Raw genomic sequence first — 57,671 nt, 5'->3', positions numbered from 1 at the left:
TTGCGGGCGTGGCTTTCGCCGGCCCAGCGTGCACAGTTCACGGAAAAGGGTTACTTCGAGGTCACCGGGGGCGATACTGGCAGGAAATATAGGATCTACGCGGGCGCGTCGACGAACGTCTGCGAGGTCGACAAAAAGGGCCGCCCGATGGGCGGCCTGTGTTTCATGCCGCGTGGCAATCTGCCGGTCGGGGATGTTATGCTTTCCCAAAAGATCGCGCTGGAATGCAGCGAGAACCACGCGCTTGAGGTGGCCAGAAGGTTCGCACCGACTGGTTTTACGTTCGGGCGAAGTCGGCTCCTTGGTTGAGCCGCAACGGTGCTCGCTTGGACATCGGCGAAAGATTGACATAGCGGAGATCCAAGACGAGCTGACATCGATGGGAACACCTTTCTGCAAGGCCCGCATGACCGCAGAAACCGGCGCCACTGAGCTCGTAAAGGGAAGTCCGACTGTCAAAGTGACCGACCGCGCGAGACAGGAGATGCAGCCCGGATGCGCCTTCGGCGGAGCATAGACCGGCGGCCCTTGCCCCCGTTTGCTCGACCGAAGTATCAGTCTCTCCCATTGGCGAAGCCAAACCAGGCTAATGGGAGCGCGATGATGCAGAGCGCCGCCATGGGAAAGAACGCCGCCCCGGCATAGGAAGCATACAGTGCGCCGGACAGGAAGGTCAGTACTGCCGTTACCAATCCTGAGCCAAACGCATGGAGAGCTTGCGCAGTTGCGGCGACGCTTGCTGCGACCAGCGTTCCCATCATCCGCATGCAAGCGAGATGGAGCAGAGCGAACGTTAATCCATGCAATGGCTGTATCAGCGAGAGCAGCAACACCGAGGTGGTCACGCCCGCTACGGACCAGCGTACGATTCCGGCCGCAGCTGCCAAGACAGCCGCGCCACGCACGCCAAACCTGTCCAGCAGTGCTGGGCCGACCAGCATGAACACCAACACTTCAGCGACCACCGCTTCCGACCACAAAAAGCTGATCGCCGAAGTGCTGATGTCCGCCTCGCCCCACCTGATCACTGCAAATGCATCGTGCACTGCATGACTGCCATAGATCAAAGCCGATGCGACAATCATGACGCGAAACTGCGACACGCTGATCAGAGCGTTCAGCCCTGACACAGCAAAGGACGGCGGCCTCTGCGATCGGGCTTGCCCAGCTAGCAATGCAGTGGCGCCAGTGGCGGCGATCAGGAAGACAGCGTTCATCCAGATAACCGGCGTGAGATCGGCTGGGCTGACGAGTTGTCCGACGACCAGTGTTCCCAGGACGAAAGCCGCGGAGGCAGCTCCGCGTATCCACCCGTACTCGAACGGCCGTCCCGCGAAGCGAGGCCTTGCTGTATTGACCGATAACGCATCGGCGATCGAGGTGGTAGGGGCGAGAGCGGCAGCCTGAACCAACGCGACAAGGAGCAACCACCAGAATCTATCGGCCCACAGCATTGCGACGGCTGCTGAGGCCGCCACGGCAGCACAGCCTGCGAGCACGAGGCGCAATGCCCCGAGCTGATCCGCCAGCCTAGCAACCAACGGCCCGGACACGAGCCGCGTCAGCATTGCGGCTGCAAGGATCAGCCCGATCTGCTGGGACGTCAGAGCTCTCGTTTCGAAAAATTTTGGCCAGAACGGAGATGCGGCGCCGAACGCCGCGTAGAGGGCGACGTAGAGCACTATATAGGCAATTGGTGCGGGAATGCGCACAGGAGCCTTATCAGTTGCTTTACAGCCTGCATGGTGTGCGAACGCTGAGCCAAGGCGCAATTCAAATCGGAGCTCGCTCCATTCCCGTTTCGACGACTTGCGATGGGCCGAATTTCGCCAGATTACCTACTGCTCGGTTCCAGCTTTGAGGCATCTGTCACTGTTGCTGGCGCCAGCAGAGCACCGTAGTCGCCCTCGCATTGGCGGCGCTGCTATAGTGCTGCTGCTGGTCGTGGGCTAGCCAACTTTCATTCCGGGCAGCTGCAAGGAGTGCAACGCGAACAGATTTTCGAGCGAGTCAACGCGCCAGAGATCTTAAAGCACGGCCGTCAGCGCATCATCATCCGCATAACGCCGATCGTTTCGCCGAAATTGTCCGGCGGTCCAGCCTCTACGGGCAACGCGCGAGCTTAACTCTCGAGCCGATTCGTCGCAATACGACAATAAGTTCATTGTTATAACCGATGCAAGCATCGCGGCCACGTGGAGCCTGGTGCGGAGTTTCCACGCCGGGGAGCCCGCTGTTTGATGCCTCTTGCACACGTACGCACGAACTCCTCATGACCCTCGCTCCCGGCGCGACGTCGTTCCAGCCAGCGAAGGACAAGAGCGGGAGAACTGTTCTCGCGCGAGTTAACCGACCGTCGCAAGCTGCAGTCGACGTAAGAATGCTTCACTCATCGGAAGCGCCGTGTCGAACGCCTTGCGACCATGACCTTTCCTGTCGGGCCTATCCTCTGCACGAGCGCAGCCCTCCCCGAGATCAGATGGCTATACGAAAGTGCTCGTCGAACGTAGCGCCGGGGGAGGCGTTGTTCGATATGCACAGGCCTTTATCCAGATGCGGAAATGGAAATCGGGCGGATTCCAACCAATGTGCTGAATACCTTCACCACCTTCCGACTCTTCGGAGAGGTTGTCCACCAGGCGGCTCGCGCCTTGCCTCCCGAATGCCCGCAAAACCACGGCTTGGGAATCGAAGCTGCCTGGGGGCAGCCGAGCGGTCTAGCCCCACCATTTCAACTAGCAGCTACTACGATGCGGCACACACCAAAATCCGGAGCATAAGACATTAGTTCCGCACGAACACGCGACGTGCGTACTTTACAGTCCCGCAAAACGCGTACAAGACGCTCTTGGCCATCATGGCAGATTTCCAGGCGGACGCAATGACGGCGAGCCAGATCGAGCATTACATGGCATGTCTCTTTGGTTGAGATGATTGCGGGGTCGAAATTTTCGGGGGCAGAGTATGGCGGACCAGGTCGAGGTCGGTGAAGCAGCTGGCGAACTGAAAGTAAATTGCACCGCTGCTGACAACGTCAACATCGCGTTTTATCAGAACGCAGTTCCGATCGTTCGCGAACTTGCGATCGAAAATGCGATTGGTCGTGATCTTTGCGATCTTTCGGTGCACCTCACAGCGGATCCGCCATTTATCACTCCGGGTGTGTGGCGAATCCAACACGTCGCCAACCAAGCTACCCATCACATCCGCAGCTTAGATCTGAAGTTGGACGCGGCATTCCTGGCTGGCATCAATGCGTCGAGGCGAGCCCAGTTGCGCATACATGTGCATGCCGCTGGCGAAAAGCTTGTCGAAAAGATTGTCGAGCTCAATCTGCTCCCGCCCTCGCACTGGGGCGGCGTTAACGCAGCGCCTGAGCTACTGGCGGCGTTCGTCAGGCCGACCGATCCCAGTGTGGATGTTATCCTGCGGGAAGCCTCGGGTAAGCTCGCCGCGGCCGGCCGGGACGACGCGATGGACGGCTATCGCAAGAAGACCAAGACCAGGGCCTGGGAAATCGCCGATGCGTTATGGGCCGCTCTAGTTTCGCACTCGATCGCCTACGTCCTTCCTCCGAAAAGCTTTGAGCGCTCGGGCCAGCAGATTCGGGGGCCGAGCGAGATCCTGTCTCGCAAGGTCGGTACCTGTCTGGACCTTACTCTCCTCTACGCGTCCTGTCTCGAGCAGGCCGGCCTGAACCCCGTGCTCGTCCTGACCGAAGGCCACGCTTTTGTTGGCGTGTGGCTCGTGGATGAGGACTTTTCGAGCCTTGTTATCGACGATCCGCAAATGCTGCGCAAGCGCGCACAGCTCGAGGAGATGGTGCTCGTGGAGACCACGGTCCTCACCGGGTCAAATCCAGCGAGGTTCAAACAAGCCGTCGATGCCGGAGCAAAGCTTATTGCCGAGGACGCAACGTCCCCGTTCGAGCTCGCCATTGACGTCAAGCGCGCGCGAAGCGCCAAGATCCGGCCACTCGATCTATCGGGGGGCGCTGAGCCGACCATCGCGCCTTCTGGCACACCATCCGTCTCACATGAGGTCGGCGAGATCCCAAAATTTGAAGAGGATCTCGACAAGCCCCGCGAGCCCGTCTCTGAAAGAAGCCCAGATCGGCTCGAGGTTTGGAAGCGCAATCTGCTAGACCTTACGCTGAGAAACCGTCTGCTGAATTTCAAGGACTCGAAATCCACCATCGCGATCGAGTGCCCGGATGCCGCGATGTTGGAGGACAAGCTCTCGGGGGGAGACCGGTTCAAACTGCTCGGAAGGGCCAACGTGCTCGACGGCAGCGATGGGCGCGATACTGCGCTCCTCGCGCAGCGGCTGCAGGACGACGCCCGCAAAGACTTCCTCAGCGACGCTATGGTCCGCGGCGAACTTCACACCGCCGTTCCAGAAGCCGAGCTCGAGGGCCGGCTAACAGACCTCTACCGCGCTACCCGCCTCGCCTTTGAGGAAGGCGGCGCGAATATCCTGTACCTCTGCCTCGGGTTCCTGAAATGGACGCCGCAGGACGGCGCCGGCCCCTACCGTGCACCGCTAATCCTCATCCCTGTCCAACTCGAGCGCAAAAGTGTGCGATCCGGCTTTCGCCTGGCGCTGCATGAGGACGAGGCTCGATTTAATCCGACACTGCTGCAAATGTTGAAGCAGGATTTCGACCTTTCGATGCCCGAGCTCCAAGAAGAATTGCCGGAAGACGCGGCGGGTGTCGACGTTGCAGGCGTCTGGAAGACAATCAGGCGCCACATCAAGAGCATCAAGGGCTGGGAGGTCACCGAGCGGGTCGTGCTCGCGACACTATCTTTTACGAAATACCTGATGTGGAAGGATCTCGTCGACCGTTCCGAGATATTGAAGCGAAATCCGGTCGTCAGACATCTAATAGATACCCCTACCCACACCTATAACAGCTCGGGGGCCGCTTTTGTCGCAGAGAGCACTATCGACCAAGTCGTAGATCCGGCCGAGCTTTTTGTGCCGCTGTCGGCCGATTCCTCCCAAATCGCCGCCGTTCTCGCGGCGCAGCGTGGAGGTGATTTCGTGCTCTTCGGCCCGCCAGGTACGGGCAAGAGCCAAACGATCGCGAATATGATCACGAACTGCCTCGCTCACCAAAAGACGGTGCTTTTCGTGTCGCAAAAGACCGCGGCGCTTGAAGTTGTAAGACAGCGGATGCAGGCAATTGGCCTCGGCAATTACTGTCTCGAGGTTCATTCGACCAAGGCTCAGAAGTCCAGCGTGCTCGAGCAGCTTGCTACCGCTTGGCGCGAACGCAATGTTGTGACCGAAGAGCATTGGACAGCAGCCGCCAGCGAGCTGAAACGACGGCGCGACCAATTGAACAAGTTAGTTTCCGCGCTGCATCGACGTCGTGCCAATGGGATGACGGCATATGAGGCTTTCGGTCGGGTGATCGCCGACCGCGAACAGTTTCCTGATGTCGGACTGACATGGCCTGCCGGCACGGTACATTCTTCCGAAGACCTGGCTCGGATGCGCGAGATTTGCTCGGATATCCGTACCGCGCTCGAGGCTGTGGGTGATCCCGTCCACCATCCACTCAAAGGAATCGAGCAGACCAAATGGAGCCCTGCGTGGGTGCAGTCGCTTCAGCAGCTGGTCGACCGCCTTCACCTCGCTCTCCAGGAAGTTAGGACGGCTGCCGACGATCTGGTGCTGTCTATTGGGCTCGATGGCGCTGTTGGCGACGATGGTCTATTGCCGCAATTGATCAAGCTCGTCTCGTTGATGCTGCACGCCGACGCCGTGGATGGATCGCTTTTGCTCTCGGCCGACGCACCAGAACGCGTAAACGCCTTGTATGATCTTGCCGATGCCATAGGCCGGCTAAACGAAAAGAACTCACAGCTTTCGATCCAATATGAGCTCAGAGCGACGCTGCTCGATCTGCCCTCGCTTGAGCGTGATTGGACGGACGCGTGCGCATCGAATGTTCTGGTGCGAAGTAGCCGGAAAAAGAAAGTCAGATTGGCGCTGAAGCCATACTGCGCCGGGGAAGTGCCCGACGACATTGGTCGAGACATTGTTGTACTGCAAGAGCTAGCAGTCTTGCTACGTGAAATTGAGAATATTAAACCTCGCTTCCGGGGCATGGAACGCCTTTGGCGCGGGCCGCAAAGCGAGACGTCTCGTTTCCAAGGACTGATTGATTGGGCCACAAACCTGCGCGATGCGGCCGATGCCTATCGTGTTGACGGCATGGCACCCGATCAGCTGCTCTTGCATGTCCAGGACCTGCTGCTTCGGGATAACTCTCGCTTCCGACCGAGCGGTCAGGTTCGCCACGCTTTCGAGGCAATGTACAAGGCATTTCCTACCATGCACCGGACGGCCAAAGAGCTAGGTGCATGTATCGGCCTTGATGACCCCGAGGACATCGTCAAGATCGAATCGGGCTGGCTTGACGCCCTCCTCCAGCGAACCACGATTTGGAAATCAAACGTTATCAAGGCTCCGCAGTGGGCCACCTGGCGTTGGGCTGCTCATTCGGCGCGGGTAGCGGGGCTGTCCCCTCTTGTCGACGCTGTCGAAAATGGGGTCGTAGATGGGGCGGCTCTTACGAGCGTGTTCGATTATGCTTATGCGCGCTGGATTTCCGAAGCTATCGTGAATGAGGACGAGGTTCTCAGTAGTTTCCTTGCGGAGAAGCACGAGGCCACGATTGAAGCGTTTGTCGCTGCCGATAAGAAGATCGGAGAGCTGGCCAGGGACATCGTAAAGGCGCGCATTGGGGCGGCGGTGCCGACTCAGACAAATTTCGGCAAGGATCCGGAATGGGGCACGCTAGCGCGTGAGATCAACAAGAAAGCCCGGCACATGCCGCTTCGGCAGCTGTTTGGCCGCCTTCCGACGGTGTTGACCCAGCTGGCCCCGTGCGTGATGATGAGCCCGCTATCCATCGCCCAGTACTTGCCCGCGGATGCCAAGCCCTTCGACGTGGTTATCTTCGACGAGGCCTCACAGATCCCGGTATGGGATGCCATCGGAGCAATTGCGCGCGGCAGCCAAGTCGTCATCGTTGGTGACCCAGAACAGCTGCCCCCCACGAATGTTGGTCAGCGTGGCGTCGATGACGAGGACGACGACGGATCGATCGTCCAGAGCCAGCAGAGCATTCTCGATGAGTGTCTGGCTTCAAACATCCCGAGCATGCGCTTGTCGTGGCATTATCGCAGTCGCCACGAGAGCCTCATCGCTTTCTCCAACGTCAAATACTATCGCGGCGAGCTGACGACCTTCCCCTCCCCTGTGACGCGCGATACCGCGGTCCGTTACATCCATGTGGAAGGCGGCATCTACGAGCGCGGCGGTGCCAAGGTGAACCGCAAGGAGGCCGAAGCTGTCGTAGCCGAGGTAGTCCGCCGCATGAGGACTTCGACCCATTCGATCGGCGTCGTCACATTCAATGGTGAGCAACAACGGTTGATCGAGAACTTGCTTGATCAGGCCCGTCGCGCCGACCCGTCACTTGAGCCGCATTTCGACCGCAACCAGACCAGGGAGCCGATCCTAGTCAAGAATATCGAGAATGTTCAGGGCGACGAACGAGACGTGATCATCTTTTCGGTCGCCGTCGGGCCAGACAAGACGGGACGTGTCACGGCTCAGATCTCCTCACTGAACAATGAGGGTGGTCACCGCCGCCTCAATGTCGCAGTCACCCGTGCACGGCGCGAGCTGTTGGTGTTCGCGACATTGCGGCCTGAGCAAATCGACCTGGGGCGTACCAGCGCCAAGGGCGTAGTCGACTTCAAGCACTTCCTTGAGTTCGCCGAGAACGGCGCGCGAGCTATCGCCGAGGCCTTCTCGCCAACCGGCCGCGACGCTGAATCGCCCTTTGAAGATGCCGTGATGCGGGCTCTCGAGGAAAACGGTTGGGAAGTTCATCCTCAGGTGGGCGTATCCTTCTTCAGGATTGACCTCGGCGTCGTTCATCCGGATTTCCCCGGGCGATACCTTGCCGGCGTTGAATGCGACGGCGCCGCCTATCACCGGTCAGCCACGGCGCGCGATCGCGACCGTCTGCGCGAGATGGTGCTCACGGATCTCGGTTGGCGAATTCGGCGGATCTGGAGCACCGAATGGTGGATGGATTCTGCCACCGCGACGGAAAAGATCCACGCAAGGTTGGTCGCCGATCTCGAAGCCGACCGCGCCTCGCGGCCGATTGTCGAGGAAGAACCCACGCCTCTACCGGAAGAAATACCGTCCCTGGATGAGCCCGAAAAGCCGACCCGTGTCGAAACCGCTGCCACGCAAGCGGAGTCCGAAGCAGACCAAGCAAAAGTCTCGCCGGAACCTGCAAATGACGACCGCCAGCCGACCGAGCCAACGAAAGTCTACGCGCGCGGACCATCGAACGAAGAACGGAACGCAGAACAGACCTCCGCCGCAACCTATGTCAAGGCAGACCCCGCCAGTGTGGCAACACCCGACCGGGATCGCTTCTACGACGTCGGCTACCGTGAAACGCTGCGTAGTATGGTCGATCATGTCATCGAGATTGAGGGTCCCCTCTATTTTGACGTCCTCGTCGATCGAATTGCGCGCGCGCACGGCTTTATGCGCTCGGGCGAGACTGTCCAAAAGATCGTTGCCTCATCGCTCGGGCGCAATCGGTTTCCGACCACCAAAGACGGCGAACGGGAGATTGTCTGGCCGCTCGATGCCACGGCGAGGGAAAGCACTCCTTACAGGGGCGGCGGGGGACGCGACCACATCGACATCCCGCTTCCCGAGCTGGCAAGTCTCGCTGCCACGTTGCGCTCGACAGGCTTGGAAGAGGATGAAGACATCATCCGAGGAATGCAGGAGCATTTCGGCTTAGGGCGTCTGGCAGCTTCGACCCGCGAGCGCTTCGAGGCGGCAGTGGCGGCGGGTACCTAGCGCGCCAGTAGGCTCGGCCGCGGCGACGTAATGCTGCTGGTCGGAGCGGCGCCGATGATGCCGCTCAGCGCGATTTTGCTAGCGGACAGCAGCTCGGCGGGCCTCATCATGGTACCAGGGCGAGTCAGCCGGGGACTAACCGGGCGTCATTCCGGGCAATTGCACGGAATGCAACGCGAGTAGATCTTCGAGGGAGTCGACCCGCCAGACGTCCTGCAGCATGGCCGCTAGTGCACGGTCATCCGCACAAATAGCGATCGCTTCACCGAAATTGTCGGGCGCGGTCCAGCCTCTGCGGGCAACGCGCGAGCTTAACTCTCGAGCCAGTTGTTCACGCTCTTCAGTCACGACAGGTGCTGCAGCAGCTTCAGTTATCTTCGTGGCGGCGGATCTGGGCTGGTATAGACCTGGGAACCAGCGCTCAACCACCTCAGACGGAAATCCAAGGCGAACGTTCCCCTTCGGCGTGTCGGATACCAGTAGCTTTCTGTTCACGAGATCTGACAACACAGCGCGCGCTTGCCTGTCCTGATAGCCTGTGAGTTCAGTCGCGCGCGAACGTGGGAATTCGCCAACCAGAATGGCTTCGCGAAGCAGCCGCCAAGAGCCCTTCTGCAACCGTTTTGCCCTCACTTCCTCTTCCGTCCAGACTTCGATCCTGTTCATGAGTTCGGCGGGGTTGAGAAGGGTTTGCATGAACCGCACTTGGTCCGTGCACACTTCGAGGAAGAAGCGGCAGAACTCAGCAAGTCCTGCTTCGGTCAGGGTCCCGCGGCCATCCAGGTCGCCACGGCGTGGCTCGTCAGCCGCCTGGAGTAACGTCTTGTAGCGATCCACATTGCGCGCCAACCCGCGCGAGACCGACCAGAGCTCAGACCCAATTCCGAGTTCTCGCAGCAAGGCGTGTGACATCAAGCGGGTGACGCGCCCGTTTCCGTCCATGAAGGGATGGATCCACGCAAGCCTGTGATGCCCCGCCGCGGCCGATACGATGCGCTGTGTCCTGCTCAACATCGGGGAGGAATAGGCTTGGACGAAGCGCGACATGAGCGCCTCGATGGCTTCCGGTTTGGGCGCCTGGTGTCGTCCGACCTCGACGCTGACCTTGCGAAACTCGCCCGGCACCATCTGTATGGTCTTCCGGGTGCCCGGATCTTCGATTTCGAGAAGGGCTTCCGGCAGGCGGCTACAGAATTCGCGGTGGATCCAACGGATGCCGTCGATGGAAATAGCCGGATGCGGCATCTGATCCCGATCTATCATGGCTTGGACTTCGATGTGGGCCTTTGCCTCCAATTGCAAGTCGCGTTTCTTGGGCTCGGCTGAATAGTCGCTCTTTAGGGCCCGTTCAATGTCAGCCAGATGGGTTTCATGCCCTTCGATCAGGTTTGAGTAGTAGCAGTTCATCGCGCGAACGAGGTCGCCGATACTCGTCTTGAGCGGAGCGTTGAGGCCGCCTGCAAACGAGCCGGCGCCGGCGACTAGGTCCAGAACCTGGTCGGTCAAACCGGAGTCGATTTCCGGGAGCATCGGCTCCATATGTCCTACACCGGTCATTTTTGCCGATCTCAAGCCCAAAGGAACATTTCTCTAAGCTTATGTATTTAAACAAACCTTTTGAGTATTGCAACCAAAATTGCCGCTCGGTTTGCCGATCTTTATACTGATTGTTTTGCCGGTCTTTCGCCGATCCTCAATGCGTTCCACTAGACTCTGATGTTCTTGTTATGTTCTAATGGTTGGCCTTTCTGATCGACTTACGAATTCGCTCATGCGGATATCAAAGGCGCCCCCGACGACAACGATGCTCGCTGCGCAATCCGACGAAGCCCGCAACCAACCCAGTTCTAGTGGAAAAGCCGGACTCAGACGGTACCAGGGTTCGACGGAAGCGAGCGAACTTCGCCAAAGCCTTGCGGCAAACAATGCCAAGCTCGCCGAGGCACAGCAGGCCCAGGCCGAGTTGATGCGCAAGCAACGGGCACTTGACGAAGAGAAGCGTGAACTCAATCTCACGATTGAAAAACGCGTTCAGGCCTCGATCGCTGAGATTCAAGCTAAGGCTCGCCTGGAAGCTGACGAAGCGGCTAGATTGCGCGTCTTGGAGAAAGATCAAACCATCGAATCCATGACACGGACCATCGAGGAGCTGAAACGTAAGGCCGAGCAAGGTTCTCAGCAATCCCAAGGCGAGGCGCTTGAGCTCGAACTTGAGGTACTGTTACGCGGACGTTTCCCCACCGACCTGCTCGAACCTGTTGGAAAGGGCGAGCTCGGAGCCGATGTCGTCCAACAGGTCAACGGCTCGATCGGCCAATCCGCCGGCATTATTCTCTGGGAGTCTAAACGCACGAAAGCACGGAGCGATGGGTGGCTCGCGAAGCTGCGCGATGACCAGCGGCGTTGTGGCGCCGACGTTGCCCTCATTATCTCGCAGGCTCTTCCGAAGCACATCGAGCACTTCGACTTGATGGACGGGGTGTGGGTTGCGCACCCGCGCTACGCATTACCTGTTGCTGTCGCACTCCGTCAGACTCTCATTGAAGTCAGCGGATCGCGAATGGCGCAGCAGGGACAGCAAACCAAAATGGAGCAGGTCTATCAGTATCTGACTGGAATCAAATTTCGGCAGCGGGTGGAAGCTGTTGTCGAGAAGTTCAATGACATGCGAGAGGACTTGGACAGGGAGCGCAAATTCATGGGCCGCCAGTGGGCTAAGCGCGAGACCCAGATCCTTTCCGTGATCGAGTCTACCGTTGGAATGGTTGGTGACCTGCAGGCCATTGCCGGCAAATCGATGCCGGAGATCCCGAGCCTCGATATGCCGCTGCTGGAGGGGGCGGCACAAGGGGAGCGCTAAACTATTGCGCCTCAAACTTAAGTGGTGGGTCGCTTCTGAGTCATTAGCCTCCACTTGCAGTTGCGTGCCTGCCTGCTAATCTATTTTCGGGTCGTCGAACGAAGAGGTCACCGGCATGGTACCGGAGTCGCGGCCCATATTGCTGGGGGTATCAATTTGAGTTTCGAAGTAGGTTCGATTTGGAGAAGATGGGATCCTCACATTCACACACCGGGGCAGCATTCTTGCTGATAATTTTGTCGGAGGGTGGCACCCTTACCTAGCAGCGCTTGAGGAGCGAGGTTCATGTGCTCGGAATAACCGATTACATGAGCATCGCCAATTATCGTCGAATGCTTCAGTTCAAGGCGGACGGCAGACGTGCAAACATCAGCATGATTTTCCCGAATGTCGAATTTCGGATTACTCCAAAGACGCGCGACGGTAGGGCAATCAACATACATGTCCTGATATCGCCTGACGATCCAAATCATGAAAACGAAATTGACAATGCTCTGGGGCGGCTCTCGATAGAGTTTAACGACCGGGCCTACTCGTGCCAACATGCTCAGCTGATTGCCTTGGGGTAAGCAGTCAAACCGGAGATAGCCAGCGATACGGCAGCACTCCGTGAGGGAGTTAATCAGTTCAATAAGTTCAGAGCGTGGCTCAAGTATGAGGGGTGATTACGACGCAACTCAATCGTTGCAATCGCGGCTGGCAGCAATGACGGCGCCAGCGGCATTCAGCACGACGACGGATTTAAAGCATTTAGAGAAGAACTCTATCGCTTTTCCGACATGATTTTCTCCGGCAATCCTGCTGACAGAGAATACTGGCTGGGAAAGAACCTATGAAGGGCAAGCTATGAGCGTTTACGGCAGTCCCAAGCCATGCATCCATGGATCGGACGCCCACGCGTTAGAGAAGCTCTTAAAACCGCACAACAATCGATTTTGCTGGATAAAGGCTGACCTCACATTCGAAGGGTTCCGTCAAGTAATCTATGAGCCTGAAGACCGCGTGTGGATCGGAGAAGAACCGCCGACCCTACATGACAAGTCTCGCACCCTCGCCGCAGTAAAGCTTTCCGGTACTGACTGGTTCGGTACCGTAACTTATCCCTTCAATCCCGGGCTGGTTGCGGTGATCAGGCAAAAGGGCATGGGAAAATCAGCGATCAATGATCTCATCGCGTACGCGGCCGGTAGCTGGCAAGACGGAGATAGAGACTCCTTTATCGATCGGGCCCGCCAGCACATCAAGGGGATGTCGATCGGGTTGATCTGGGGAGATGGTCGTGAGGCCATAGTCGACGTCTCTGCTAAAGGCGCAGCTTCCGACAAAAACGAGGTGCGATATCTCTCCCAGAAATTCGTTGAGCGATTGTGCGCCGATGATGCGGCTAGTGGGGAGCTTACTAGAGAGATCGAAGCTGTTATTTTTTCTTACTTGAGCCCTACCGAGACTCTACCCGCCCCCTCCTGATCGATCAGCCAGAAGAGAACCTTGACAACGAATCCATCTATAGCCTCTTGGCGAGCTATTTTCGAAAAGCCAAGCTCCGGCGGCAAATCCTTCTCATCACACACAACCCAAATCTAGTCGTCAACACGGACGCCGAGCAAGTCATTGTCGCTCAATGCGTAAAAGAGAACGGCGGTTTACCGTCCTTCTCTTACGCAGCCGGCGCTTTGGAGGATTGCGCAGATACACAAAGTACTCGGCAGCAGGTGTGTCGGATACTTGAGGGCGGCGCAGCAGCATTTCAAAAGAGAGAGCGGCGATACTCGCTGGATAACTGATCCTACCTTCGCCGCCCGAGTCCTTCGCCGAATCCTTTCGCGAGGAGGGCGAAAGGGGATCCCGAGCACGATGCTGCAACAAGCCGCTCCCTCTCATCCAGCGACCACCGCGCCGCCGCTCCAGCGATGTGATCACCTCCGCGCTCGAAATCGTCATGGCGCTGCCCCTAGGATTACCCCTGGGGCCTGCCGCGATTGCATTCGTCAAGCAAGGTGGCCTCTGGCGGGAGGTATCCGATCTTCGGCGTACGGTCCAGCCTCCGCGCGCTGAGAGAGAAAGATGCCGTTGGCCGGCGCTTCGTCGCCGCCCGCGCGTTTCGTCCACAGCACGCCATCGCACCACACGTGGCCAACGCGGTCCCACTGGCAGGCAGATGCCGCATTCGGGAAAAACCCGCGTCCATTGTGATTGGCGCTTGTGTTGCATAGTAGCGGAATGCCCGTGAGGGCTTCGTATTCGACGAGAAGTTCGGCGACTTTGTGCTGAGAGGTCCTGCAAATAGTCTGCAATCGCGCAGATCCGTCCAGATGCACAACAGCGGGGATCTTGTCCCGCCATTCTGCTCGTGTTAGGTGCTCGAAGAGCATGTAAGGATCTGGCGTTCCAGGACTAAAAATCTCCGGCGCACGATCCTCTAGGCATATTGGCGCTACAGGCCGGAAGTGCTCGCGAAGTTTGATGTCGTTGAGATGGTCCTTCATTCGCGGCGATGTCGCCGCGGTCAGTATGCTTCTGCTACCCAAAGCCCGAGGTCCAAGCTCCGCGCGGCCGGAAAGGAAAATGACGGGCTTGTTGCTGGCGAGAATGGTTGCAAGTTCACGCATGCTACATGGTGAGCCGCCCCATCCGGGCGGCACCTCGCCTCGCTCCACAGCTGGACCACTATAGACGGACCATTCCAATGGTACAAAGCCTTGGTCCGCCGCCAATGCGGAGCAAGCGGCACCTATTGCCGAGCCACTGTCATTCGGGAAGGGTGGCACCCAGATAGAATCAAACAAGCCGGCAGCTCGTAGTGCGCTATTCCATTTTATGTTGAGACCGCAGCCGCCGGCGATGCACAGATTGCGGGCGGAAAGCTTCGAATGTCTCTGTATAGCACTCGCGAGTTTGGTAACGAGCAAACGCTCTTGGAAGTAATGAAAGGATGCAAGCACATCTTCGGGGGCTTTGGCTTTGAACCGTAGCGCGCTGGCATCGAAGAACTCGTGGACAGGCTCAAGCGCAGCGTCTTCGCTGCAACGACCGACTGGCTCCGTAAACGTGCTAAAGTGCTTTTCGTAGAGCTCCTGAAACACCTCGACGATGCTTTCATCCACTGAACCGAGCGCGATGTAGGCCATCAACTTGCCCGCAACACCAAGGTCCCACTTGGTCCGGTTCGTCTGCTTGTATGGCCCGAAGTGATAGCCCGCGGCAGCATAAGCATGCCCGATCAGCGGGAAGAGGCACTCGAGGAACCTGGCGGCGCGGCGCTCTACATGGTAGAGACGTGGAAAGGAAGCTCCGTCCCACACCAGACAGAACGCGGGCTGCCCGGCCTTGGCGAACGGGCTAGTACAAAAAGCGGAAGCCACATGGGCTGTGACATGCGGATAGCTTTTATAAGGGAAGGCGCACTCGTTGAGCATCAGGCCAGAGCCGTCATGCGCTATGAGGAGGCCTTCGGCATCGCGCTCAACATACGGTGCCCCTTTAAGGGTAATGGGTGCAGTCCCACTGAAAACCTCAAATTGTGACTCAACCTCGCCCCACCATCCGTCGATGACGAACCGATCAACGTCCCGCGGATCTAAACCGTGCTCTGCCAAGGCGACAACAACCGCATCGAGATTGTTGATTTTTTGATATCGCGGATTATTGCCCCGCTTCTCCTGCTCGACACAAAAAATAAGCCGTCCGTCCTCGATAAGGGCGACTGCTCCGTCATGGGTCAGTTTGATACCGCAGATGCGCATACTGTCTTCGAACCTAATATCGGTGATCCACTCGATTGAAGGCGCCGCCACTGTTGCTCATGTCGCGAGACTCAGATGGGCTCCCATCTGTCACGATGCACGCTCTGGGCCAGTTCCAATCAGAGGAATCGCTGGCGATTGTCTGATCAAAGTCGGAGTTGGAAGCGACTTGACCGATTCGTGACACCGGACGCGTCCGGTTTCGGACCAAACACTCCCGCCTACGGCAACGATTTGCGTGCCTGCGACCTGCCGCCCCTTGTGCTTCCTCCGACATCGGGTGAACGAGTGCAGCGGAACTCTTTACCGGATAGTGAGATCGTTAACCGATCCTTCTACCAGATCAGGAGACGTGACCTCCAGAGGCGGCGACGAACCGCGGTCTTTGATGTCACAATTCAACCGATGCTCGCCGTTAGGCCCAGAAGCCCAGGCCGAAGAGAAGCGGAACGAGCACCAGCGAGTCCGGCCAGAGATGCACCGTTGCGAGCCCCGCCAGCCAGTAGATTGCCCCGAGCAGAAAACAGAAGCCGAGGTTCAGGCTCACGAAACTGAAGTTGCCTTTCAGCAATTCCAAGCTTTCCGTCCTGCTTGGATAGCAGGCTGCCGCCTCGCAATCTTCGTGCGGTCAATCCGGCTTCGTTTTGAGCTTGAGTTCGGTCACCCGGCTGCCGAGCCATGACTTGTTGCCGTCTTTCGGATCGAGAACCATGTTGTCCTCGAGCTGGTGCGTGGGGCGGAGAAACGCTCCGGCGCCGCCGGAGGTGATGAACTGCGTTACGCCGTCGTTGCCTGAATATCGGCTGTAGTGGTGCGTATCGCCCGACAACACGATTGGGATTTGCAGGTTCCGCTTCGCGCTCACAGGAGGGCTTTCAAGGACTTCAAGCACTCGCACCTTGTCGCTCCGGTGTGGCGCTTTTCGCACACAGTCGTAGCATCTTGAACACCGTGTGAGGACCTGAACGACGCACAACACTCACTGAGTGGCTAGAGTGGCTCGTCTTCCAATTCTCCTCGCTCTGATAGTGCCAGCCAGTATTTTCAAAAGGGTGGTACGACGCTTGCTTACGGATGAAGCGAACTTCCGCCTTCATAGGCACTTTAGCCATGCGAGGCGCCCCGCCAGATCGGTTCCTTCAAGTGGGTGACTATATGTCCGGTGTCGCCGGTGCGTTTCTCTGCGCTTCAAGCGGACCATCGTCGCGTGTTGTTGATCAGCTGAAGAAAATGATTCCGACACTTGCACTCCGTGGGCAAGCAGGTGTCGCGGTCTCTGCTTTCATGCAAGAGCGTGGGATCCGATATGGGAGGGCGTTTCACTCGAACGATAATTCAGTACGCATTGACGGCCTCGAACAGGACCCGCGCTTTCGGCCTCATGTAGCAATCGCGCAGATCCGTAGCGGAGGTGGTGATGACTGCGACGTGCAGTCAATTCCTAGCCGCCATTTTGCAATTTCTCTGGACGGCGCCTTGGTGAACGCTCATGAACTCAGGAGCGAATTGCTCTCTCAAGGACCACTGTTAGATACCAACACAGACGCCGAGCTCTTGCTGAGGTGGATTGAACGATCTTGCGAACGAGAATATTGGCGTCACGGCTTGCCCGCGGACTACGAAGCTATCTTTCGCGAGCTTGATGATCGTATCGATGGTGCCATTTCCGCGCTTTTGCTAGATAAGAACGGTGATCTTGTTGCATATCGCAATCGAAGCGGTTTGCGACCATTGGAGACTATGCGGACAAGTAATGGATTGTTGCTCTTTGCTTCCGAAAATTGTGCTTTCGCTGGGTTGGAAGGGGAGACCCAGCAGCTCTTGCCTGGGAGCATACAGCGCGTGGACGCCAAGACGGGCGGCAGAGTTGACCATACCCTGCACAGCCGAGGATGTAAGGCCAAACTCTGCGCCTACGAAACTCTCTATTTGGGAAGTCCGAACACGTCGGTCGAGGGCCATTCACATCGCCAGACCCGTCACAACATCGGGGTCGCCTTGGGGAGAATCGTTGCGGAGCGACTCCAAGCAGCCCCACTCTTGATCCCGCCAATCGTGTCCTCCATGCCAAATACTGGGGGGCCGTACGCCGATGGTCTATTTGAATCACTCGCCGAACAGGGTGTGCTCGCCGAGCGTAGTGACGTAGTGGCAACGCAATTTCTTGAGCGAACGCTCCTGGGCAGAGCCGGGGCCCGACAATCTCGCATTGCTCAGAAGTATCGCGTCTCTGACCCTGCCGTCGCTAAACGGACCATCATAGTTGTCGACGAGGCCCTCATTCGAGGTGATACCAGCAAAGCCGTCACAACGATGCTACTTGCCGCTGGAGCCAAAGCCGTACATTGGGCAATTGGTTCGCCGCCTATAGTTGCTCCACACTACTACGGCATGGGTATTGATACGCTAGATGAGCTCGCATTCTGGCAGGCATTGAAGCGGCTGCCGCCCGAACTACGCGCCCAGTGCCTTCGCTTTCACAGGATGGACCCGCCAGCCCTTAAACTCATTGAAAGCAACATTGCGACGGCGATCCAAGCAGCAACAATCACTTATCTGCCCTTCCGCGCTCTTGTGTCCATATTAGCCAACAGGCTAGAGGGCATCGATTTGTCACCCTTCACGTTGGAGATGCCGACCCCCGCTGGACGGCAGCGCGCGAACAGGAACTTGGAAGCTGTGCTGGCCGCTCTTCCTATCAATACCCGTCGGAGGTCAGCATCATGAAACCCACTCTCGTATTTGACTGGAACGGAACACTGCTCGATGACACGTACGCGGTGCTCGAAACGACGAACGTCATTTTGGACCGCTTCGGTCGTCCGATCATCGACATAAACACCTTTCGAGAGCATTTTGATGTTCCCCTCTCTCGTCTCTATCATAGCCTTGGAATGTCGCAGGAGGAGGTTGAGACAGTGGAGCGTGATGAGGGCGCACTGTTTCACGACACATACGAGCCTCTTGCGGATAAAGCTGATTTACGTGAGGGGGCGCGCAGAGTGCTCGAGTTAGCGCGACGAGACTCTGCGCTACTCATCATCCTCAGCAACCACATAGTCGCGCCCCTACAGCTCCAGCTGAGGAGACTTGGAGTGGATGACTACGTCACCGACGTGCTCGCCTTTGAAAGCCGCGCCACGCAATACAAATCGATGAGCAAAGGTGAGCGGCTTCGTCTTTATATGCACAGGTACAACCTGAAGCCATCGTCAACCTTCATCATCGGCGATATGCCCGTCGAGACTGATATTGCACGCAATCTCGGGCTGAAAAGCATATCCATTACCGGGGGATTTGTTTCGGCGTCGCGCCTGCAAGCCGCAGGCCCAGATTACACCATCAACAACCATCACGAGCTGTTGCCCATCCTACAAAGCCATGGCTTCTTTCGGAATGCTAGATTATGAGCGACGGATCATCAGCGAACGCGGCTCCCAAAACGATCAAGCAGAGCATAGGGCTTATCGGAGCGGGGCGCATGGGAACAGGTATAGGCATCAGCCTGCTGCGTCAGCAAAGCGAACTCCACATCAAAGTCAACAAGAACCGGTTCGGTGCTGATCGCCTGATAGGTGCAGGGGCTCGCGAGCATAGGTCGATCGCTGAGTTGGCGCAGCATGTAAGTGTGGTGGTGTTGTCCTTACCGTCCAGCCGCGAAGTTGAGACGGTGTGCCTCAATCACGATGGACTGTTTGTTCATATGTGCCGAGGAGGTTTGATAATTGATTGTACGACCTCGTATCCCGCATCGACCATTACATTGGCGAAAACGGCGCAAAGACGAGGTCTAAGCTTTATTGATGCTCCAGTAACACGAAGCCCCGAGCAAGCAGAGCTCGGCCTTCTCAATGCGATGGTCGGATCGGATGCAACACTCTTTCCCGTCGCTGAACGCATTCTTGCTGCGTTTTGCGAGACCATTATGCATGTTGGAGATGTCGGACACGGCCACAAGCTCAAGCTTGTTTACAACAGCATGACTATGGGCATAGCTGCGGTCGCCGCTGAGGTCTGCCAATTCGCGGATAGTCTACAGATAGATCTTGTAACACTACGCTCTTTGGTCAGTCGGGGCTCTACGAACAGTGGAATATTCCAAGCCTTCGCCGCCTTCTTGTTGGGAGAGAAACCAGATGCACTGGCAATCTCGATTGCAAATGCTGCAAAGGACATCGAGTGTGCTGTGCGCCTAGCGCGCGAGAGTGCCGTTTCCGTCCCGGTCCTGGATGCTGCCGCGCAGGAACTCAACCTCTCAGTTGTCGCAGGCAAAGGTGAACTGACCCTACCACATTTGGCCCGATCGTAGACGCTTGGTATGGCTCCAAGCGGGCCATTTTTCCACGAGTCCGTGGTGCCCTCGACTCCCTCAGCATCGAGATCGATGATTGGGACGAGATGGTCCGCATCTTCAAAGAAGTCAGGGGTCGTTTCTTATGACGATGGACTGGAGTTCGATCCAAACGGTGTCAAGGTCAATCGCATTCGCGAGGAAACCGAGTATGGCGGCCTGCGTATCACCGCCGACGCTTTGGTCGATACCGCCAAGGCCCGTATCGTTATCGATATCGCCTTTGGTGATGCGGTCGAATCGGGTCTACTGGAAATGGACCTGTCGGTTCTCCACGATCTTCCTGCTCTGCATCTCTCGCGCTTCTGCACGTGAGACGGTCATCGCCGAGAAATTCCAGCCGATGGTCATGCTGGGCCGCACCAATATTGGTGGTGCTCGCGGGCTATCATTGGCGCGGATACTTGAGGGCTTTGGCACACGCAGCTGTTATCCGTCCGCGCTGATCTGCCGGACAAAGTATCTCATTTCTGCTACCGCCTGAAAGAACAAGAAGGTGTGGGTCCAGCAAAGAAAAGGACCTCTGCCGGATTTCTCCGGCAGCGGCTCAAGTCTGGGGAGAAGGCAGACGTACCGGTCTGCCAGCGGAGAAGGGCGGAGCGCTTGAGGCGATCCGGCGGCACTAACGAAGTCGTTCTGCTCCGGTTTGATATCTGATAGTGCCGTTCTAGCTCGCCTGGCTCACAAATTTGGTGTCGAGATAGCCCTCGATTGCCTCGAGGCCACCTTCCGAACCGAAGCCGGACTCCTTCGTTCCTCCGAAGGGCACTTCAGGAAGCCCAAACCCATGATGATTGATCGATACCATCACGCATTGGAGATCGGTCCCGATAGCGGCCGTCGTTGCGGCGGATCGCGTGTAGGCGTAGGCGGCGAGCCCGTAAGGCAGTCGATTGGCGCGACAACCGCGTCATAGGTTTCAAACCGCGCAATCGGCGCGACAGGGCCGAACGGCTCTTCATTTATGATGCGCGCTTGAGGTGGAACATCGGTCAGGACCGTCGGCTCGAAGAAGTACCCCGTATTGCCGATACGCTTGCCGCCGGTGCGCAACTGGGCGCCGCAATCGAGAGCGTCCGCGACAAGGCTCTCCATTGCATCGACCCGCCGCGAATTGGCGAGCGGCCCCATCCGGCTATCTCTTTCAAGGCCATTGCCAACCTTGATCGCGCTGGCCTCGGCAACGAACCTCTTAACGAAATCTTCATAGATACTCTCATGCACCAGAAACCGCGTCGGCGAGACGCAGACTTGGCCCGCATTGCGGAACTTGTTTGCTGACAAGATTCTTGCGGCTTTCTCGACGTCGGCATCCGGGAAAACGATGGCAGGCGCGTGGCCGCCGAGCTCCATGGTGGCGCGCTTCATATGGGCGCCGGCAAGGGCTGCGAGATGCTTTCCGATCACGGTCGAACCGGTGAAGGAGACTTTCCGCTGGCGGAGATCTTCCGCACGGCATGGTGGATCGGAAAATTCCAGGGCGTAAATGCCGCAACCGGCCCGACCGGCTCCTTGGTCACGAGCTGGGCAATATTGCCAAAGCGCGCCGGGACGATCCGTCCATAGGCGCGCCGCCCTTCCTCGGCGAGCCAGTCGATGATATCGGCAGCAAGGAGCGATTCAGCACGCGATTCGGTGAGCGGCTTACCCTGTTCGAGCGTCATGATCGATGCGATGCCGGCTGCGCGCGAGCGTATGAGATCGGCGGCCTTGCGCATCGTCCTGTATCGGTCAAAGGCCGAAGTCTTTCGCCAAATCTCAAAGCCCTCCTTCGCGGCCATGATCGATCGAGATCGCCGCGGGACGCATAAGGAGTTTCGCCAACTGGCTGTCCGGTCGCGGGGTTGAGGATCTTTTCCGAGCGATCCGAACCCCCTTCCGTCCATTCGCCGGCAATGAACATCCTGATCTTGGGGTACACAGGTTCTGCCTGCGTGGCTTGTTCACGGCGCATCATGCCCGCACCTCAATGTCCCCAGCGAAGAGCCAGCGGGTTGAGCTCATGCGCGAGCTCGATCAATCCAGCTCTCGTCGCCGGATGGATTTGCTCGAGCGGATGCCGCACGGCTTCGCATTTGATCACGCCGCCTTCAGCCATTACGCTCTTGGCGGCGCGCAGGCCACACTGGCGGTTTTCGAAATTGATGAGCGGCAGCACCCTTGCATACGCAAGAGCGGCTTCCTGCCTGTCGCCCGCTTTGTGATGATCGAGCACGGGGCGGAGCAGATCAGGCAAGAGCGCGCTCGACATTGTTCCGATCGCACCGGCATCGAGGTCTGCCATCATGGTGATGGCTTCCTCCCCGTCAAAAGGACCAATGATGACCTCACCGCCGAGCTCGATCAGACTGCGCAGCTTGGCAGCCGCAAACGGCACCTCGATCTTGAAATATCTGGCGAGCGGCACCGCGCAAGCGAGCCGGACGAGAAAAGGCACCGTCAATGTAACGCCGGAGAGCGGCGCGTCCTGGACCATGATTGGAATGTTGGCGGCGTCGGCGACCCGGCCGAAATGCCCGATCATGGCGCCTTCATCCGCCTTGAGGCTTGCACCATGATAAGGTGGCATCAGCATGAGGAGACTTGCGCCACGTTCGGCCGCATAGCGGGCGCGTTGCACCGCAATCTGGGTGCTGAAATGGCTGCAGGTCACCATGACGGGCTTGCGGCCCGCGACATGCGAGAGGCAGAGATCGACCAGAATATCGCGTTCCTGATCCGACAGCAGGAACTGCTCGGAATAGTTGGCCAGAATGCAGATTCCGTCCACGCCTTGATCGATCATGCAATCGAGCACGCGCCGCTGCCCTTCGAGATCGAGATCTCCAGATTCCGTAAAGGGCGTCGGAGCGACCGGGAACAGGCCGCGATAGACGGGAGTTTTCGCATTTATCATGTAGAGGATTCCAGACAGGAAGCAGTCAGTTGCTGTCGAACTCGATCAGCCCATCGCAGACATCGATGCCGTCGCACTTTTTGGACAGATTTGGCGTGGCGTCACAAACAAGATTGGTTTGGAGCTTTGCTCGCGTCGGAACCCTTTCGCGCCTCCTCATTAGATCCAGCCAGGCGGCACCAGATCGGTCAGGATGGCAAGGCATTCAAACAGGAAGTAGCTTCCGAAGATCAGCTCGACGTTCTGGGCCGCATCGATATCGCGCACGATCGCCTTTCGGGTGAAGCAGCCGCCGGTGAGCATTCCAGGCGGGCGCGGGTCATCGGGAGCAGTCGGTGTCAGGTATTTCGAGCTCAGCTGAGTAACTGTGCGCTCCGCAAATGATCGATATTTGGCGCCCTGCTCAGGACCAAGTGCGGATGCAAGGCGCAGCGCCGCGGCAGCAGCAATAGTAGTGGCTGCAGTATCCCTGCTGGTGTTGGGGATCGCCGGATCGTCGAAATCCCAGAAGGCAATGAGATCCGAAGGGACATGGTCGATCCACCAGTCAAGAAGGTGCACGGCGTAGTCGCGCCATAGCGGTTCGTCCGGGCGCACCATGGCGGCGTGAGCGGTGTAGAGCATCGCCCATCCCTGCGCCCGGCCCCAGGTGCTGATATCGCTATATCCCTTGTGCGTGTGCGTTCTGAGTACCTTTCCGGTGTGTGGATCAAGGGTGGAAGACTGGATAACTGAATTGTCCTGCCGCACATGGATCTCCAGGACACGCCGCATATGTGCATTGGCGACCTCCTCCATCCGGGCATCGGAAAGCTCGTCCGCGGCCCAATAGAGCAGGCCCGTCGCCTGGAGCGAGTCGATGCTGCTCTCGGACGCTCCGACTGCGCTCGCCTCCTCGGCATCCCTGCCCAACGGTATCAGTCCGAGGTGTGGATCGAACATATCACGAAGCGACCTTGCTGCTGTCAGAGCCACCGCGCGCGCGTTTTCTTCCTTGAACAGGATGCTGCCGAGGGCGCCGGCATGATAGAAGCCGAAGCCCTTGAACGCCGTAAGCCGCTCGGCACGCGGCAACATTCGGCTTAGCGCAGCACGCGCGTCTTCGATTGGGAACTGCCTGGGATCAGCGAGATGCGCGAGCCAAAGCTCACCAACAAATGCCCCGCCGGTCCAATCGCCATCGGGTGTAAACGTCCATTTTCCGTCGGCGGCATTCGCCCAGTGTGGCAAGCCCGAGCGTGCAGCGTCCCGAGTCTCGGCAATGCGCTTCAGCATACGCTCGCGCGCTAGCAGATATTGGCTTTCCGACATGGCTTCTGGCCCAACATAATACTCGCCGCGCGGCTTTGGCCTGACGGCAACTTAAAGCTCTTTACCAACAGATCCTGGACTGGCGTGAACGGTTAGTGTTCACCAGACTTCCAAGCGTGCCTTGGTTGCGTCGCTGCCGAGGAGCACGCCTCGTCAGCAGCACCCCAGGGAAGGCCGCGTGCAAGTTTATGCGGATCACCATACCCTCCTGACGTAAGCGTGCTACTTTCGAGAATCCTCGTTGTTGTTTAGTGATACGAGTCCGCAGCACCGATGGCGCCAGTATCGTAGAGATCCTTCAATTTCCTGGCGTCATAGCCCAGCTCTTTCAGAATCTCTTCCGTTTGCGCACCGAGCTTTTGCGGCGGCAAACGCACGCCCGGCTGCTCGCCGTCGTAGCGCACCGGATGGCTGACAAGGGTGATGGGAGTTCCGGTCGCGCCGGTCACGACCTGAAAATTTCTGTTGTGCGCAATCTGCGGATCCGCAACGACGTCCGCATAATCGTTCACCGCAGCGTGCCAAATTCCACGGGCCTCGAACAAGACGATGCATTCGGTGGTTGTGCGTTTGGCGACGCTGGCCGCAATGATGGCTGAGGCCTCGTCCCGCCGGCGATACGCCTCCTCGTCGGGAATTCGCTGGTCGGCCGGAAGGCCAAGCGCGTCTGAGAGCGCCTCCAGCGATCCCAAAGAGATCGCAATGTGGCCATCGCGTGTCGCATAGATGCCGTAAGGCGCGCCGTAGTACCATCCGGCCACCGGACCTGGCTGGCGGACGTCGTCAGGCCTTTGGCCGTTCAGGTAGCAGGTAAAAGATTCCATCTGCAGGTCGAGCGCAGCCGACAGCAGGCTAACATCGACGCGGCAGCCCTGCCCCGTCCGCGCTTTCCTCACCAGGGCAGCCAGGATACCTGCTGCAAATAAAGCGGCCCCGTGATGATCGATGGCGGAAACGCCGACAGCCCGCGGGCCCTGCTCGCGACTTCCGGTGATCATCGCAAGTCCTGAGAGCGCCTGGATCAAGAGATCCTGGCCTGGGCGATCGACATAGGGCCCGTCAGGTCCGTAGCCGGAGGCAGCGGCATAGATGATCGGCGGATTGATCTTCTTTGCATCCTCGTAGCCGAGACCAAGCTTGTCGAGCACACCCGGGCGGAAGTTCTCTGCGATGACATCCGATTTAGCGATCAGTTGCCTGGCGATAACCACAGCTTCGGGTTTTTTCAGATCGAGCGTGAGGCTGCGCTTGTTGCGGTTGCCCGTCAGAAGCAACATCGATTGGCCGTCAACCCGCTTGTCCGCCCCGCCCCATTTCCTCTGAAAGGCCCCCCCGGGCGGTTCCACGGCGATCACGTCCGCACCGAGGTCGGCGAGAAACTGCACGCCAACCGGACCCATCAGAAAGTGATTGAGGCTGAGGACACGAATGCCCTTCAAGAGATCGACCATACATCCTTGCTTTCGGTTTGACCTGAAATCGAGCTGTTGGCTCTCGATTTCTGAAATCGATTTCAGACTTAGGCTTTGCAAGAACCGGAGTCAAGCGAATCGACCAACTTTCGAATGAGATTCGCTTCATCCCGCTCCATCTGCGCATGAGAGGGCCAGAAAATAGCGCCGATGGCCCGCATAGAGGGCTTGAGAAGGTGGCGCTCGTGATGGTTTAACCCTTTTGAGGGGAGACCCTCTCCTTCTCCTGATTGACCAACGCAAATGGACAAGAAACCTGTAATCGCGCCAAAAGGCCGCCAGCAGCCGCGCGTGAAGATCGAGGACGTTGCCCGGAAGGCGAATGTGTCGCCGGCGACGGTGTCGCGGGTTCTCAATCACCCCGATATCGTACGGCCGGAGCTTCGCGACAAGGTCATGCGGCATATCAATGACCTGGCCTACACGCGCGATAGCGCAGCCAGAGCATTGAAATCGGGACGCATGCGGACCGTCGGCGTCATCGTTCCGACACTGGCTCTCGGTATCTTTGCAGAAGGCGTGGAAGCGCTCCAGAACCGCCTCAGCGAAAGCGGCTACACGCTGTTCATTGCGAATTCGCAATATGACCAGCGGCGTGAATTTCAGGAGCTGCAAAGTCTCATTGAACGCGGCATCGATGGAATCGTGCTGGTCGGAGCTTCCCACGGACGGGAGCTGAGGAGCCTGATCGAACAGGCGGGCGTACCTGTCATCACCACCTATGTTGCCAAGGCCGGCGGCGGCATCCCAGCGATCGGAATCGACAACGAAAGCGCCACCCGCGAGATGACGGAGTATCTGCTAAGGCTTGGACACGTCCGTTTCGGCGCGATTGCCAACGTTGTCGCCGCGTCCAACGACAGATCCCGCGCCAGGCTCGAGGGAATTCAGCGCGCGCTCTCGGACGCCGGTCTTCCGCTCAAGCCAAGCCAGATCGTCAAGGCCGATTATTCGCTTGCCCAGGGCCGTAGTGCCCTTCGTCAACTCCTCACCGATCATCCGGACACGACAGCAGTAATCTGCACCACCGACACGCTTGCCATCGGTGCAATGGCAGAGGCTCGCAAGATGGGGCTGGCCGTACCGTCCACGCTCTCCATCACAGGATTTGACGATGTGGAGCTGGCGGCGCAAATGGACCCGCCGCTCACAACAGTCAGCGTTCCGGCAGCAGAAATCGGCCGGGGAGCGGCCGATTATCTCATCAATGCCATTGCCGGAAGTCCTGTCCCGAGAAGTGTCGTGTTGCCGTATCGGCTGGTCATGCGGTCATCGAGCGCCCCGCCGCGATCCAGCGTCCGTCCCGCCCGTCGCGGGCGCAGTCGAGACCATTGATAGGGCCACAGTCCTGATAAGTATTGCAGAACCGTAGCCTGGCCTTCGTGTCCCAGGACTCGGTGACGTAAGCTGCTCGCCCCATACCATTATTCGCCGTTAAGTAGAGCTGGCTGAGCATGCGATGCGCCACCTGCGCGCCCGTCAATGGCACAAGAGGCTTCTCAATGCTCGCGTTCAACGTGAACGGAGTGAACGGGCGCATGGTGGTGGCTGGCGCCCAGTTCGTGCAATCTATGATGCAGGCGATGATGCGCAAGTTCCAGGGCAGCTCGCAGCCGCGAGTGTCGCGCTTCGTCGGACTTGGGAGCGAGCGTGTCCATATAGGCGATCGATCCCTCGATTTGAGCAAGGACCGAGACTGCATCCGCGCTGGCAAAGATGGGCATTCCGCCTACTTTGACATATGCCGCACTGGTGTGCGCCGCAATGTCGGCCTCGCGTCCGGCGACACTGCCCCGAACGCGCAGCGCGATCCAACATGACTCGCTGATGGGCAGGGAGAGCTGCCCCTTGCACGACAAGCCCTCGCATCGAACCTCCTGGAGGACCGTGCCATTACATATGAGCTCCACCCGCGCCGGCGGAACGCTGACCGATTCGATCCGCCAGTCGATCGTGAGGGTGCCGCCTGAACGGGGAAGGGCCACCGTGCCTCCAGGGCGACGTCCTTCAACGGCCATCTCAACCAGAGGCCCGACAGTGATGAAGGTGTCCCCGCTGCGTACGGCATCCATCCAGTTACGATACGTGAAGTCGCGTTCGCCCAGCTGCACATAGGTCCGCGAGCCCCCGAGGAGTGCGGCCGCGTCCATCTTGTCGGAGCCGGCCACCAGCGGCAGATGGTACCCGATGTTGAGGTAGCGATACCAATCGGCGAGACCAAATGCGCTGATCTGCGCGGTCCGCGGGTTGAACGACATCATTTCGATGGCGTCGACAAGGCCGAGCACAATGTCGGCCGCACGTTCCGCCTGCGGGTTCGGCGCGTGCGGCATGACCACCAGCCCCCCTTGCTGACGGCAGCGCTCCGCCCAGTCGGCCATGGTCGCCTCCAGAACATGGCCGATCGCAGCTTCGTTGGACCCGCCGCAAGAGAGCGGATTGATCATTTCACCTTCGTAGCCGAGCAGCGATATGTGCCCCAGAACCTGCATCCGGTTCTCCGTGCCGACCCGAACCAGGAATTCTCCGTCCCCGCCGAAATCCTTTGCCCCGATCGTCGTGCGTCCGTCGAAATCGGCGACGTTGGTGAATAGCTCGCCCCACTGTGCGGCGAGTAAGTTGACGACGTTGACCCCCTCCGCCTTGCCCTCAAGCAGCGCTGTCTGCGGGCTCAGGAAATGGACGTGCGTATCAGAGCTAACCCATCCCTGTTCGCGCCAGCGCAGCACACGATCGAGCTCAAAGGTGAGATTGTCCGTCCTTGCAGTGATTTCGACGACGGTGCGCAGCGGGCGCACCTCGAAACCCCTGCTGATCTCTACGAACACGGGCCCGAGTGGCAGGTCCGCCTCGCAACTGCCGTCAACGTAGGCGTACTGGTTCAGCCCATTGGCAAATTCGCCCGAGAAGTCCTCGAACCTGCCGGTATTGACCTTGCGGTGATGTCCTTTGGGTGGCAGATACTCTCCGTGCGCACCATGGACATGCAGCCGCGCGGCAACACGCACGCCACTGCCCTTCTCCACGATGCGGATCTTGACCGGCCTTGTGGCCGGTTCGACTGTCGCCACATTGAGCGAGGCGCCTGCGTTAACGCCACCTTCCAACGATCGAAGCTCGAACATGTGCAAGCGGCCATCGTCGGACCGCAGATAGAGCCTTGCGTCCGGATGCGCGGAGTACTCCACGATGACTTCGCTCCCGGAGCGCACGGGCTGCACATCAACTTTGGCGCCCAGCCAATCCGCTCTGGAGTACTCGAGCACTGCGCGGGCGGAGATGACCGTGCCGAGGTCCATGCCGATCTGCTCGCCCCGATCGTCGACATCGAGCTCGCCAAGCTTGTTCAGATGGACCCCGGGCGGCAGCCTCACCTTCAGCTTGCGACGGCCCGGGAGGCGCAGCGGGTGCTGGGTGAGCGCTGTCGTGGTCACCGCAAACAGAAGCGAGGTTTCCTGTTCCGCGCGCAAGCTCAACGCCGAAAGCTCCTTGTCCGGATAAGGATTCGGGAGGGCGTAAAGCCACACATTCTCACCTTGTCGATCCATGCGTCCCGATTGGGTGCGGGCCTCGCCCTGGAAGAAGCTCGCCCCCGGCGCTCTGCCGAGTACAAAATCCTCGCCGGTGCTTGCATGCACGATGGGGCCGCGCAGCGGCAGTGCGGCGAACGCACTCGCACTCCAGGAGATGTGGTTCTGCTGGATCGCGAAGCGGCGCAGCACCGGCACGTCGGTCTCGCTGCCGTCGGCATAGCGGAGCCCGTATGTCGCCACCCGGTCGCCGAGTGGATTGCCTTCGACAGGCAGCGTAGCCGGGCCGATCTCTCCGAAACCATCGGGGCTTGCACTGGGGCGGTCTGCCGCCACTTGCACGAACAGCACATAGCTCGCCATTGTCGCCGGCAAGGCGATGACGGCAGGAGGGGCCCCGGGGCGCAGCTCCAGCACATCCGGCCCCGTTTCGCTGCCGAAGAGAAAGGGCATGCCGCGATGGGTCTGGAGCCCGCGAAGCGAATCGATCCAGCCGGTGTCACCTGGGCGGGCGGCGAACCCTTCACCGGCATTTGCGCGCTTGGCGTTGAAATATCGCTTCAAGTCCACAGGCGTGAAGTGCGGCGATGAAGGTGCTTTCATGCTTCGGACTCCAGTTTCAGCAACTCAGTGCCTCGCAAGCATTCTTTGTTTGTTGTGAATGACTGCTCGCGCAAGGACGCTTGCGCCGACCCCATGCTCATGCCCAGCATGAAGAGATACGCGCGAGCTCTTATGTTTTGCACCTGACGTGGACGCTTTGCGTCCGTCGCGGGCACGGCGAAGCGCAGGGGCAGAGCGTGTTCATTCACCGATGTAGAGACGACCGCGCTTCTTGGCGATCTGGTAGACCAGCACGCTCAGGAGCGCGATCAACGATCCGTAGACCGGAAACATCCAGGCGATGTGCTCGCGTTGCAACCAGACCAGCAGATAGGGTGACGTCCCGCCAAACAGAGAGACGCCGAGCGCATAGCCGAGAGCCACTCCGGTGGTCCGCACGGCGCGCGGCATCAGCGTGGTGGCGATGAAGTTATAGAGGGCCATGTTGAAGCCTACGATCGCGCCGCCGAACACGGTGACAAAGAAGAACGTGACGATGCCCTTTTCCGAATAGAGCAGTGTCAGGAAGAAGCATGGGATGAGCAACAGGCGCAGCAGCGTGAACGCGCGCGAGGGTCGCACCTTGTCCGCGAAAGTGCCGACAAGAGGCGCCGTTGACATCCAGATCAGGACCATCAGCGTCATGATCCCGTACACATACGTGCTGTTCTCCTTGAAGACCGTGTTAGCCATGTTGGGCAGACCGGTGTTCCAGGCATAGTTGGCGATCTGCACCGACCCGATCACCAGGATGACGGCGAGCAGCGAAAGGCGGACGCTCCATAGCGTTTTCCACACACCGCCAGTCGTTTCCTGAATGCGCGAAGACTCGTCTTGGCGATGCATGGCTCGATTGATCAAGGTTTCCGGCACCGTCGTGCGCAGATAGATGATCAAAAGGCCCAGCACGCCACCAACCGCAAAGGGTATACGCCAGGCCCACTCGCGCATGGCTTCAGGTGCGACCGAGGCGCTCACCAGGAAGGCAACCAGGCTGGATCCGAGGTTTCCCAACTGGATGAATGTGCCGCCGATCAGACCAAGGTAGTGTCCCTCCTTTCCAGGTGGCGCCAGTTCAATTGCAATGGCGTTGGCGACACCAGCTTCAGCGCCTGTGGCAAGCCCCTGAATCAGCCGCATGATCAGCAGCGCTATGGCCGCCGTGACGCCGAGGTCCTTGTAGGTGGGCAACAAGGATATCAAAAGCGAGCAAACCGCCATGGCCGTGACCGAGATCAGCATCACGCGCTTGTGGCTGATGCGATCTGCGACCGGCCCCAGCAAAACAGCGCCCAGCGGTCGAGCGCAAAAGCCCGCCCCGTACACGGCCAGTCCCGCCAGCAGCGAGGTGGTGGGATCATCGGAAGGGAAGAAGTGCGGCGAGAGAAACGCTGCCATTACGCCGTAGACATTCCAGTCGTACCACTCCAGCGCCACCCCTCCTCCAAGGCCGGCGGTCATCCGCTTATTGGCAGTTTGCTTGTCAAGCTGGATGGGGACAGCGCTGGGCTGAGCAATGATGTTCATGGGTCCTCGGGCTCTAATGATGACGTTAATGATATTGCGGGTCGCGCGAGAACGAGCAGCCGCTCGTCGGCTCAACTGCGCCCGCCGCGACGGGGGTCTACGAGAGCGACGGCCTTGAGCAGGCCGGACCGCGGAAGCGCAGGCGCAAAAGGTGTTCGGGATGCCGGCGAAAAGCCCGCCTGGCTTCAGGGATTTGTGGGCCTCGCCTCACGAGCGGCCATTGCACGAGCCCAGTGGCGCAGGACGCCTCCACCGTTGCTTCCGACTTGCGCGGCAGCTCGCATAAAGCGCGCGCGAGATTCCGTGCCATTCGCATGGCTAGCCTTCCTCCTGTTGCTCTAAGCGCGCTTCTGAAGAAGCTGATGTTCTTATTGGACAGCGCGGCGTCACAAGACCCGTCGCATCGTCAGTGAGATCTTTCAGATGCGACCCACTCTCGCCGGTCGCATGCTTCCGGTTTCCCGCAGTATCGCGTAGTTCTACGTACGATTTCTGAAATCGATTTCAACGTCAATACGCATTCGGAACCACGGAGTCAAGCCGATTTCAGCAGTTAGGGCTGCCTCGCCGCTTACCGTCAGCGCCGCCTTGAGCGCGGGTCCGTCGGGGCTGCGGGAGACGAACAGCCAAAAACAGGCTCCAAGAAGGCTTATTGCTACGAAATCGATTTCATTTTAAGGCGTGGTTCTCATATTCCTTCAGGAGAACCGCTCTATGACCAAGTCGTCCGATCTCATCCTTGCGACGTCTGTCGCGCCCCACGTGCGCCTATTGGCGCTGAATAGGACATCAAAACGAAACGCCTTGAGCAACGAGCTGATCGTGGAGCTTGGCGCCACTTTACGCCGTGCCGCACTCGATGAGGATGTCCGCTGTGTCGTGCTTTGTGGCAGCGATGCGTTCTTCTCTGCCGGAGCCGACATCAAGGAGATGCGGGAGCGCGGCTTTGAGGCAATCGACAATTCCACCCGACGTTCTGCCTGGCGGGATGTCGCCAATTTCCCCAAGCCTCTCATTGCCGCAGTCGAGGGTATTTGCTTCGGCGGCGGCCACGAATTGGCGCTGCTCGCGGACATCGTGATAGCAGGTGAAGGGGCGGTATTTGGGCAGCCCGAGATCAACATCGGGATATTGCCCGGCGACGGCGCGACGCAGAGGCTAACACGCGTGGCTGGCAAATCACTGGCCATGCTGATGATCCTGAGCGGCCAATCCATCACGGCGCGGAGTGCGATGCAGGCCGGTCTTGTGGCGGAAGTTGTCGAAAGCGGCAGGGCGCAGACGCGAGCGCTCGAAATAGCCGATCTGATCGCGCAAAAGCCTCCCCGCTCGGCTGAACTTGCCAAAGCGGCCGTTCTCGCCGCGTTTCAGACCACGCTGGATGCGGGGCTCGAGTTTGAGCGGCAAGCGATCCGCTTTGCGTTCAGCACAGCTGACCAGAAGGAGGGAATGAACGCCTTCTTTGAGAAGAGGCCGCCGAACTATCGCGGGAAGTAGCCCCCGCGATCAGCTCGGACGCGGCGCCGGCGAAGCTCCCCCGCGCAACATGCGGCATTCAACACTCCTTCGGCTCGACCGGGCCGGCGCTACGGGCGACAATCTCGTATTGGCCGGCCTTTGCCACGCCAATGTACATGTTCATCCTGCAGTGGCGCTTGCCCGGCACCATCTCCGCCGGCCCGCCAGGCCCTTGCGCAATCTTGGCGTGGTCAAGCGCGGCAGCGACGGCCTCGCGGTTAATTGTACCGGCTTCCCTCACTGCGGCTTCCCACAGCTTCAGGCCTCGATAAGTGCCGGTCGCAGCACTACCTGCTGAGAACCGGAACTTGCCAGGAAACTGCTTTTCGTAGGCCGACTGAATTTTGGCGCTCACCGGATCTTCCACCGCGAGCGCCTTGTAATAGTCGAGGCTGCTGGCGAGGCCTTCGATCTCGTGAGCCTGGTTCATCTCGAGCGTGTTCTCGTCATAGTACACGCAGCCCAGCTGTCCCCCATTCCTGGAAAAGCCCGCTTCATAAAGCTGTTTGAAGAACGAGCCGACGCCCGGGGGAATGACGCTGTTGAATACCACGTCTACCTTGTTGGACGTGATGCGGCTCACGGTTGATGAAAAATCGATCTGGTCAAGCGGGTAGTACTCCTCGAACACCACCTCCCCGCCGCTGCTCTCGATCACCTTACGCGCATAGGCATTGATTGTTTGCGGCCAGACGTAGTTCGATCCAGGCAGCGCGAAGCGTCTGCCACCGTTCTTGATCAACCACGGAATGAACCGGTCGCAATTCTGCGCCGGTACCGGCCCGGTGCAAAACAGATAGGGCGTGCACTCCCTGCCCTCGTAGGCCTGCGGATAGATGTAGAGCGTTTTGCCACGAGAGATGATGATGTCCTTGATGGCGTTGCGCATCGAGCTCGCAATGCCGCCGAGCACCAGGTCGACCTTGTCTCGTTGAACCAGCTTGCGGACATTGCCAACAGCAACGGACTCGTTGGACGCGGTGTCCTCGATCAGGAGCTCGATCGGGCGCCCCAAGAGACCGCCGTTCTCGTTGATCTCGCTCGCGACCATGCGAGCGACATTGGCGTCGGTATTCCCGGCAAAGCCGAGTGCCCCCGTAAGGTCGGTCGCAATGCCAATTCTGATCGGGCCTTCGGCAGCGTTGGCCCAGTCAGGACGGATCACCCAGCTGCCCGGGCCGGCCGCAATGGCCGCAGACGCAAAGGCGAAATTGCCGAGAAAGCGGCGGCGGCTGAGTTGTCGGTGATCATTCAGCATCGAACTGACCTCCCTTGGCTCATGGCCGAGCTCCACGCGCCCTGCTCCTTCCCGCGGGGCGCGGTAACCGGAAAACTATCCGTCATTTTTCCGTTTCGAGCGGGCTCTTCGGCTCAACTTTGGGTAAAATCGCGTAACGAAGTGCAGCAATCAGGACAGTCTGAAAAACTCCCTCGCGTTCTCGCCAAGAATTCTGACCGCCAAGCGCTCTGCGTCTCGAGACCGAAAGTAACCGCTCGCGACTTTTTCGTTCAGAACCTCGCCGATGAGCCGGCGTGCGCCCTGTATCGCGGCAAACGTCTCCTCGACGTGAAGACAATCTCCTCCGATCATCATTCGCGATTCATCGGGCAAGACTTCAATAGCCTCGTGCAGAGCGAGCTTGAAATGTGACGGGCTCAACAGAAAAGACCAGCACAAATCAAGCCAGACATTTCGATACACAAAGGCCATGCCCAACAAGTCCCGGCTCCAGGGATAGGCCAAATGCATCAGCAGAAAGCGCGTCCGAGGATGACGCTCAATCAACCCGGTCATACGTAGCGGATGGGAGCCGCTTATGATTGCCGTTCCGAGGTGAGTTTGGACTGGCAGGTCGGCCTCGCCTGCGAGTTGACAAAGCAAGTCGACGACGAAGTCGCAGAACGCCTTGCGCGCCGCAGGGGATGGAGACCTTTGTCCCCAGGCCTGCCGAGCCAGCTCCTCGTTCGGTTCGTCAAAGCTTAGATCCCGGTCATAGGCGAGCGCGTTTTTGAGCGCAACGTGATTGCGCCGGGCGCAGCCGGCTACGAGCTCGCGGATCGCGTCGCAATAATCCTCGAAGGTTTTCACCTCTATGCCGAGGCGCCGCAGCAACGTATGGCCGCAATTTCCATTATGGTCGCGGGATTCGGGGTGCCAGCCGAGCGCGAATGCGTTGATCCGCAGGACCGCATCGTAACTTTGCCCAAGGACCGGGCGCGGATCCATTAACGGATCGAGAAAAGGGTCCGTTACGATCCTCCCGATGGCGGCGCGCCTAATCACTTCACTTGGCCATGTCGCCTCCTTGTGGCGCAAGCGCACTGAGGCGTCTACCGCCTCCCAGTTGTCGCGCGTGATGCCGGTCTCGGCGAAGCCGTAAAGCTCGGCGATACCGCCGGTGAGGTTACGAACGAATGCATTTGAGCCGCTGCTCTCCAGGAACGGAGCAAGGGCCTCCCAGGTGGTTGGCTCGGTAGCGGTAGATAACATATCGCCCGTCGCCTTGGGCTCGGATGGCAACACGTGGCTCGTCCAAGCCGCATAGCTCTGTTGGAACAGTTTTAAAAGATTCACGTCCCTGCTATGTGCGACCTCGGGCATGTGATGTTCATGGACATCGATGACTTGGCACGCATTCACAAAATCACTCATGGTTTTGGACATCGTCTCTCTCTGTTCAGTCATCTCAAGGAACTTCAACGCGCCATCTTTCGGGCTTGAGATGGCAGCGGGACGCCTCTAGGGCGCTAGATACGTCAACAGCCGCGGGTCGTCGCGCAGCTGTTGCGACGGGCCCGACAGCGCGACACGGCCGCGATCGAGCACATAGGCGTGCTCCGCGACACGCATTGCGAGATCGAGATGTTGCTCGACGATGATGATGGCGATCTCTCTGGCTAGTTCGATCAAGCGCTCGGTGATCTCCTCGATGACGCCGATCCAGACACCCTCGGTCGGCTCATCCAGCAGGAGGAGCTTAGGGTTTCCGAGCATCGCGCGGGCGATTGCGAGCATCTTGCGCTCGCCACCGGACAGCGTTCCGGCCGGCTGATCCAGGCGCTGGCCGAGTTTTGGAAACATCCTCATGACCCGGTCCACTGCCGATCCATTGCGGTGCAAAAGCGATCCGACGGCGAGATTGTCGCGCACGGACAGGCGCGCGAACACTGAATGCTCTTGCGGCACATATCCAATGCCGGCCCGCACCCGCTCTTCAGTGCGGCGGCGATCGATGTCTTGGCCGTTGAATTGCACGCCGCCCTTCCATGCCGGCAGTTCGCCCACGATCGCCTTCATGAGCGTGCTCTTTCCGGCTCCGTTGCGGCCGAGGACGGCCACACCGCCGCGCGGCGGGACGGCCATATTGACGCCGAACAGGACCTGGCTGCGTCCATAGCCGGCGTCGAGATGCTTGATATTGAGGAATTCAGGCACGGCGCAAATAGATCTCCTGGACGCTTCTGTTGACCTGGATCTCGGCAACCGTCCCCGACGCCAGAACCTTGCCCTGATCGAGCACGGTTAGCCGGTCGCAGATGTCGCGGATGAAATCCAGGTCGTGCTCCACGATGACAAGCGAGCAATGCTGCTTGATGGGCTGCAGCAACTCGCCCGTGACGCGGCGCTCCTCCAGGCTCATGCCTCCGGTCGGCTCGTCCAAGAGCAGAAGGCGCGGCCGGCATGCGAGCGCCATTGCGATCTCCAACCATTGCTGCTGCCCGTGAGAAAGGGTCGCCGCAGCATCAAAGGCGCGATCGGCGAGCCGGAATTGGAGAAGCATCGTCATGACCTCCTCGTGCAGTCGTCCCCGACTGCGCGAGAACGCCAGATCCAGCAGTGACGACCGGGCCTGCAGCGCGAGCAGGATGTTGTCGTAAAGAGTGAGGGTCGGTAGCACGGCGGTGATCTGGAATTTCAGGCTCATGCCCGCTCGCGCACGCTCTGGCGGCGTCAACGAGGTGACGTCAGTATTGATGAAGGTCACCTTGCCTCGGGTCGGCACGAGCGCACCTGCAAGACACTTCATCAGCGTGCTCTTGCCCGAGCCGTTCGGCCCGATCAGGCCATGAAACTCTTTCTCGCCGACGGTGAGCGCTGCTCCGTCCAACGCGGTGAGCTTGCCAAAGACCTTAGAGATGTCCACGGCTTCAAGGAGCGGCATTGCGCTTCTCCTTCACGCCCGGGCCGAAATGACCTACACGTTCCCGCTCGCCCAGCACGAGGCTTATCAAGCCGAGGGGCCGGAACATAATGACGAGCAACAGCAAAACGCCGAGAATGATCGGCCAGATATCGCGATAATTGTCGGAGAGCCAGAAGCTGAGGCCCTCAACAATCGCGGTGCCGATGACCGCACCGATCAATGTCCCGGAGCCGCCGAACAAGACGTAGAGCACGACCTGGGTCGACATGACCACGCCCAGCATGTTCGTCCAGACGAAGCCCTCGTGAAACGCATAGAGGCTACCGGCAGTACCTGCGATCGCGCCGCTGATTGCGAATATGATCGCCTTCAAATGTTGCACTTTGTACCCGAAGAAGGCGATGCGCTGTTCGTTCTCTCGCAATCCCGCCAGTGCCAGACCGAACTGCGACCGCAGCAAAAAGCGCGACATAAGGTAGATCAGAACCAGAATGGCGAGAACCAGATAGTAAAATCCTGGCCCCTCGCTCATTTCGTGCGAGCCGATTGTCATCGGTGGGATCGAAGGGATACCGTTCTGGCCGCCAAGGTAATGAGAACCCCGAGCCAGCCGGTCGGCTGCGTAAGCTCCGGTCATAGTACCAAGCGAAACGAAGACCACACTCGAGGGGTGACGGCCAAGCAGCAGGGAGCCTGCCAGCAACAATGCCGCGACCAAGCCTATCAGGCTTCCGGCCGGAAGAACGGCAAAGATCGATTCGACTCCGAAGTCGCGTGAAAGCAGCGCTACAGCGTAGCCGGCCATGCCGAAGAACAGCGACTGGCCCAAGCTCAATATCCCGGCATAGCCCCACACCAGGTCGAACGACAACGCGAAGAGGCACAGGATGAGCACTCGCGTTGCATAGACAGTGATGTAATCCCGCAGGACGAGCGGTGCGATCGAAGCGGCAATCAGCAATGCCAGTTCGAGAATTGGAAGCACCTTCGTTCGCGCTGCGAAGGCAGATGCCATGACGGGCGAACGAGCAGCTTCAATCACCTGTGGCGGGGGCTGTATGCCAGTGCCGGTCGATGACATCAGCATTCCTTCGGATCGACCAGGCCGGCGCTACGCGCCACAATCTCGTACTGGCCGCCCTTCGCCACTCCAATGTACATGTTCATCCTGCAGTGGCGCTTGCCGGGCGCCATTTCAGCGGGCCCGCCCGGCCCTTCCGCAATCTTTGCGTGGTCGAGGGCGGCGGCTACCGCGTCGCGGTCAATTGTACCGGCCTCCTTCACCGCAGCTTCCCACAGCTTCAATCCTCGATAGGTGCCGGTCGCGGCGCTGCCTGCCGAGAACCGGAATTTGGCAGGGAACTGCTTGTCGTAAGCCGACTGAATCCTGGCGCTCACCGGATCCTCCGCCGCGAGCACCTTGTAGTAGTCGAGGCTGCTCGCGAGCCCTTCAATCTCCTGGGCCTGGTTCATTTCCAGGAAATTTTCGTCGTAATAGACGCACCCCAGCCGCCCGCCGTTTTTGGAGAAGCCGGCTTGATAGAGCTGTTTGAAGAACGGGCTAACGCCCGGCGGGACAATGGCGTTGAACACCACGTCGACTTTGTTGGATATGATGCGGCTAACTGTAGAGGAAAAGTCGATCTGGTCGAGCGGGTAGTATTCTTCAAAGACGATTTCGCCACCGCTGCTCTCGATTACCTTGCGTGCATAGGCATTGATTGTTTGCGGCCAAACATAGTTGGAGCCAGGCAGTGCGAAGCGTTTGCCACCGTTTTTGATTAACCAGGGAATGAACTGATCACAATTCTGTGCCGGTACCGGCCCGGTGCAGAACAGATAGGGCGTGCACTCTTTACCTTCGTAACCTTCCGGATAAATATAGAGCGTTTTGCCGCGAGAGATAATGACGTCCTTAATCGCATTGCGCATCGAGCTCGAGATACCGCCGATCACCAAGTCGACCTTGTCTCGCTGGATCAGCTTGCGCACATTTCCCACGGCGACGGATTCGTCGGAGGCAGTATCTTCAATTAGGAGTTCGATCGGGCGTCCCAACAGGCCGCCGGAGTCGTTGATCTCCTTGACCAGCATGCGAGCGACATTGGCGTCGGTGTTGCCGGCAAAGCCGAGTGACCCGGTAAGATCGGTCGCAATGCCAAGCCTGATCGGGCCTTCCGCGGCATTTGCCCAATCCGGGCGAATTATCCAGCTGCCCGGACCCGCCGCGATGGCGGCGGAGGCGAAGGCGAAATTGCCGAGAAAGCGTCGGCGGCTCAGTTGACGGCTGGCGTTGATCATCGGTTGACCCCTCTTCCCGAAACAAGGCCTTGCGGCCGGAGCTTGATGAAAATGATGGCGAGCACGAACACCAGAACGTCGGCGATAACCGGTGACATCAGCCAAGGCAGCCAGGCACTGAACGTGCCGATGACGCTGGCGCCAGCGACTGGGCCGGCGAAGGACCCGACGCCACCGACCATCACGGCAACGAAACCTTGGATAAGAAAGCGAATGCCGAGATCGGCAAATAATGAAAAGACCGGCACGATCAGCGCGCCGGCGAGACCCGCGAGTGCCGCACCAAATGCAAAGGTGATGCTGTATATCATGCCCGTGGAGATGCCCGAGGCACGCGCCAGCTGTGGGTTCTCCAGCGAAGCGCGGACTCGCAGGCCGAACGAGGTGTAGGCGAGCAGCGCATGGCTCGCGGCCATGACCAACAAAGTGATGATGACGATGACGCCGCGCCAGGTGGCGAAATGCAGGCTTCCGATCGTGATAGAGCCACTGATTGGCTCCGGCACCGAGAGATACAGTCCCCCAGTCAGGCCGCGCACGGCTTCGCGAATGATCAGCCCCAGCGCGTAGGTGCCAAGCATGGCGACGATTGGAGCGGCATAGAATCGGCGCACCACGAGTTTTTCCAGGACGAAACCAAGCGTGCCGACCGCGACGGGCGCGGCAAGCATGCCGAGCGGGACCGGCAAACCGACGCTGTGCACGAGATAAGTGACGTAAGCGCCGAGCAGGACGAACTCGCCTTGGGCGAAGTTGAAGATGCCCATCATGCTGGCAATGATCCCGAGACCGAGCACGACCAGCACAACAATGGCACCAAAGCTCAAAATCTCGAAAGTCGCGATAAGTAGCGTATCCATGCTGCTGCGTCACATTCCCTGGGCTTGCGAGCAAATCATCTTCACGTCGAGCGCTCGAAGGCGTGAGCTGCACGTTGGAATGCGAAGGGCTGCTGGCACGAGAGCGCTCCTGGAAGGTCATCCCGGCAATGGGAGTTGCAGGCGATGGTGGGCTTCTTGGGCGGCCCGCCTCTCGGCGCTTCATTCACGACATGCGGTGCGAGATTGCCTAGAGTAACGTAGGGATATCTGAGTAATCTTGGGTAATGTTCGCCGGACAAGCGACATTGCGCCCGCCTCAAAGGGAGCCCTCCGGCGGGTGCCTAACGTTCTCGCCAGCCCAATTTCGCGGCCAAAAGCGATAGAAGAGCTATCCGCATGCCCTAACCGCGTCGCAGGCGGGGACACGCGTGCCGCGGCGAACGATGCCGAACCATGGGAGGAAACCAGACGAGAGGACGCACCACTTCACAATGGCCGCCGGCGGTTAGTTCAGCGCCAAAAAGGATGAAGTTATTTGGACCGAATACCTGGCTTGCCAACGAGCGGAAATGTAAATTCAATTCCGGCACCGGCAAACTTGTCCAGAGGGTTTGAAGCAACTCGTCGGACGCGGGAGGCGTTTCGTTATACTCTTCCAGTCGCCGGATGACGGCGCATGATGAGCCGCTTCGCTCGGCCAACTGCTCACCGACCAGTGAAGCATCGCCCGGACGGCTCGCAACTGTCTCCCCAGTAAGCTTTGATGTACCTTTCCGCTCCCTCGCGAGTCTAATGCGCTTCTGGATAAGCGGCTGCGAATATTTCTGGATGAGGCAGCGGAATGGACTGCTTCCCGCCCGTCCTTTCGCCTAGTGTGAAGCAACGGTCTCCCCGGCATCCAGCGCGAGCTTGCCTTCATCGAGCCGGCCAATGCGGATCTTCGGGCCTTGCAGATCCTGCAGCACGCTGATCGGCCGATCGAATTCCAGCTCCAGCGCACGGATCCGAGGCGGGCACACGTGCGTGATCGTCATGGGTCCCGTGGCTGAAGTTCAGCCTGAAAGTATCAGCCCCCGAAAGATAGAGCGCACAAAGCTTTTCAGGTGATGCGGTTGCCGGCCCAACGGTTGCGACGATCCTGGCATGGCGTGAGCGGCGCATCGTGGCCGTCCAGGTCAGAAGATAAGCCCGGTATCAGACGGGATAGGGCCGCTCATAAGGTATTCAAAGCGAGCTGGCCGATGTTGCGTACTTCTGCTCTCGCAGTTGTCTGTCGTTGCTGGGCGACCAGGTGAGGACGCTTCGCTTACGCTCTGGATGCTGCCGCCGTTTGTCCTTGATCGGTGGATTGTACGATGCTGTTCACCGCGCGGTAAGCGAACACGATGGCTGGTCCGATCGTAATGCCCGCCCCAGGGTAGATCCCACGCATCGGTGAGGTCATGTCGTTGCCGCAGGCATAAAGACCTGCGATCGGCACGCCGTTTCCATTTAGGACCCTTCCGCCAGGATCCGTTGACAGGCCGGTCGCAGTTCCAAGGGTCGCCGGGACAATCGGAAGCGCAATGAATGGCCCGTTTTTGATAGCTCCAAGGTTCGGGTTTTTCTTTCCGACCGCGGGATCTCCCAGGGTTCGATTGAAAGCCGATTCACCGCGTTTGAAAAGCGGATCGCGCCCTTCAGCTGCGTGGGCGTTATGTTCTTCAACGGTCTTTTGGAGCTCTTGCGGGTCGAGGTCCAATTCCGCCGCAAGCTCCGCAATCGTCCGGCCAATTTCGATGTAGCCCAACCGAGCATACTTCTTGATACTCAATGTCCATGGCCAGGGGAGCAAGTGTCCCATCCCCCTGAGGCGGACGAATTCCTTGTCGCAGATGAAATAAAACCGCTTGTCCGCCGGATAACCGTTGTTGAACATGGCAAGGCAGATATCATGATACGAATTGGATTCATTGACGAAGCGCTTGGCATTTGGCCCTACGGCGATGACACCTGGACGGCCACGGTCGAGCCAACCGTACGGGACCACTTGCGAGGAGCGGCCGTTCCTGAGGATCGACACGGGCGTCCAGAATCCACTCGATGCAACGTCATTATCGATCGCAGCTCCGAGCTTACTTGCGAGCGCAATGCCGTCTCCAGTGACATCGCTGTGGGCCAGCGTATCATTGTGCTGGTGGGCTCGGCTGAGCTGGGCTCGCAATTGAGCGTTCCGCGCAAAGCCACCAGTTGCCAGGATCACCCCGTGAGAGGCGCGGATGCGGAGATCGGCGCCATCACGCTTGACGATTGCGCCAGTGACTCTCCCGCCCTCGCTCATCAGATCAACCGCTGGGCAGCTTGGCCAGATTTCAATGCCATACCTGCGAAGGCTTACCAATAACCGCGCGATCAGAGCATTGCCGCCACTGAGTTCAGTGCCCCGCCTGTAGCGCAGCCGGTCGCGTGCGTAGCGGCTGACCCGGCGCATGACGTGCTTGAGCGAGGCAGCCGACTGGAATGGATTGAGGAAGCTTCTGACCTCGCCGGACGAAATCATCATGCCGCCGAGCACGACGCGAATCGGATCACCTATCAGCTCGAAATCCTTGCCTAGAAGCCGTCCGTCGTAAGGTGCGGGGCTCAGCGCCCGGCCCTTGTCGATCCCTCCGATTTGGCTGGAATGATAATCCGGAGCGGAGGCCAGTGTGAACTTGACTTCACTCCCATTCTCCAAGCTGGCGAGCGCCGTTGGGCCGTCTTCTAGATAGGCGCCTACAAACTCGGGCCGATAGTAGTTGCCAAGTTCGTGTTGCAGATAGATCTTCGCATTCGCAATCGAATCATCGATTTTCGCCGCTCGGGCCTGCATTGAGCATGGAATCCAGATCATGCCGTTCGACAGGGCAGTCGTGCCACCGAGCCGGTCAGATTTCTCGCACACCGTCACGCGAAGTCCGGCCTTTGCCGCATAGAGCGCCGCGGACAGTCCAGCCGCGCCGCTGCCGATCACGAGCACGTCCGTCTCGCAATCGTGCGTTGGCTTGCTCGCTTTGGAGAAGGAAGGGGAATTTGGTTTCAATTTGGTGATCGGGCTATTCATTCGTGCCTCGGTGCAGATTCTGCAGTGAATGCTGAGGCTTTCGCGGGAGCGGAACGGCTTTGAATTCTTCGGCTGCAGCCTTCACCGCCCGCTCGATCGGGATCCGTTCGATGGAGGAGGCGCCAACGAAACCGACACATCCGGTCGATCGGTAGACTTCCGAGGTATCCTGAGGCTCAGCGATTGCCCCGCCATGGCATAGAAGGATCACATCCGGACGGACGGCCTGAACCGCAGCATTGATCTCGTTGATGCGCCTGATGACCTCTTCGATCGACTGTCCCTCCTCATGACCAACAAGTCCGCCGCGCGTTGCGCCGACATGTGGGACGATGCAGTCGGCTCCCGCGGTTGCCATCGCTCTGGCGTCCTGCGCGCTTGCGACATAGGCGAGCGAGAAGATGTTCTTCTTGCGGGCCGCCGCCACCATCTCGACCTCACGCTCAAAGCCGAGCCCGACGCGGCCTCGACGATCGCGCCATTTCTCACCCATCGTTGAAATGGTCGGGTAATTGATCACGCCGGAGAATCCGGCAGCCCAGAACTTGTCCAAGAGATCATCGAGGTCGAGCCGGACGGGATCCCAGGCCTCAACACCGCCTATAACAGGAACGGAGGAGACGACGTTGCGGATCTCCGCCGCGAGTTCGAGCGTGCGCGCATTGGAATCGCCGATCCGGCTCGTCGGCAGCCCCATCAACCGCGATAGCCCGGTGCTGTAGACCACAAGCATGTCGGCGCCGCCGAGAGCTGCGCATTTTGCGACGAGGCCGCAACTGCTCGCCGCGGCAAGCACCGCCCTTCCAGCCGCAACTTGAGCTGTGATCTTTGCGAGTATTTCGGCCCGATCAAACATCCGCACGGGGTGAACCTCCTGGTGTCAATTGTTCGACGATCCACGATGCGGCTGCCTCCGCAAATTCCGGATCATTGATGTGACAGTCCAACTCGCGGGCGCTGATCGAGCGCGGCAGGTGTCGCCTGACCGCGTCGAACCAGGCTCTATCGGCTTCAGGATTTCGAAAGATGCCGCCGTCCCGGTCATAGTCAGACACCCCCTTGGCCGGCCACAAAACGAGGGCGGGCGCCTTTGCTTGCGAAAGGCGCTCGGCTGTGAGCCTGCCTATGCGCTCGTTCTCCGAGACGGTCGTGCGCATGAGCGTCGTGAAGGGAGTATGCGAATAGAATTGGCGCCCCGTGAACTCGGCAGGCACGCTCGAGGGAGGGCCAAAATTCACCATATCGACGGCCCCCGGGGCTATGAGCTGCGGAATCAAGCGGTGAGAAGCTGCCTTGAGCCGATCCGGACCTGCACTGGCGGTGCCGCCCACAATCTCGTCAGCGAGTTCGGTTGTGGTCAGATCGAGCACCGCATCGAACTCACCGGCGGACACGAGTTGCTCCATCTTGCGTCCACCGGCGCCGTTGGCCGGAAAGACAATCGCGTCGATGCCTGCCTCTGCCAGCCGCGCGACACAGCGATTTGCCGCCGGCGTCGTGACCCCAAAGGCCGTTATCGCGACTGTCTTCCTCTCCCGCCGCTCTCGAGCAGGCACATAGCGCATCGCCGCAATGGCCCGCCCCGCATTGCAGAGAACGCGTTCGGTGAACGCGTTGATCCCGAAAAGATCGACCAGGGTCGGATAGAGGATGATGTCGTTGTGGAGGGCCAGTTCGGCCAGGAGGGCTGGCCTCGCGCTGCTCACCAGCAATTTCGGGAAGCCATACGGCAAATCCGAAATAACTTCACCGAAGACTGCGCTGCCCTTGCCGCCGGCTACTCCAATGATGGCGTCGATCGCACCTGATCGCAGGAGCTCCTTCACCTCTTCACGCGCGCTTGCAGCTATTTCCCGTAAGAGCTCGGCGGGTGCAGCCACCCGTGCATCGCTGCCGTCCGGCTCGCTTCTGCCCCTCCTGTTTGATGTGCCTACATCTATCGTAAGAGTCTTGCGGCCCCACTGTTCGATCACTCGTGCGAGATAAGCGGTCTCACGGCCCTTTGTGTCCAGGGTTGCGACGATCGCGACCTTGCCGGCAAGATCGGACGGGTGACCATCCCGGACCGACCTCTGGTCGTCCGCGCAATGGTGAGACACGATCTTCCTCCTGGACATTTCTGGACACCTGAAGGTCTAGATCGGAGTAAAATGGCTCATAAGCCCGGATACGAGCGCGACTGGGTAAAGTTGGGTAGGCGCCAAGCGGCCGTAGGAGCAGTAGCCGCTTCGCTTAGCACGCTTAGCGTGTACCGCCCGCGAAGCCAACGAAGACAAGCGTCATGGACGACGTCGCGCTGCAAAGGGCTGAAAAGCAAAGAACCACATCATCCTTGGTGGCAAGGTCCACCTTTACCGCCACGGGAAGCGCGGCCGGTACCATTGCTCGGAAACGATCGAAGGGCAGCAATACCGATCCGCAACGGAGAAGGACGATCTCCGGCAGGCGAGGAAGTCGCCGAGGAGTGGTATCTCAAGTTACGCGGGATGGTGCGGAGCGGTGACCTGGAAAAGGTCACCGCTCGCAAGAAGGAGATGACCTTCAAGGCCGCAGCCGAGAAATTCCTAGAAGACTTTCCTGTGCTGACGGAAGGTCAGCGCAATCCCGTCTACATCGCTGGCCATGAGCGCCCGGCGCGCAAGTACCTTATTCCCTTCTTTGGCAAGAAGGGCCTTTCGGAGATCACTGGCGGTCTCGTGAACGAGTACCGCATGCATCGCATTGCGCAGGCGAAGGAGCGGAGGGGAAAGCCACCTGCCCGCACGACGATGCACCAGGAAATTGTTTGCCTCCGTCAGATCCTCAAGACCGCGCTACGCCATCAGTGGCTCCACGCACTTCCTGAGCTTTCAGAGCCCTTATCGGAAGAATGGCAAGATTTCGCATCGGGCCTGGTTCTCGCGCGAAGAGTATCGCCAGCTCTGCCAGGCGACTGGGCGAAGGGCCCGGAAGCCCAAGAACAACAAATACAAATGGTGGGGCGAGCAACTGCACGAGCTCATCCTGTTCATGAGCAACACCGGCCTGCAGCCGGACGAGGCCTTTGACCAGAGTCACCGTCAATCCGAGCGGTAACTTCCTGAGCCTCGATCGCACCAGAACGAATGATCTCACGATCACGTTGGGCCCGCCGTTCCGGCGGTGGTGGCTGAAGTGGCGAAGAATGGACGGAGGACCACAGTGGCAGGCAGGGTGCCGGACAGGCGTGCGGCAGATCTGCATCTTTCCGCGCAAATAGCAAACGGGATTGAAACCGGAGTGAGGAACGCACTTCAACGCTAGAGGGGGAGACCGTGGCCAAGACAGGTAAACGTAAACCGACGGTTGCTTTACCAAAGGATTTCAAGAGGCCGCGGAGATTCAGCGAACCCGAGGCTCATGCGCTGGTTGCACGCACGACCGCGTCATGGGTCCTCCTCCTTACATCTGTGTGCCGACCGGCCCTCCGCCGGCACCTTGTTTGCGGTATCGACGAGATCCAAAAACCGGCGCATACAGCATCCCGCCAATTGGCGAAGTTGTAGATTGCGCGACTTGTCGTGCGGGCGCGAAGTCAGTGGCCAGCAGGTGGTCAGCAGAACCGGCAGTTCTGCGCGTTTCGGCTAGACCAGTCTACCCCCAGCGCTACTTCAGGGCATCGTTGAGGAGGCGCGCCAGCCGCGCGGCTCCCAGTGCCGCCTGGCTACGCGCGATGTTGCGGGCGTTGGTCTCGTATTCGCGCGTGAGGAGCACCGGGTTGGATCCCACGCTCACCGGTGCGGCATAGGCGTATTGCTTGGCGAGTTCCGCGCTCTCGTCAATCCATGCCTGTGGATCGGAGACTTGCGCGGAAGTCTCGTTGACGGCGATATGCGCGAGGCCGTCCTTATCCTCGGCGTCGAAGACCGCACCGTAAGGCGAGACGTACCCGCCGAAAAGGTTGTCCCAGTAGGCATGGAGCGCCATGGTGTCACCGTTTGCCGGGATCACCTGCTCGGCATTGCCGCCTGCATCTCCGCCCGGAATTTGTCGGGTGTAGCGGCCGATCGCATGAAGCGGCTGGTGAGCGTCGCCGACCAGATGCAGCATCCAGACGAGGTCATACGAGCGGACGTCGTCGGTGGCGCCGGATGTTGACGGTAGTGCCGCGATTATCAGTTTGAGCTGGGTGACCAGGTCGACGGGATCAGGCTGCGGAAGCGGTGTGCCGTCCGGCGAGAAATTCGTATCCTTGTAATGCCAGTAGGCGTGCTGATTACGATCGGCGTAGCCGATGTTCTGTCCAGCCGTCGGGCTGTCGACCTTGTCTCGCGCATAGTTATATTCCTTGGTTTTGATGTCATCCGCCCAGGTCGCCGCGTGCACGAAAGCGTAGAGCTTTGCCGTGCGCTCGTCGGGCGCACCTGCGGTCCACTTCGCATAATCCTTGTTGAGCTTGAGAAGCGCGTCGACCTTGTCCTTCACCGGACCGTCGAGCTTCTTGTACGCGACATAGGCGATCTGCATGTGGCCGGCGTCCCACCATGCGGATGCCTCCGTGGCAACCAATGCCAACACGAGTGCGAGTGCCGGGATCTGGACAACACGGCGCATGTTCATCTCCCTTGAGCTCCGGCCATGGGCCCGCGACCGTACGCCCGCCATTTTCACGATCCGGATGAAACGCTGATGACACAGGCTTATATCCGAAAGCACTGTAACCACGATTCTGCCTGCGGTTGTGTGAACTGGCCCACATTCGGCTGGAGGAGGAACGCGCCAACTCTGTCCGACCAGCAGCCAATGGCTAACTGCGCGTCTTGCAGCTGGAAAAGTCACGCTCTTCCCTAGAGTGTGATTGCCCCTCACCACACCTTTTGATCCTTGGCTGAATTCCACTACTTTCTTCGCCGCTCAACTGAAGGAACACGGCATGACCGAGATCTGGAGTGCTTTCGACATTGAACGACACGCAGAAGTTCGATCTGCTCAAGATGGCGTTCGAAAAACTGCTTCTCACTGGTATCCTTGGGATGGCGGGCGCGATCTTCGGCGTTCTCATGGAACGATACAAATCTGCGCTGAAGAAGCAGGAAGAGCTTTCCAAGATAATGATCCCCGAAATCAAGAGCATGCTGGAGGATGAGGAAGGTCTTTTCAATGCGGGCGTTGGAGCGATACGCGTCTTAGAGCAGCAGGCGCTCAGCCAAACCTACGATATCTCATCCAATCCTTCGCACGGAGCGACGACCAGCCGGACCGAACAGCCGTAGGCAAATTGGAATTTGTCAAAAATAGAATCGTTCAAACAACAGCTCGGGAAAATGCGCACAGAGAGCAAGCCGTTCTCATTGCTCGCTTACTTTATTTTTCCCGAAGCCTTGCGAAATGACGCTGAGCATCCCGCGGGCGAAGGCGGCGGGCACGTTTAGATCAATTCTGAGCTGAGGCGTATTGTCACACTTTCGTGTGTCACTGTAGGCGAGGGCCCTCAGGCTTTTCTTTGAAGGGGACAGCAGTGAAGCGTTTGGTGGGACCGGTATGCGCGGCAGCTGTGATGCTGACCGCTTGGCAGGCACGTGCAGGAGAATCACCGTTCGGCTGGATTTACACCGCCGATGTGCATCCGCAGGGTACGTTTGAATACGAACACAAATCGTTCATGCAGGCCGGGCAGTCGCAGGGGCAGTATTTTTTCATGCAGAACAAGGAGGAGATCGAATACGGTCTCACCAACCAGCTGCAGATCTCCGGCTATTTCAACTGGAGCTATGCCAACGCCTTCCGCAACGGCTTCGACGGGACGACGGGCGGACCGGGCGTGACTCAGTTTCTCGATGCTTCCTTCGACCCGTACTCGCGTTACGAGAAGACGCGCTTCGATTCGGTTTCCTTCGAGGCGATCTACCAGGTTCTCAATCCCGTGACCGATCCGATCGGGCTTGCGCTCTACATCGAGCCGGAGATCGGGCCGAAGACGAAGGAGCTGGAATGGCGGGTGATCTTGCAGAAGAACTTCCTGGACGACCGCCTCATTGCCGCTATCAATATCATGGGCAAGCATGAGCGCGAAGTTTACGCCGACGGCTCGATCGAAAGGGCTTCGCCGATCGACGTGACCTTCGGCATGTCCTATCTGGTGATGCCGAACTGGATGATCGGCTTCGAGACCCGCATTCACAACGAGTTCACCGGCTACTGGTTCAACAATCCCGAACATTCCGCGTTCTTTGCCGGCCCGGTCATCCACTACGGCCAGAAAGAATTCTGGTGGACGCTGGCCTGGCGTCACCAACTGCCGATGGTTATCACCTACAACGAGGACCAGGCGTCGGTGGTGAAGCACGGTCGCATCTACGGCGACGAGCACGCGCGGGACGAGGTGATGTTCCGCCTCGGCGTGCCGTTCGCCGTGAAGTAAGGTTTTGAGGCAGGCAGCATGAAGTGGACACCACTCCTCACCGCGCCGACGGCGATCGTTCTGATCGCGCCGGCCGGCGCCACTGTGTATATGAGCGAACAGCAGGCGATGCAGGCGATTTTTCCCGGCGCATCGTTCTCCGCCGGCGGCAGGGCGGGCGTCTTCCGCGCCTCCTCGGGGGGCATCGTCGTGATCGACCGCGTGCTCGGCAAGCACGAATACATCAAATACGCCGTGGGCATCACCGCCGGCGGCACCGTCAAGCACATCGAGATCCTCGAGTATAACGAGTCCTATGGCTATGAGGTTCGCGAGGCCTCGTGGCGCTCGCAATTCACAGGCAAGAGCGCGAGTTCGCCGTTGCAGCTCAATGTCGATATCAAGAACATCAGCGGCGCGACCTTGTCGTGCAAGCACATCACCGATGGCGTGAGGCGTGTCGTCGGGCAGTACCAGAGTCTGAAGGGGCAGTAGCCATGAGGCGCGCACGTCCGCTGCTGGGCACGATCGTGGAGATCGAGGTCGACGGCGTCGCGCAAGCCGACGCTGAACGAGCGATTGCCCGCGCCTTCGAGGCGGTGTCGCTGGTGCAGCGCCTGATGAGCTTTCACGATGCAGGTAGCGACATCGGACGCATCAACCGCGAGGCGTTTCGCAGGCCCGTGGCGGTCCATCCCTGGACGGCGCGAGTTTTGTATCACGCAGCAGCGTTTCACGCCGCGAGCAACGGCCTGTTCGACTGCGCGGTCGGCTTCGAGCTGATGCGCCGCGGGTTGCTGCCGTCCAACGATCTCGACCATATCTGTGACGGCGACTTCAGCGCAGTCCGCCTGTTGGAGGATCGATCCGTGCGCTTGACGGCACCGGTCGCGATCGATCTTGGCGGAATAGCCAAGGGCTACGCGGTCGATCGCGCCACCACCTCGCTTCGCGCAGCGGGCGTCCGACGCGCGACTGTCAACGCCGGCGGAGACCTGCGCGTCATGGGCGAGATCGACCAGCCGATCCATGTGCACGTGCCAGGCCAGGGGTTGCTGCAGGCTGGATTTTTGCACAACGGCGCCATTGCAACCTCCTCCTCCACGGCCACCGTCGGCCGGCGCGGAGCGTTGGACTCGCCGGGCTCAACAACGGACAGACGAGCCTATTCGGTGGTCGCAGCAAGCTGCATCGTCGCGGACGCCTTGACAAAGATTCTGGTCCAGGGCGGCGAGCCGCAGCATCCCTGCTTCGCTCGCTTTGGCGCGACGGCCTTCATCAGCGGCGGTGTTCTTCAGGCGGTGGCGGCCTGATCCATGCGCCTCGGCTTCATTCAAAAGAGCGCCGTCTGGACCGCAGCCACGGTGGTCGCGCTGAGCGGCGGCGCCTGGTTCGTCCTGCACGACGTCGTCGACGCTGAGCCCGGTGAAGCCGAACGGTTGCTATTGATGGTCCACGGTATCTCCGCCTATGCCATTTTGATCGCAATCGGTTCGCTGCTTCCGCTGCACGTGCGGTCGGGCTGGCACCGGCGGCGCAAGCGATGGACCGGCGGCAGCACGCTAGCCATGCTTGTCTTGCTCGCCATCACGGGTCTCGTGCTCTACTACGGGGGCGAAGCAACGCGGGAGCCGGCCCGGTGGATTCACATCGCCATCGGAATTGCATGCTTCGCGTTGTTTCCTGTCCATGCGCTACTTGCGGCAACGGTCAGGCGCAGCGCGGACAGCGCGATATCATCTCGGGATGGCGCGGCGGAGAGCCGGAGTCGCTATGCATCCGCAGATACTGGTCGACGATAGAGCTAGGGCGCTTTCTCAAAACCAGTCTCTGTCCAGTCAAGATTGGTTCAGCATTCATTCAAGTGAGAATGCCTAGTTTTCCCGGAACAGGCTCCGCGTCTCGAAGCGTCGGCCTGTTAGGATCGGGAGATGGGTCATGAAACTGAAGAGTGCACTTCTGGCCACTGCGTTTGCCTTTACGGCACTGTCCACACTACCGGCGCTCGCCCATGACGAGTGGGATAATGGGCACCGCGCATTTCATGACCAGCTAGGGGAAGCGCATGAACGGGCCCACGAGGAAGGGTTTGAGAGCCGTGCCGAGCATCGCGCTTATCACCGCGCGCTCCGCGACTTGCACGGGAACTATCATGAGGATCGTGGCGACTACAGCTATTACCGGCCGCGCTACCATTATTACTATCCCAACTACCGCAGTTGGGGATGGTAGCCACGTGGCTTAGAGGCGAGGAGAATGAAATATGCGCGCTAGACTTTTGGTCATCAGCGCGGCCATCGGCCTCGCCCTTGCTGCGACGGAAGCAATGGCGCATCCGAAGCTCACATCCTCTGCTCCACCGGCGGATGGCATCGCGCGCGCCGCGCCGACGACCAAGGAAATCCGCCTGAACTTCTCGGAAGGAGTGATTGCCAAATTTTCAGGCCTGGAGTTGCGGGACGAGAGCGGCAAATCGATTGCTACAGGTACCCCGGCGGTCGACCTGAAGGACAAGAAGCAGCTTGTGGTGCCTCTCGATGCGCCGTTACCGGCGGGCAAGTACCGGGTGATATGGCACGCGGTCTCTGAGGACACCCACCGAGTCAAGGGCGAATACACCTTCACGATCGGTAACTAGCCGTGGAGCTATGGCTCGTCCTCGTCCGCTTCGTGCACTACGCGGCGTCTCTCGTACTATTTGGCTTGGTGTTGTTCCCCTTCTACGCCGGTCCGCCAACGACAAGTCGCGACGGGGGCAGCCGCGCGCTGGCAATCTCGCTGTCGGTTTCACTTCTCGTCCTTGTCAGCGGCATTTTGTGGTTCATCGGCGTCGCGACCAGCATGACTGGAGGCGGCGTGACCTGGGAAACGGTCCGCTTCGTGCTGACGGATACGTCCTTTGGAGCCGTCGCATTATTGCGGCTCGGGGCGACGATTGCGGCGATCGGTACCCTTACGTTGATCGTGAGAGGTTCGTCGAAGAAGCTTGAGCTGCTCCTCCTCGCAATATGCGCAATTCTGCTGGGCGGTTTGGCGGGCGTCGGGCACACGCAAATCGAAGATAGCGAAGCTCGAGCAGTGCACACCCTGGCGGACTCTCTCCATCTTGTTGGAGCAGGCGCATGGCTTGGCGGACTGGTTGGTTTGCTTGATCTCGCCGTCGCGTCCTTTCGCGGCAACCAGGAAGCCGAGCGCGGTGCTTGCGAAGCTGCATTGCGCTTTTCCAGGATGGGCTATGCCGCCGTCGCCATCTTGGTCGTATCGGGTCTCATCAACTCCTGGTTCCTTGTGGGCTCCTTCACCAACCTGATCACGACGACGTACGGCCAGTTGCTTCTGCTAAAGCTCGTACTGTTTTCCGCCATGGCCATGTTTGCCGGCTTCAATCGCTTCGTCGTCGTCCCCACCTTACGGCAGTCAGGTGCAGCGCACATAAAGCACGGCCTTCGCGGGCTTTTGATCAACGCGGTTGCAGAACAGAGCCTTGGTCTAGCTACCATCCTGATCGTTAGCTTTCTAGGCGTCAGTGAACCTGCTGCCACCTCATAGCCCTCCAGGCGCCAACCGCGTATGGCCGGACCCGGTTTCGGCCGCAAAGGACAATGCACATTTGCCGCAGCACGAAAGTGGGTTCCGGCCGCTTGTCTGATGTGGTCTCGGCCGCTCTACGGATCCGAGGCCCACGCGGCGCAGCGGCTCCGCCGCTGAGTTTCAAAAAATGTACGGCCGGTCGAAGTATGCACCCATGACGACGTCATGTACTTGGTTGCGGGGGTAATTTGAGCACAAGACCTAAGCGGATTTCGAAAAGCAAAAATAACCCGCAAGCCTTACGAATTGCTGGGGTTATTTGCCAATTTGGTTGCGGGGACACGCAACATCCGATTATTGCGATTGGTCAAACAAGAAATCCGCCGGCTTGTTGCATGAAAGATTCTCTGCGTCCCGAATGCAAGTAGCAATCGAAAAGACAAACAAAAACAAAAGGGTTTGCGCTGTTTGACGGCCTGTTGCCGCTCGGCCGCCGACGCCATTGAAGCGAAGCAGGCTGCGCGAGAGACCTCGATCGGTCGTTTGACCGAACTCATGAAGTGGCATCTAGCTCGTTCTGCGCGGCGTAAATTATCCTAGAACCGGCCTCGCGATCCCCTGGGAGACGCATGAAGCACGTCGAGGCCCGCCCCTACGCAGATCCTGAGATCGCCGCGCGCCAGATCGTCCAGCTCGCTGCAAGCATCGAGCCGGCCCAGGACGGGCGCATCTACATCGAAAAGATCAACGCGCCATTCCTTTTTACGCTGGGGCGGCCGAGGAAGCGAATTCGGCGCTGGTCTCGCATACGCGGTCGAGAGAGGCTGGCTCCAGCTGCACGAAAGTGGCACCTTCGTGCGGCTGCTGACATCGGACCCGCTCGGTCAGTAGACTAACATGAATGACAGCCATGCCGCGAGACAGGCGCAAAGACAGATTCCGAGATACGGCAGAGCAAGGCGCATCGGGCTTCCCTCAGCGAGGCACGTGCAGACGCGTGTTCTTCCTTCAAGTTGTCCTGGTTGCTTTAGCCAGTGCTGACACCATGCTCGCCAAGAGCGCGCCGCAGGATCCAGCGCCTGCATCGCAGTGCCTTGTGAACGCGTCCGAACTGCCGTCGGGAACGCCAAAGGTCATGTGTCCTACCCGCAGCTTGCCGGGACGCTTTTGCGTCTGTCCCAGATTCTCGAAGGACGACGACGTAGAAGGATACTATGCTGGGACGGCAACGGGAACCAAGGCCAATTCATCAGATTAAGAGTCTCGCCGGCTCGCCGCCGAGCTGGCGGAGCGGCCCCGGCCCTACCCCCAACAGCCCACTAAAGCCGGGGCGGTCTTCCGCGAAGCGACAGTTTCGGAGTAAGCGTATGCGTTCCTCGCCCTCGATCGTGCCGGCCGATCGCCTCGATCGCGACATCTACCTGGTGCTCGAGGATTTCGGCGCGCGTGCCGGCTGCGCATGGCGCGAGACCGACGAGGCCGACACGGATCTCGATACCGTCCTGCAGGACATCCTCTCCGGTCAATATGCCTACCCGGTCCGGATCGTGTGCTTCAATCCGGTCGAGGGCTGGTCGCGCGATGCGACCTCCGATATCGCTGACGCACTGGCCGAACGCACCGCCAACAGGGGCGCCGAGATCACGCCTGCGCTGCAGGACTTCATCAACGCCAACGCGACACGGCGCTTTGACGTGCAGCTCGCCCTGCCCCTGCGCGGCATCGCCTGAGATCGAGGAGAAACCACCGCAACATTAGGGAGAACCGCAGGTGGCATGCGAGCTGTGCGAGGGCACCCATTGGGTCTGCGAAAACCACCCCGACCGCCCTTGGGACGGCCCAAAGGCCTGCGGCGGCGCGGGCGCGCCCTGCCCGGTCTGCAACAACGCAGGACCTGACGAGCTGCCGATCCTGCCGAAGGGATTTGAGACCAGTTTCACGACGACCGAGATCATGAAGCCATTCCTGCGGAAGACGCGCGGCGGCAAGCGAAGGACGTAGCTGCGAATAGGGACTCCCGCGGGAGCGATTCCGCACTATCTGAGGGCCATGCCCAAAGCTTTCGAGTTCTGCCTGCCCACAGCCGCAAAGGCCGTGCCCGATGGCCCGGACTGGCTCCATGAAATCAAGTACGACGGCTACCGCCTGCGCGTCGAGCGCAGCGGCCGCGAGGTCCGCCTGCTGACCCGGAACGGCCACAACTGGACCAACCGATTCCCCTGAATCGTCCAGGCCGCGCTCAAGAACCGCGAACAGCAATTCGTCGTCGACGGCGAGGCCGTGATTCTCGGTGTCGACGGCGTCTCCGACTTCAACGCCCTGCACTCGCGCCAGCACGATGAAGAGGTGCAGCTCTATGCCTTCGACGTGCTAGCCCTCGGCGGCGAGGATCTGCGGCCGCTGTCGCTCGCGATGCGCAAAACCAACTTGGCGCGCCTGTTGCGCGGCCGACCGGATGGAATGTTTATCGCTCCATTCGAGACAGGCGAGATCGGTCCCGATCTCTTCGGAGCGGTATGCCGTATGGGCCTAGAAGGGCTAGTTTCGAAACGGCGCGATCGGCGCTACAGCGGCGGACGCTCGAAAGATTGGATTAAGGTCAAGAACCGCACGCACCCGGCAATGGCGAGGGAATTCTAATCCCAGTCGCGAGTATACCTATAGTCCTCCGCCCTGCGTGCAGCGCCCGGATTCAGTCGCAACTTGATTGCCGAGCTGGTAGTGATCGACATTCCAGGCCATCAGAACCTGCGTTTCAGCGCATCGCGCGTGCTGGGCGCCGGTCTCCTGGTCGATCCCAGCCCGACGCCGCAAATTCGCATGTTTGCTGACGCAAAGGATCATGATGACAAGGACGTGTGGTTCGCAGCGTTCGAGCGGAACGGCATCTCCTTTCCTTCCTCTCGCTCCGAGTAACCTGGAAACAGGCCCCATTCGGCTACAGGACGGTGTGCCCTCTATACCGAGCTACTTGNTGACCGAGGAAGGCTATGCTGTGTCGCGGATTTTGCCTGACGACCAAGACCGCGCCTTCTGGGGATATTTCGAGCTACTTAAATCTGTTTCAACGAGACCGCGCCCATAGCTCTGCGATCCACCGACGGGGTGCAGTGGCACCCCTGGCGGCGGCCTGATCTCCCGGCAGACCGAGCTGCGAACACATAACGAGTTTTTCCTGTCTCCGTGGGGAAAACAGTTCATGCGCGCCGCGGCGCCGGCGAGCGCAAACTAATGAGCAGGGAAAAACTAATGAGCAGGGAAAACGAGCGCCTGAAAATTCAGGCGAGCTTTTGGAATGGCCTGGCGATCGCCGCCGGCGCCGGCGGGATCATCCTGCCCTTGCTGCAGGCCTACTCGAACGATCAGGTTTGGAGCGCGCAGGTATTTCCTCACTTTTCGAAACTCGCCTACACCACGCTCCTGCCGATGGCGGTTGGCATCTTCGTCGCGTGGATCCTTCACGGAATGGCGAAGTCCTGCACCGATCGAATGACGGACGATTAGACCGAAACCGCGCGCTACCTGATCATGGGCGAAGTCGGGGCTTACTAAGAAAAAAGCGAACCCTCCCGACATCCGAAAACCTGCACAGGAGCGGTCGTAGCGTCCACAATCTATCAGCAACCATAAGGAAGCAGACGCGACCGGTTCCATCTAAACAAGAATGGATTGCTTCTCCCTCTCTGGATAGTCTCGGCTGGTGATCGGAAGGCGGAAAGCATGGTGCCAGCAGACTATGTCTTTGGCTTCGCTATCGCGTTGGTCCTCGGGTTAAACCTGTATTTTGGCCCGCGCATCCCAAGCGAGCGCGTTGCCATGCAATGGGGCCTCAACGGCGAGCCGACTTGGTACGCCCCAAAATGGCTCGCAATGTGGGGGATGATTGCCTTCATGGCCGCCGTCCGGCTCTTCGTCTGGCTCGCTTCGACATATGCACCGCAGCATGTGCACGGTGCTGAATTAGGGATAGTCATTTTCTCGCTGATCGCTGCCGGTTCTCACCTGTTCGTTTTGATGAAGGCGAGAACAACCCTCTGAAACCTGGCGCAAGTCAGCTAGAGGGCAAATCAGCTTTGGGACTGCTAAGAGAGGCGTTCAACGAAGCTCCCAGCTATTCTGAGATATCTAGCAATTTTGACAGCCGTTTCTTCAGGCGGAGCTTGGGCCGACGATTGCAAGCCAATAGTGGAGGCTTTGGCGAAGCAGGCGAACACGTCCTTTCGCGTTCTCTACCATGGGACCGAGTGGGACAAGAATGGTCTATGTAGGTCGTACGCAGGCATATCCCGACACAACGCATATGAACCCGCTTACTCTCCCTATACGGAAATTGAGGCTTTCCCTAAGGTCTCGGCGTGTCGCATGTTGGGTCCAACAACAATAAAGGGAGTTACTACCGAGCATTTTTACGCCTCTCTGGAAGGAAATGCGGCTGGAAAGCAGCTCTCGGAATTTTGGATTTCGCCCGAGATAGGTCTTGTCCGCAGGCGAGAAGATCGCCCCGATAAGACGACGATTATCGAGTACGACTACAACAATCTCGATAGCATCTTCTGAAATGTCCGCTAATGGAATGGTCCGGCCGTGCTCCGGCCCTGCCAGTGCGAGAAGCTGGCAAGGGGCGCTCAAGACAAGGAGCACACCATGTCTCGGAAGCTCAATGCAGCGATCGCCGTGATCGGCATCGATATCGGCAAGAACTCGTTCCA

At 59.2% G+C, this 57,671-nt stretch carries 45 protein-coding genes and 3 pseudogenes; 25 read left to right on the top strand and 23 right to left on the bottom strand.

What is annotated here, in order from left to right; translation table 11 throughout:
• Positions 1 to 554: 554 nt before the first annotated feature.
• Positions 555 to 1,712, bottom strand: a complete 1,158-nt coding sequence (locus YU9_RS0121710) for an MFS transporter (RefSeq protein ID WP_027574685.1) — start codon at positions 1,710 to 1,712, stop codon at positions 555 to 557.
• A gap of 1,252 nt (positions 1,713 to 2,964) precedes the next feature.
• On the opposite strand from YU9_RS0121710, the gene YU9_RS0121705 reads away from it, so the two are divergent.
• Positions 2,965 to 8,913: a DUF3320 domain-containing protein gene (locus YU9_RS0121705; protein WP_084299029.1), complete on the top strand. Its 5,949-nt coding sequence runs from the start codon at positions 2,965 to 2,967 to the stop codon at positions 8,911 to 8,913.
• A gap of 135 nt (positions 8,914 to 9,048) precedes the next feature.
• Here the strand turns inward: YU9_RS0121705 and YU9_RS42210 are convergent, their stop codons facing one another.
• Positions 9,049 to 10,452, bottom strand: coding sequence for a Fic family protein (locus YU9_RS42210; protein ID WP_063623737.1), 1,404 nt, complete (start codon positions 10,450 to 10,452; stop codon positions 9,049 to 9,051).
• A gap of 265 nt (positions 10,453 to 10,717) precedes the next feature.
• Between YU9_RS42210 and YU9_RS42205 the strand changes: the two genes are divergently transcribed.
• From YU9_RS42205 to YU9_RS0121680, 3 genes are all read left to right on the top strand, one after another.
• Complete coding sequence (locus tag YU9_RS42205; protein WP_371259181.1) at positions 10,718 to 11,773, top strand: DUF2130 domain-containing protein; 1,056 nt, start codon at positions 10,718 to 10,720, stop codon at positions 11,771 to 11,773.
• A gap of 308 nt (positions 11,774 to 12,081) precedes the next feature.
• Positions 12,082 to 12,342: a hypothetical protein gene (locus YU9_RS0121685; RefSeq protein ID WP_156952036.1), complete on the top strand. Its 261-nt coding sequence runs from the start codon at positions 12,082 to 12,084 to the stop codon at positions 12,340 to 12,342.
• Positions 12,343 to 12,619: 277 nt separating this feature from the next.
• On the top strand, positions 12,620 to 13,240 hold the full coding sequence (locus tag YU9_RS0121680) for a hypothetical protein (RefSeq protein WP_027574682.1): 621 nt from the start codon (positions 12,620 to 12,622) through the stop codon (positions 13,238 to 13,240).
• Between the two features lie 521 nt (positions 13,241 to 13,761).
• Here YU9_RS0121680 and nodU read toward each other — a convergent pair.
• The 3 genes from nodU to YU9_RS0121665 form a co-directional block, all read right to left on the bottom strand.
• Positions 13,762 to 15,516 carry a nodulation protein NodU gene (gene nodU, locus YU9_RS42200; RefSeq protein WP_051380475.1) on the bottom strand — a complete coding sequence of 585 codons (1,755 nt, stop codon included), beginning with the start codon at positions 15,514 to 15,516 and terminating at the stop codon, positions 13,762 to 13,764.
• Positions 15,517 to 15,931: 415 nt separating this feature from the next.
• On the bottom strand, positions 15,932 to 16,093 hold the full coding sequence (locus YU9_RS48000) for a hypothetical protein (RefSeq protein WP_156952035.1): 162 nt from the start codon (positions 16,091 to 16,093) through the stop codon (positions 15,932 to 15,934).
• 51 nt (positions 16,094 to 16,144) lie between these two features.
• Positions 16,145 to 16,414, bottom strand: a complete 270-nt coding sequence (locus YU9_RS0121665; protein WP_156952034.1) for a hypothetical protein — start codon at positions 16,412 to 16,414, stop codon at positions 16,145 to 16,147.
• Between the two features lie 257 nt (positions 16,415 to 16,671).
• Between YU9_RS0121665 and YU9_RS0121660 the strand changes: the two genes are divergently transcribed.
• From YU9_RS0121660 to YU9_RS42190, 4 genes are all read left to right on the top strand, one after another.
• On the top strand, positions 16,672 to 18,243 hold the full coding sequence (locus tag YU9_RS0121660; protein WP_245266472.1) for a hypothetical protein: 1,572 nt from the start codon (positions 16,672 to 16,674) through the stop codon (positions 18,241 to 18,243).
• Positions 18,240 to 18,926 (top strand): HAD family hydrolase, encoded by a 687-nt coding sequence (locus tag YU9_RS0121655; protein WP_027574679.1) that lies wholly within the window; start codon positions 18,240 to 18,242, stop codon positions 18,924 to 18,926. Before YU9_RS0121660 ends, YU9_RS0121655 begins: the two co-directional genes overlap by 4 nt.
• Positions 18,923 to 19,825, top strand: coding sequence for an NAD(P)-dependent oxidoreductase (locus YU9_RS42195; RefSeq protein ID WP_051380470.1), 903 nt, complete (start codon positions 18,923 to 18,925; stop codon positions 19,823 to 19,825). Before YU9_RS0121655 ends, YU9_RS42195 begins: the two co-directional genes overlap by 4 nt.
• 75 nt (positions 19,826 to 19,900) lie before the next feature.
• Entirely contained in the window at positions 19,901 to 20,182 is a 282-nt protein-coding gene (locus YU9_RS42190) for a hypothetical protein (RefSeq protein ID WP_027574678.1), read from the top strand.
• A 352-nt stretch (positions 20,183 to 20,534) separates the two neighbouring features.
• Here the strand turns inward: YU9_RS42190 and YU9_RS42185 are convergent.
• The 4 genes and pseudogenes from YU9_RS42185 to YU9_RS0121625 all read right to left on the bottom strand — a co-directional run bounded on the left by YU9_RS42185 (position 20,535) and on the right by YU9_RS0121625 (position 25,525).
• Positions 20,535 to 21,824 (bottom strand): annotated as a pseudogene (locus tag YU9_RS42185) (NAD-dependent succinate-semialdehyde dehydrogenase).
• A 9-nt stretch (positions 21,825 to 21,833) separates the two neighbouring features.
• On the bottom strand, positions 21,834 to 22,763 hold the full coding sequence (locus YU9_RS0121635) for a dihydrodipicolinate synthase family protein (RefSeq protein WP_027574677.1): 930 nt from the start codon (positions 22,761 to 22,763) through the stop codon (positions 21,834 to 21,836).
• A gap of 159 nt (positions 22,764 to 22,922) precedes the next feature.
• Positions 22,923 to 24,074: a glycoside hydrolase family 88 protein gene (locus YU9_RS0121630; protein ID WP_036017762.1), complete on the bottom strand. Its 1,152-nt coding sequence runs from the start codon at positions 24,072 to 24,074 to the stop codon at positions 22,923 to 22,925.
• A gap of 248 nt (positions 24,075 to 24,322) precedes the next feature.
• Positions 24,323 to 25,525 (bottom strand): CaiB/BaiF CoA-transferase family protein, encoded by a 1,203-nt coding sequence (locus tag YU9_RS0121625; protein WP_027574675.1) that lies wholly within the window; start codon positions 25,523 to 25,525, stop codon positions 24,323 to 24,325.
• Between the two features lie 264 nt (positions 25,526 to 25,789).
• Between YU9_RS0121625 and YU9_RS0121620 the strand changes: the two genes are divergently transcribed.
• Complete coding sequence (locus YU9_RS0121620) at positions 25,790 to 26,881, top strand: LacI family DNA-binding transcriptional regulator (protein ID WP_027574674.1); 1,092 nt, start codon at positions 25,790 to 25,792, stop codon at positions 26,879 to 26,881.
• Between the two features lie 164 nt (positions 26,882 to 27,045).
• Here the strand turns inward: YU9_RS0121620 and YU9_RS0121615 are convergent, their stop codons facing one another.
• Together YU9_RS0121615 and YU9_RS0121610 are read right to left on the bottom strand one after the other, a co-directional pair.
• Positions 27,046 to 29,679, bottom strand: a complete 2,634-nt coding sequence (locus YU9_RS0121615) for a CehA/McbA family metallohydrolase (protein WP_245266471.1) — start codon at positions 29,677 to 29,679, stop codon at positions 27,046 to 27,048.
• A 201-nt stretch (positions 29,680 to 29,880) separates the two neighbouring features.
• The gene (locus YU9_RS0121610; RefSeq protein WP_063623735.1) at positions 29,881 to 31,206 is read right to left on the bottom strand and encodes an MFS transporter; all 1,326 of its coding nucleotides are present in this window, start codon (positions 31,204 to 31,206) and stop codon (positions 29,881 to 29,883) included.
• A gap of 714 nt (positions 31,207 to 31,920) precedes the next feature.
• Between YU9_RS0121610 and YU9_RS0121605 the strand changes: the two genes are divergently transcribed.
• Positions 31,921 to 32,703 carry an enoyl-CoA hydratase-related protein gene (locus YU9_RS0121605; RefSeq protein ID WP_051380474.1) on the top strand — a complete coding sequence of 261 codons (783 nt, stop codon included), beginning with the start codon at positions 31,921 to 31,923 and terminating at the stop codon, positions 32,701 to 32,703.
• A gap of 58 nt (positions 32,704 to 32,761) precedes the next feature.
• Here YU9_RS0121605 and YU9_RS0121600 read toward each other — a convergent pair whose 3' ends face one another.
• The 11 genes and pseudogenes from YU9_RS0121600 to YU9_RS0121550 all read right to left on the bottom strand — a co-directional run bounded on the left by YU9_RS0121600 (position 32,762) and on the right by YU9_RS0121550 (position 45,190).
• Positions 32,762 to 33,982 carry a substrate-binding protein gene (locus YU9_RS0121600; RefSeq protein WP_036017781.1) on the bottom strand — a complete coding sequence of 407 codons (1,221 nt, stop codon included), beginning with the start codon at positions 33,980 to 33,982 and terminating at the stop codon, positions 32,762 to 32,764.
• Positions 33,983 to 34,132: 150 nt separating this feature from the next.
• Entirely contained in the window at positions 34,133 to 35,389 is a 1,257-nt protein-coding gene (locus tag YU9_RS0121595) for an amidohydrolase family protein (RefSeq protein WP_198028282.1), read from the bottom strand.
• Between the two features lie 75 nt (positions 35,390 to 35,464).
• Positions 35,465 to 36,160, bottom strand: coding sequence for an ABC transporter ATP-binding protein (locus YU9_RS0121590; RefSeq protein WP_027574668.1), 696 nt, complete (start codon positions 36,158 to 36,160; stop codon positions 35,465 to 35,467).
• Positions 36,153 to 36,887 (bottom strand): ABC transporter ATP-binding protein, encoded by a 735-nt coding sequence (locus tag YU9_RS0121585; protein ID WP_027574667.1) that lies wholly within the window; start codon positions 36,885 to 36,887, stop codon positions 36,153 to 36,155. Before YU9_RS0121585 ends, YU9_RS0121590 begins: the two co-directional genes overlap by 8 nt.
• Positions 36,874 to 37,884 carry a branched-chain amino acid ABC transporter permease gene (locus YU9_RS0121580; RefSeq protein ID WP_027574666.1) on the bottom strand — a complete coding sequence of 337 codons (1,011 nt, stop codon included), beginning with the start codon at positions 37,882 to 37,884 and terminating at the stop codon, positions 36,874 to 36,876. The genes YU9_RS0121585 and YU9_RS0121580 overlap by 14 nt, the downstream gene beginning before the upstream one ends.
• Before the next feature lie 65 nt (positions 37,885 to 37,949).
• Positions 37,950 to 39,170 carry a substrate-binding protein gene (locus YU9_RS0121575; protein ID WP_027574665.1) on the bottom strand — a complete coding sequence of 407 codons (1,221 nt, stop codon included), beginning with the start codon at positions 39,168 to 39,170 and terminating at the stop codon, positions 37,950 to 37,952.
• Complete coding sequence (locus YU9_RS0121570) at positions 39,167 to 40,030, bottom strand: branched-chain amino acid ABC transporter permease (protein WP_027574664.1); 864 nt, start codon at positions 40,028 to 40,030, stop codon at positions 39,167 to 39,169. The genes YU9_RS0121575 and YU9_RS0121570 overlap by 4 nt, the downstream gene beginning before the upstream one ends.
• A gap of 762 nt (positions 40,031 to 40,792) precedes the next feature.
• Positions 40,793 to 41,152: pseudogene (locus YU9_RS46030) on the bottom strand (pyruvate kinase); the annotation flags it as partial.
• Between the two features lie 145 nt (positions 41,153 to 41,297).
• Entirely contained in the window at positions 41,298 to 43,073 is a 1,776-nt protein-coding gene (locus tag YU9_RS0121560) for an FAD-dependent oxidoreductase (protein WP_036017756.1), read from the bottom strand.
• Positions 43,066 to 43,929 (bottom strand): phosphoenolpyruvate hydrolase family protein, encoded by an 864-nt coding sequence (locus YU9_RS42175; RefSeq protein WP_063623733.1) that lies wholly within the window; start codon positions 43,927 to 43,929, stop codon positions 43,066 to 43,068. Before YU9_RS42175 ends, YU9_RS0121560 begins: the two co-directional genes overlap by 8 nt.
• Positions 43,922 to 45,190 carry a Tm-1-like ATP-binding domain-containing protein gene (locus tag YU9_RS0121550; protein WP_245266470.1) on the bottom strand — a complete coding sequence of 423 codons (1,269 nt, stop codon included), beginning with the start codon at positions 45,188 to 45,190 and terminating at the stop codon, positions 43,922 to 43,924. The genes YU9_RS42175 and YU9_RS0121550 overlap by 8 nt, the downstream gene beginning before the upstream one ends.
• Positions 45,191 to 45,454: 264 nt before the next feature.
• On the opposite strand from YU9_RS0121550, the gene YU9_RS42170 reads away from it, so the two are divergent.
• Positions 45,455 to 46,120: a hypothetical protein gene (locus tag YU9_RS42170; RefSeq protein WP_051380467.1), complete on the top strand. Its 666-nt coding sequence runs from the start codon at positions 45,455 to 45,457 to the stop codon at positions 46,118 to 46,120.
• 577 nt (positions 46,121 to 46,697) lie between these two features.
• Here the strand turns inward: YU9_RS42170 and YU9_RS0121540 are convergent.
• Positions 46,698 to 47,645, bottom strand: coding sequence for a S1/P1 nuclease (locus YU9_RS0121540; protein WP_027574660.1), 948 nt, complete (start codon positions 47,643 to 47,645; stop codon positions 46,698 to 46,700).
• Positions 47,646 to 47,992: 347 nt separating this feature from the next.
• Between YU9_RS0121540 and YU9_RS0121535 the strand changes: the two genes are divergently transcribed.
• The 14 genes and pseudogenes from YU9_RS0121535 (at position 47,993) to YU9_RS44685 (ending at position 57,000) form a co-directional block, all read left to right on the top strand.
• The gene (locus YU9_RS0121535; RefSeq protein ID WP_027574659.1) at positions 47,993 to 48,304 is read left to right on the top strand and encodes a hypothetical protein; all 312 of its coding nucleotides are present in this window, start codon (positions 47,993 to 47,995) and stop codon (positions 48,302 to 48,304) included.
• Between the two features lie 245 nt (positions 48,305 to 48,549).
• Complete coding sequence (locus YU9_RS0121530; RefSeq protein WP_156952032.1) at positions 48,550 to 49,452, top strand: DUF6662 family protein; 903 nt, start codon at positions 48,550 to 48,552, stop codon at positions 49,450 to 49,452.
• An 18-nt stretch (positions 49,453 to 49,470) separates the two neighbouring features.
• Entirely contained in the window at positions 49,471 to 49,926 is a 456-nt protein-coding gene (locus YU9_RS0121525; RefSeq protein WP_027574657.1) for an FMN-binding protein, read from the top strand.
• Positions 49,927 to 49,928: 2 nt separating this feature from the next.
• Positions 49,929 to 50,744 carry an FAD:protein FMN transferase gene (locus tag YU9_RS0121520; protein WP_027574656.1) on the top strand — a complete coding sequence of 272 codons (816 nt, stop codon included), beginning with the start codon at positions 49,929 to 49,931 and terminating at the stop codon, positions 50,742 to 50,744.
• A gap of 3 nt (positions 50,745 to 50,747) precedes the next feature.
• A complete protein-coding gene (locus YU9_RS42165; protein WP_051380465.1) occupies positions 50,748 to 51,233 on the top strand; it encodes a cytochrome b/b6 domain-containing protein in 486 nt (161 codons plus the stop codon).
• A gap of 136 nt (positions 51,234 to 51,369) precedes the next feature.
• The gene (locus tag YU9_RS47995) at positions 51,370 to 51,663 is read left to right on the top strand and encodes a hypothetical protein (RefSeq protein ID WP_156952031.1); all 294 of its coding nucleotides are present in this window, start codon (positions 51,370 to 51,372) and stop codon (positions 51,661 to 51,663) included.
• Between the two features lie 31 nt (positions 51,664 to 51,694).
• On the top strand, positions 51,695 to 52,069 hold the full coding sequence (gene copC, locus YU9_RS0121505) for a copper homeostasis periplasmic binding protein CopC (RefSeq protein ID WP_051380464.1): 375 nt from the start codon (positions 51,695 to 51,697) through the stop codon (positions 52,067 to 52,069).
• 2 nt (positions 52,070 to 52,071) lie between these two features.
• On the top strand, positions 52,072 to 52,980 hold the full coding sequence (gene copD / locus YU9_RS0121500; protein ID WP_027574654.1) for a copper homeostasis membrane protein CopD: 909 nt from the start codon (positions 52,072 to 52,074) through the stop codon (positions 52,978 to 52,980).
• A gap of 1,349 nt (positions 52,981 to 54,329) precedes the next feature.
• Positions 54,330 to 54,692: a hypothetical protein gene (locus YU9_RS0121490; protein WP_027574653.1), complete on the top strand. Its 363-nt coding sequence runs from the start codon at positions 54,330 to 54,332 to the stop codon at positions 54,690 to 54,692.
• Positions 54,693 to 54,732: 40 nt separating this feature from the next.
• Entirely contained in the window at positions 54,733 to 54,963 is a 231-nt protein-coding gene (locus YU9_RS42155) for a hypothetical protein (protein WP_036017752.1), read from the top strand.
• A 48-nt stretch (positions 54,964 to 55,011) separates the two neighbouring features.
• Positions 55,012 to 55,602 (top strand): annotated as a pseudogene (locus YU9_RS42150) (RNA ligase family protein).
• Positions 55,603 to 55,665: 63 nt separating this feature from the next.
• The gene (locus YU9_RS0121475; RefSeq protein ID WP_027574652.1) at positions 55,666 to 55,878 is read left to right on the top strand and encodes a hypothetical protein; all 213 of its coding nucleotides are present in this window, start codon (positions 55,666 to 55,668) and stop codon (positions 55,876 to 55,878) included.
• A gap of 333 nt (positions 55,879 to 56,211) precedes the next feature.
• Positions 56,212 to 56,466 carry a hypothetical protein gene (locus YU9_RS0121470; RefSeq protein WP_198028281.1) on the top strand — a complete coding sequence of 85 codons (255 nt, stop codon included), beginning with the start codon at positions 56,212 to 56,214 and terminating at the stop codon, positions 56,464 to 56,466.
• A 216-nt stretch (positions 56,467 to 56,682) separates the two neighbouring features.
• Complete coding sequence (locus tag YU9_RS44685; protein ID WP_051380463.1) at positions 56,683 to 57,000, top strand: DUF1648 domain-containing protein; 318 nt, start codon at positions 56,683 to 56,685, stop codon at positions 56,998 to 57,000.
• Positions 57,001 to 57,671: the final 671 nt, after the last annotated feature.

It is taken from the genome of Bradyrhizobium sp. WSM1743 (assembly GCF_000473065.1).
Taxonomy (GTDB): domain Bacteria; phylum Pseudomonadota; class Alphaproteobacteria; order Rhizobiales; family Xanthobacteraceae; genus Bradyrhizobium.
This window is presented reverse-complemented; position numbering and strand designations above follow the sequence as displayed.

Bases quoted from the DNA above. Each gene is read 5' to 3' on its own strand.
- YU9_RS0121705 (WP_084299029.1), top strand. From the start codon at position 2,965: ATGGCGGACCAGGTCGAGGTCGGTGAAGCAGCTGGCGAACTGAAAGTA.
- YU9_RS42210 (WP_063623737.1), bottom strand. From the start codon at position 10,452: ATGGAGCCGATGCTCCCGGAAATCGACTCCGGTTTGACCGACCAGGTT.
- YU9_RS42205 (WP_371259181.1), top strand. From the start codon at position 10,718: ATGCTCGCTGCGCAATCCGACGAAGCCCGCAACCAACCCAGTTCTAGT.
- YU9_RS0121685 (WP_156952036.1), top strand. From the start codon at position 12,082: ATGAGCATCGCCAATTATCGTCGAATGCTTCAGTTCAAGGCGGACGGC.
- YU9_RS0121680 (WP_027574682.1), top strand. From the start codon at position 12,620: ATGAGCGTTTACGGCAGTCCCAAGCCATGCATCCATGGATCGGACGCC.
- nodU (WP_051380475.1), bottom strand. From the start codon at position 15,516: ATGCGCATCTGCGGTATCAAACTGACCCATGACGGAGCAGTCGCCCTT.
- YU9_RS0121660 (WP_245266472.1), top strand. From the start codon at position 16,672: ATGTCCGGTGTCGCCGGTGCGTTTCTCTGCGCTTCAAGCGGACCATCG.
- YU9_RS0121655 (WP_027574679.1), top strand. From the start codon at position 18,240: ATGAAACCCACTCTCGTATTTGACTGGAACGGAACACTGCTCGATGAC.
- YU9_RS42195 (WP_051380470.1), top strand. From the start codon at position 18,923: ATGAGCGACGGATCATCAGCGAACGCGGCTCCCAAAACGATCAAGCAG.
- YU9_RS42190 (WP_027574678.1), top strand. From the start codon at position 19,901: ATGATTGGGACGAGATGGTCCGCATCTTCAAAGAAGTCAGGGGTCGTT.
- YU9_RS0121635 (WP_027574677.1), bottom strand. From the start codon at position 22,763: ATGATAAATGCGAAAACTCCCGTCTATCGCGGCCTGTTCCCGGTCGCT.
- YU9_RS0121630 (WP_036017762.1), bottom strand. From the start codon at position 24,074: ATGTCGGAAAGCCAATATCTGCTAGCGCGCGAGCGTATGCTGAAGCGC.
- YU9_RS0121625 (WP_027574675.1), bottom strand. From the start codon at position 25,525: ATGGTCGATCTCTTGAAGGGCATTCGTGTCCTCAGCCTCAATCACTTT.
- YU9_RS0121620 (WP_027574674.1), top strand. From the start codon at position 25,790: ATGGACAAGAAACCTGTAATCGCGCCAAAAGGCCGCCAGCAGCCGCGC.
- YU9_RS0121615 (WP_245266471.1), bottom strand. From the start codon at position 29,679: ATGAAAGCACCTTCATCGCCGCACTTCACGCCTGTGGACTTGAAGCGA.
- YU9_RS0121610 (WP_063623735.1), bottom strand. From the start codon at position 31,206: ATGAACATCATTGCTCAGCCCAGCGCTGTCCCCATCCAGCTTGACAAG.
- YU9_RS0121605 (WP_051380474.1), top strand. From the start codon at position 31,921: ATGACCAAGTCGTCCGATCTCATCCTTGCGACGTCTGTCGCGCCCCAC.
- YU9_RS0121600 (WP_036017781.1), bottom strand. From the start codon at position 33,982: ATGCTGAATGATCACCGACAACTCAGCCGCCGCCGCTTTCTCGGCAAT.
- YU9_RS0121595 (WP_198028282.1), bottom strand. From the start codon at position 35,389: ATGTCCAAAACCATGAGTGATTTTGTGAATGCGTGCCAAGTCATCGAT.
- YU9_RS0121585 (WP_027574667.1), bottom strand. From the start codon at position 36,887: ATGCCGCTCCTTGAAGCCGTGGACATCTCTAAGGTCTTTGGCAAGCTC.
- YU9_RS0121580 (WP_027574666.1), bottom strand. From the start codon at position 37,884: ATGGCATCTGCCTTCGCAGCGCGAACGAAGGTGCTTCCAATTCTCGAA.
- YU9_RS0121575 (WP_027574665.1), bottom strand. From the start codon at position 39,170: ATGATCAACGCCAGCCGTCAACTGAGCCGCCGACGCTTTCTCGGCAAT.
- YU9_RS0121570 (WP_027574664.1), bottom strand. From the start codon at position 40,030: ATGGATACGCTACTTATCGCGACTTTCGAGATTTTGAGCTTTGGTGCC.
- YU9_RS0121560 (WP_036017756.1), bottom strand. From the start codon at position 43,073: ATGAATAGCCCGATCACCAAATTGAAACCAAATTCCCCTTCCTTCTCC.
- YU9_RS42175 (WP_063623733.1), bottom strand. From the start codon at position 43,929: ATGTTTGATCGGGCCGAAATACTCGCAAAGATCACAGCTCAAGTTGCG.
- YU9_RS0121550 (WP_245266470.1), bottom strand. From the start codon at position 45,190: ATGTCCAGGAGGAAGATCGTGTCTCACCATTGCGCGGACGACCAGAGG.
- YU9_RS0121540 (WP_027574660.1), bottom strand. From the start codon at position 47,645: ATGCGCCGTGTTGTCCAGATCCCGGCACTCGCACTCGTGTTGGCATTG.
- YU9_RS0121525 (WP_027574657.1), top strand. From the start codon at position 49,471: ATGAAGTGGACACCACTCCTCACCGCGCCGACGGCGATCGTTCTGATC.
- YU9_RS0121520 (WP_027574656.1), top strand. From the start codon at position 49,929: ATGAGGCGCGCACGTCCGCTGCTGGGCACGATCGTGGAGATCGAGGTC.
- YU9_RS42165 (WP_051380465.1), top strand. From the start codon at position 50,748: ATGCGCCTCGGCTTCATTCAAAAGAGCGCCGTCTGGACCGCAGCCACG.
- YU9_RS47995 (WP_156952031.1), top strand. From the start codon at position 51,370: ATGAAACTGAAGAGTGCACTTCTGGCCACTGCGTTTGCCTTTACGGCA.
- copC (WP_051380464.1), top strand. From the start codon at position 51,695: ATGCGCGCTAGACTTTTGGTCATCAGCGCGGCCATCGGCCTCGCCCTT.
- YU9_RS0121490 (WP_027574653.1), top strand. From the start codon at position 54,330: ATGCGTTCCTCGCCCTCGATCGTGCCGGCCGATCGCCTCGATCGCGAC.
- YU9_RS0121470 (WP_198028281.1), top strand. From the start codon at position 56,212: ATGAGCAGGGAAAACGAGCGCCTGAAAATTCAGGCGAGCTTTTGGAAT.
- YU9_RS44685 (WP_051380463.1), top strand. From the start codon at position 56,683: ATGGTGCCAGCAGACTATGTCTTTGGCTTCGCTATCGCGTTGGTCCTC.